The following is a 57,201-nucleotide window of genomic DNA, read 5'->3' on the forward strand; positions in this document are numbered from 1 at the left end:
CGCCGGGACGTTCGCCGGTCTTCTCGCGGAAATAGTCCACGATGGCATCCTTCACCTTGTAGGAAACGAACTTGGAATGACGGAACTCTTCACTGAATACAACCGCGTCCACGGCAAAGGTCTTGTCCGTATCCAGATAGTCTTCCCATCGGATGGCTTTAATCTGTTCGTAAACCTCGTCGGCATCCTTGGCTGTGAAGTGTTTGATGGGTTTCAGTATCCGGATGGCTGTACGCAGGCAGAAGTTTGCCTTGTACATCATTTCCTTATCACCACTGAAAGATACCATGCGGCGGCCTATTTCTATTTCGTTGGCGCCCAGTGCAGTCAGCTCTTGTGCCAGTACCTCTTCCAGTCCTTGGAAGGTTTTGGCAATCATTTCAAAAGATTGTTCGCTCATCTATGCATTTACTATTTATGTGAATCGGCAATCTGGGTAGTTGTCACTCGTTTCTCTCATTAGTGGCTGATAACCATTTAACTACTTGAACTGCTGATTTGAGTTATTTACGATTTTAATTGTTTATTGGTTGTTTGTGACTTACTTCTTGGCCTTTGTCTGTACAATCCTTGCTCCTGCGGGAACATCTTCTGTCACCCAGATATTGCCGCCTACGGTGGCTCCTTGTCCGATGGTGATGCGTCCCAATATGGTGGCGTTGGAATAGACTATCACATTGTCTTCCAGAATGGGATGGCGGGGAATACCCTTGATGGGCTTGCCGTCTTCGTCTAGCGGGAAGCTCTTGGCACCGAGGGTCACACCCTGGTACAGCTTCACGTTGTTGCCGATGATGCAGGTCTCGCCGATTACCACACCCGTACCGTGGTCGATGGTAAAATAACCACCTATTTCCGCTCCTGGATGGATATCGATTCCCGTTTCACTGTGCGCCATCTCGGTGATGATGCGGGGAATGAGGGGAACACCCAACTTGAGCAACTCGTGTGCGATGCGGTAGTTGCTGATGGCGCGGATGGCCGGATAGCAGCTGATGACTTCGCCGAACGACTGTGCGGCGGGGTCACCGTTGTAGGCGGCTTCCACATCTGTGGCGAGTGTACGTCTCATTGCCGGCAGGTTGCTGATGAACTTGGCAGCCAATAAGGCGGCTTCTTCCCGTTGGAGCTCGGTACAACAGTTGCATTCGCCGTCGCCTGCAAAGCAGAGGCCGGCAAGGATTTGCTCGGTCAGCAGGTCGAACAAGCGTTCGACATTGACACCGATATGGTAAGTCACCGTACGGCTGTTGACCGTAGAATTTCCGAAATATCCGGGGAAGATGATGGCTCGCGCCAGTTCGATGATGTCGCGCAGCACTTTTGCCGAAGGCAGCGGGTTGCCGTCCGTATGCTGGTGAAACAGTCCTTTGTATGATTCGCTTTCCGATAGCTCATCGACTGCTTGTGTCAAAATGTGGGTAAAGTTGAGTGGACTCATTATGATATCCTTAAGTTTAAAAGTGGCAACAAAGATAGGAAATACTCGTCAAATATCCTACATATCCCTCATTTATAGTACGTATTTACCATATTTGTGGTATTTTCTACGAACCAATTTTGCGCTACTTTTGTCTTGTAAGAAATAACATACCTCGTTCCACTCCGGATTGTTAGTCTTTTCCCTTAGGGGAATGAGGAATTTAAAAACAGTTGGATTATGAAGAAGATAGCAGAACGCCTTACCGACCTGGTAGGCAACACTCCCTTGCTGGAGTTGAATAATTATAACAAGAATAAGGGTCTGAAAGCCCGTGTTATTGCCAAATTGGAATATTTTAACCCTGCCGGCAGTGTGAAGGACCGCGTGGCGCTTGCCATGATAGAAGATGCCGAGGCAAAAGGGCTGTTGAAGCCTGGTGCCACCATCATCGAACCTACCAGTGGGAATACGGGCGTAGGGCTGGCTTTTGTGGCCGCCGCCAAAGGTTACAAGCTGATACTGACGATGCCCGACACGATGAGTTTGGAACGCCGCAACCTCTTGAAAGCCCTTGGTGCGGAACTGGTACTGACTTCGGGTGCCGACGGTATGAAAGGCGCAATAGCCCGTGCCGAAGAACTGAAAGCCGCCAACCCCGGCTCGCTGATTCTACAGCAATTTGACAATCCTGCCAATCCGGCAATGCACGAGCGTACTACCGGACAAGAAATCTGGCGTGATACAGACGGCCGGGTGGATATTTTCGTGGCCGGTGTAGGGACGGGAGGCACAGTGAGTGGTGTGGGTGCAGCCTTGAAAGCCAATAACCCGAAGGTAAAGATTGTGGCTGTGGAGCCCGAAGATTCTCCCGTACTTTCCGGTGGGAAGCCCGGTCCCCATAAAATACAAGGTATCGGTGCCGGATTTGTGCCAAAGAACTATAACAGTGCCGTAATAGACGAAGTTCTGCAGGTATCCAATGATGACGCCATACGTACGGGCCGCGAACTGGCGAAGTATGAGGGATTGTTGGTCGGCATCTCTTCGGGAGCTGCCGTTGCTGCAGCTACCCGCTTGGCACGGTTGCCCGAGAATGAAGGAAAGACGATTGTAGCGCTGCTGCCCGATACGGGAGAACGGTATCTTTCGACGCTGTTGTATGCATTTGAGGAATATCCGTTGTAAAAGTAAATATTTCTGCCGGTTATCCGCTCCATCAATGTGGAGCAGGTGACCGGCAGATGGTATTTATAGTTCGCTTGGTCTTAACCCGAATGACCGGCAGCTTATTTTCTCTACTTTCACTTCCCATATCTTGACATTGCGTACGGCGGGTTCGGCATATTTGCATTCATTTTCCGTATATTGCTTCATCAGCATGTCGAGTACGCGTCGCTTCTCTTCCATGTCTTCCACGAAGTGTACTTTCCCACGACAGATAACACTGCGCGACTTCATGCTGTAGCTGCATGCCACTTGCCGGTGCATATAAACCAGCTCGTGTCCTTCGCAGAAGGTGATGCAAACTTGCGGGTGCTTTGTTACCATCTCCACTTTACTGCCTTCCGGGCCGGAATGCAAGTATATTACCCCGTCTTGATAGGCAAAGTTCATGGGAACCGCATATGGGTTTCCTTCAAGGTCTGTGATGCCCACTATGCAGTATGGGCATTTACGGATAATTTCCTCAATCTGTGTAGGGTCTGTAATAGTAATTGTCTTCATGTGCAAAGCCTCATCCCCGGCCCCTCTCCGAAAGAGAGGGGAGTGGGGATATTTAAATATTGTAGGGTTATTCTTTATTTCACTTCACTCAAGTTTCGCAAGTTTTCAATTCATTGCTCTCCTCTCCCCTCTCTATCGGAGAGGGGAGAGGGGGTGAGGTTACACCAGTGCAAAGTCCAACTGCTTCTTTTCCAAGTTAGCGCGTGCCACCTTAATGGTAATGGCATCTCCCAGACTATAAATTTTATTTTTGCGGCGTCCGCGCAGGCAGTAGTTCTTTTCATCGAATTCGTAATAGTCATCGTCGAGGTCGCGGATGGGAATCATGCCTTCGCACTTGTTCTCATTCAGCTCCACGTAGAGTCCCCATTCCGTTACGCCGGAGATGACACCGTCGAAGGTCTGTCCCAGGCGTTCGGTCATGAATTCTACTTGCTTGTACTTGATGGAGGCGCGTTCCGCGTTGGAGGCTATCTGCTCCATGCTGCTGCTGTGTTCGCAGAGGGCTTCGTATTTCTGTTCGGACACGGTGCGGCCTCCCTGGTCCAAGTACTTGGTGAGCAGACGGTGTACCATCATATCCGGATAGCGGCGGATGGGCGAGGTGAAATGGGTATAGTAATCGAAAGCCAAACCATAGTGCCCCACGTTATGCACGGAGTAGCGTGCCTTCTGCATGGCGCGGATGGAGACGGTTTCAATCAAGTTCTCCTCCTTCTTGCCCTGGATGTCGTCCAGCAGGTGGTTAATGGACTTGGAGATGTCGGTCTTTGTACCGCTGGTACGCAGCTTGTAGCCGAAACGGGCGATGAACTGTGCCAGGTTGTCCAGCTTCTCCGGGTCGGGGAGGTCGTGAATACGGTATGGTAACACTTTGGCTTTCTTGCCTTTGGGCACGCGGCCTATCTTTTCGGCTACGGTGCGGTTGGCGAGCAGCATGAACTCCTCTATCAGCTTGTTGGCATCTTTCGACTCCTTGAAGTAGACGCTGACGGGTTTGCCCTTCTCGTCAATTTCGAACTTCACTTCGTAGCGGTCGAAGTTGATGGCTCCTGCCTTAAAGCGGTTCTCACGCAGTATTTTGGCAAGCTTATCCAGTTGGAGCACCTCTTCCTGGAAGTCTCCTTTGCCGGTTTCTATAATCTCCTGGGCTTCTTCGTAGGTGAAGCGGCGGTCGCTCTTGATGACGGTATGTACCACGCGTGAGTTCTTCACTTCGCCTTTTTCCGTCATTTCAAAGATGACGGAGTAGGCAAGCTTCTCTTCGTCGGGGCGGAGTGAACAGATGAAATTACACAACCGTTCGGGGAGCATTGGGATGGTGCGGTCTACGAGGTAGACGGATGTGGCACGCTTCTCGGCTTCCTTGTCTATGATGCCGCCCTCTTTCACGTAGTGGGTCACGTCGGCAATGTGTACTCCTACTTCCCAAAGTCCCCCTTTCAGTTTGCGGATGGAGAGGGCGTCGTCGAAGTCCTTGGCATCCTTGGGGTCGATGGTGAAGGTGGTCACACCCCGGAAGTCCTCACGTCGGGCTATTTCCTCGGCGGAGATTTCGGCGGGTATCTTGTCGGCAGCTTTCTCTACGGCAGCGGGGTAGACATAGGGCAGGCCGAATTCCGCCAGGATGGCGTGCATCTCGGTGGTATTGTCTCCTGCGCGCCCCAGGATGTCGATTACCTGGCCGATGGGGTTCTTGGCTTTGTCGGGCCATTCCACCACCTTTACGATGGCTTTGTCGCCCGTCTTGCCGCCTTTCAACTTTTCTTTGGGGATGAAGATGTCGTTGGCAAGCGTACGGTTTTCCGTTACAAGGAAAGCGTATGACTTGGCAACTTCCAGGGTACCCACGAAGGTGTCGTTGGCACGTTCCAGTATCTCGATGACTTCTCCTTCGGCTTCGCGTCCGCGACGCTTGGCATAGAAGGCGATACGCACTTTATCATTGTTCATGGCGTGTGCCGAGTTGCGTTCGGCCACGAATATCGGTTCGCCTCCACCTTCCGGTATAAAGGAATTCTTGCCGTTGCTCTTGCGCTGGAAGGTTCCGGTCATTTCCACGCCGTGGTTGTTCAGCTTGTATTTGTGCTTGTCCACTTCTGTGATGTAGTCGTCCATCGACAGTTCGGACAAGATGTCCATGCACAGCATCTTCAGCGGATGTGTGGTGAGGTGGAGTTGTTCAAAGATGTATTTCAGGGATAATACTTCGTCTTGCTTTGTGTGGAAGAATTCCAGCAGTACTTTGACGAGCTCTTTCTTCTTCATGCGTTTGCCGGCTTTCTTTTCTTTCTTTTTGGCCATAATGTTATGATGTATTTTATGTATAAATAGAGATTCTGTGTCAATCTGTGTAATCTGTGGTGATTACCTCTTGCAAAGTAAACAAATAAATACGTTCCTTCGTTCACTCAGACTTCAAAATATTATCATTCTATTGAAAATAATGAAGGAACGACAGATTGTAATGGATTTATGTACTATATTTGCACACAAAGTGAAGATAGGCTGTACCTTAGACGAAAAGCAGATGGAAATGCAAACTCTGAACAAAAAAGCAGATGCCACACGGGAAAAAGACATTTACCGGGTGACGGTTGTGGGAAGTGTGGTAAACTTTCTCTTGCTTGTCTTCAAATTCTTTGCAGGTATTGTAGGTCACAGTGCCGCCATGCTGGCGGATGCGGTACATTCTTTGTCGGATTTCATTACAGATATTATTGTCATTGTTTTTGTGCGCATTTCGGCAAAGCCCGAAGATGAAGGACACGATTACGGTCATGGCAAGTACGAGACGCTGGCAACTGCCATTATCGGTATTTTTCTGTTGTTTGTGGGATTCGGCATTTTCTGGAACGGGGCTTCCTCCATTTACCGTTTCCTGCAAGGCGGCTCTCTGCAGGAACCCGGTATACTGGCACTGGTGGCTGCATTGGTATCCATCGTTTTCAAGGAAGTGCTTTATCAATATACCGTATTCAAGGGCAGGAAGTTGAATTCGCAGGCGGTTGTTGCCAATGCCTGGCATCACCGGAGTGACGCGTTTTCGTCCATAGGCACGGCAGCGGGTATAGGTGGCGCCATTCTTTTGGGTGACCATTGGCGGGTGCTGGACCCGGTGGCAGCGGTTATTGTCAGCTTTTTCATTATGAAGGTGGCTGTGCAGTTGTTGATACCGTGTGTGGACGAACTGTTGGAGAAATCATTGCCTGCCGAGGTGGAGGATGAGATACTGAAGACGATTCTCTCTTTTCCCGGTATCAGCTCGCCGCATCACCTTCGTACGCGCCGCATCGGCAGTTATTGTGCCATCGAGGTGCATGTGCGTATGGATGGCAGCATCTCGCTGGAGGAAGCCCACGAGACGGCAACGGCGGTGGAGAACAAGTTGAAAAGGCAGTTCGGCAAAGGAACACTGGTCAGCATCCATGTGGAGCCGGTGAAGAAGAGTAACGAGGCGACAGAGTAACACAAGGAGCGTCAAGGTGACGGACCGGATGAAAAGTAATTAGTAATTTGTAACTGAAGAAGTGGAATCGATTTTAATTACAGGAGCAAGCGGATTTATCGGAAGTTTCATCGTGGAGGAGGCGTTGAAGCGCAAGTTCGGTGTGTGGGCGGGTGTACGTTCGTCCAGCAGCCGCGAGTATCTGCGTGACCGCAAGATACATTTCCTCGAACTGGACTTTGCGCACCCCAATGAACTGAGGGCACAACTCTCGGGACATAAAGGGACCTACAATAAGTTTGATTATATTGTCCATTGTGCCGGTGTGACGAAGTGTGTGGACAAGAACGAATTCGATTTGGTGAATTATCTGCAGACCAAATACTTCATCGATACGCTGAGGGAGCTGAACATGATTCCCAAGCAGTTTATCTTCATCAGTACGCTGAGTGTGTTCGGCCCGGTACGCGAGAGGACCTACGACCCGATTATGGAGAGTGACCCCCCTTCACCCAATACCGCCTACGGACTCAGTAAACTGAAAACAGAACTTTATTTGCAGAGTATTCCGGGTTTCCCCTACGTCATCTACCGGCCGACGGGTGTATACGGGCCGCGTGAGAAGGATTATTATCTTATGGCAAAGTCCATCCGGCAGCATACGGACTTTTCTGTAGGCTTCTGCCGCCAGGACTTGACGTTTGTATATGTAAAGGATATCGTGCAGGCCGTCTTCCTCGGGATAGAGAAGCAGGTGTCCCGCCGCGCCTATTTCCTGGCTGACGGGAAGGTGTATAGCAGCCGTGCTTTTTCCGATTTGATAAGGAAAGAATTGGGCAATCCGTTTGTTATTCGCCTGAGATGTCCGTTAATTGTATTGAAAGTCGTATCTTTGCTCGCTGAATTTTGGGCGAAGCGGCAGAACAAGACCAGTACGCTCAATTCGGACAAGTATAGAATAATGAAACAACGCAACTGGCAGTGTGACATCACACCGGCCGTCGAGGAACTGGGCTTCAGTCCTGAGTACGACCTGGAACGGGGTGTAAAGGAAACCATTGCCTGGTATAAGGATAAGGGATGGCTTTAGATTTATTTAAAAGGGTAGAAACCCGTAAGGGGCTTTTTGCGGTAGAGAAGATTACGCTGATATACAATTTGCTGACTTCCATTCTCATTCTGTTTCTTTTTCAGGAAATGGATCATCCGGTGCAGATGCTTGCAGACCGTGTTGTCATTGCGGGTATGACGTTCCTGCTGATGTATCTTTACCGGCTGGCACCCTGCAAGTTCTCTGCCTTTGTGCGCATAGCCATCCAGATGTCACTGCTTTCCTATTGGTATCCCGACACCTTTGAGTTCAACCGGATATTCCCCAATCTCGACCACGTGTTCGCGTCGGTGGAGCAGTGGATGTTTGGCGGACAGCCTGCTGTATGGTTCTGTGAAAGGTTTCCGCAGATGTGGGTGAGCGAGCCGTTCAATATGGGATACTTCTTCTATTATCCGATGATTCTGCTGGTGGTGGTGTGGTATTTCCTTTATCGTTTCGACCTTTTCGAGAAGGTTTCGTTCGTCATCGTCACCGCTTTCTTCATCTATTACCTTATTTATATCTTCGTCCCCGTTGCCGGGCCGCAGTTCTACTTCCCCGCCATTGGAAGCGACCATGTGGCGCAAGGTATCTTCCCGTCCATCGGTGACTATTTCCATCACCATCAGGAACTTCTTCCCGGTCCGGGCTATGAGCACGGCTTCTTCTACAACCTGGTGGAGAGTTCCCAGCAGGTGGGTGAGCGCCCCACGGCTGCTTTTCCCAGTTCGCACGTCGGAATGTCTACGGTACTGATGATTATGGCATGGCGTGGCAGCAAGCGTCTGTTTGCCTGCTTGTTTCCTTTCTATCTGCTGTTGTGCGGGGCTACGGTCTATATCCAGGCACATTACCTGATAGACTCTATCGTGGGTTTCGTATCGGCTTTCGGCATTTATATCCTGGCCACGTGGATGTTCAAGCGATGGTTTGCGCAGCCGATGTTCCGCTAGTCGGGCACGGTGATTATCTTTCCACTGTCTGTGGGCAATACCAATGTACGCGGATAAACTTCTGCCGGAAGTGAATGCTGGAAGTTTACGATGAGCTGTTTGAGCAGTTTTTTCTTTTTCATAAAGACATATTTATGGGATTCTTTCTTTCTTGGGAAGACGAATATAGGGACTTGTTTCTTTCTGCCAAAGAAACAATGTTTTTTTTCTTGCCTCCTTGTTGGCAAGGTTTTGCCTTCCCATTGGCAAGGCTTTGCCACCGCGTTGGCAAAACTTTGCCATAGGCATGGCAAAAGTTTGCCAAGGGCAAGGCAAGTGGTTGGCAAAATTTCTTGCTGACAGACAGTGAGTTATGCGGATGGCAACAAAGCGTGTCATCTGCGTCTGAATAGCCCCCCTCTCAGAAGCTATTCAAGAAGGGGCGTGAGGATGATTGCTCAAGTATCGGACTCGATGGTAAAAATCGTATGCGGTTTTCTCCTATGGCAGCAACGGTTCTATCTCTTCGAAGATGCGGTACAGTTCCTCCTTCGTCTCTGCCCGCAGCATGGCTATCCGGGTGTCGCGGAAATTGGGAATCCCTTTGAAGAGCGGGCTTGCTGCCAGGTGGCGGCGCACGTGCAGTATGCCCCGTCGTTCATCCAGCAGGTTGACGCTGTCTTCCACTTCCTGGCGGAGTACGTTCAGCCGCCATTCGGAACTCAGCGGAGGGAGTTCTTCGCCCGTCTCCAAATAATGCTTCACTTCCTTAAAGAACCACGGGCGGCCGAAGCTGGCACGGCCTATCATGATGGCGTCCACACCGTAGAGGTCGAAGCATTCTTTGGCCCGTTGGGGAGTGGTGATATCACCGTTACCGATGATGGGAATGTGCATGCGTGGGTTCTTTTTCACCTCGCCGATAAGTGTCCAGTCCGCCTCGCCGGTATACATCTGGGCGCGGGTACGGCCGTGGATGGTGAGGGCGGCAATGCCGCAGTCCTGCAACTGCTCGGCAAGGTCTACGATGATTTTACTGTTGGCATCCCAGCCCAGGCGGGTCTTCACGGTGACGGGAATCTTCACGGCATCTACCACGGCACGAGTGATTTCCAGCATCAGCGGAATGTTCTGTAGCATACCGGCACCGGCACCCTTGCCGGCAACGCGCTTCACGGGGCAGCCGAAGTTGATGTCCAGCGTGTCCGGATGTGCCTGCTCCACAATGCGGGCGGCTTCTACCATGGTGGCGGTGTCCCGTCCGTATATCTGTATGGCTACGGGCCGCTCTTCATCGCTGATGTTCAGTTTCTGCTGGGTCTTGCCTACGGAGCGTATCAAGGCATCGGCAGAAACGAACTCGGTATATACCATGTCTGCTCCGAAGTGCTTGCACATCAGGCGGAAAGCAGGGTCGGTGACGTCCTCCATCGGGGCGAGGAATACGGGGCGTGGGCCCAGGTCTATATCTTTAATCTTCATAATCTAAGCGGATTTGTCCGCAAAAGTACAGAAAAAAGCCTACCTTTGCATACTCTAATTCAAAAAGAAATGATGAAACACTCAATCAGTGACTTCGAAATCATGGCACCGGTAGGCTCGCGCGAATCTCTCGCAGCAGCCATACAAGCAGGTGCCGACTCCATCTATTTCGGTATCGAGAACCTGAACATGCGTGCCCGTTCGGCAAATACCTTCACTATCGACGATTTGCGGGAAATAGCCCGGACGTGCGACGAACATGGCATGAAGAGCTACCTCACCGTCAATACCATTATATACGACCATGACATTCCGCTGATGCGTACCATTGTAGATGCGGCAAAGGCGGCAGGCATCTCGGCAGTCATTGCCGCTGATGTGGCAGTGATGAGTTATGCCCGGCAGATAGGGCAGGAGGTACACCTCAGCACACAGCTCAACATCAGCAACGTGGAAGCCCTGCGCTTCTATGCGCAGTTTGCCGATGTGGTGGTGCTGGCGCGTGAGTTGAATCTGGAGCAAGTGGCAGAAATCTACCGCCATATCCGTGAGGAGAATATCTGTGGACCCAGCGGAGAGCAGATACGTATAGAGATGTTCTGCCACGGTGCCCTTTGCATGGCAGTCAGCGGAAAGTGTTATCTCTCATTGCATGAGATGAACCACTCTGCCAACCGTGGTGCTTGCATGCAGGTATGCCGCCGTAGTTATACGGTGCGCGACAAGGAGACGGATGTGGAATTGGAGGTGGACAACCAATACATCATGTCCCCCAAAGACTTAAAAACTATCCACTTCATGAACAAGATGCTGGATGCAGGTGTTCGTGTTTTCAAAATAGAAGGACGTGCCCGCGGACCCGAGTACGTGCGCACGGTAGTGGAGTGTTACAAAGAAGCCATCCGTTCCTATCTGGACGATACATTCACCGATGAGAAAATTGCCCGGTGGGACGAACGTTTGAAGACGGTCTTCAATCGTGGTTTCTGGGACGGCTACTACCTGGGACAACGCTTGGGCGAATGGACCAAGAACTACGGCTCTGCCGCTACGGAACGTAAAATCTATGTGGGTAAGGGCATCCGCTACTTCTCAAACATCGGTGTGGCAGAGTTCCTGGTAGAAGCAGCCGAAGTGAGCGTAGGCGACAAGTTGCTGATTACGGGTCCCACAACGGGTGCCGAATTCGTCACTTTGGACGAGGCACGCGTCGATTTGAAACCCGTGCAGACTGTAAAGAAAGGCCAGCATTTCTCGATGAAATCGGTGAAAATACGTCCCAGTGACAAACTCTACAAGCTGGTCAGCGTAGAGGAACTGAAGAAGTTCAAAGGCTTGGATGTGGAGAAACAACGTGGCTAAGTATCAAATAGTAAATAGTCCAATAGTAAATATGAATTATATCTATGAACTTCCCATGAAGGTGCGCGACTATGAATGCGACCTGCAAGGCATCGTCAATAATGCCAATTATCAGCATTATCTGGAGCATACGCGCCATGAGTTTCTGTTGAGTGCCGGCGTCAGCTTTGCCGGACTGCACGAGCAGGGGGTAGACCCGGTAGTGGCACGTATCAATATGGCTTTCAAGACTCCCCTGAGGAGTGGTGACGAGTTTGTCTCCAAACTCTACATGAAGAAGGAGGGTATCAAGTACGTCTTTTACCAAGATATCTTCCGTGCTTCCGACGGCAAAGTCTGTCTCAAAGGCATAGTTGAAACCGTATGTGTGGTGAACGGACGGTTAAGCGATAGCGAACTGTTCGACCGTCTCTTTGCCCCTTATCTCAATCCGTGTGAATCTGTGTAATCTGTGGTGGAATGAACAGTGACGAACGGATTTGCAGCATAGCTCTCACACTTTGCCCCGGTATAGGACATATCGGGGCAAAGCGTTTAATAGAGGGTATGGGCAGTGCTGCCGAAGTATTCAGTCGGCGGAAGGAGCTCCCCGAAATCATGCCCGGTGTGAATCCGGGGGTAGTGACGGCTCTTGATTGTCCCGCTGCCTTTCTGCGTGCCGAGCAGGAGATGGAGTTTGTAGAGAAGAATCGTCTTTCCTGCCTGACGTTGAAGGATGAGGCTTACCCTTCCCGCTTGCGCGAATGTGAGGATGCGCCGATTGTACTTTTCTTTAAAGGAAACACCGATTTCAACCGCCTGCATGTCATCGATATGGTAGGTACACGCCGTGCCACCGATTACGGCAAGCAATTCTGTGCCGACTTCCTGCGCGATTTGGCCGTTCTTTGTCCCGATGTGCTGGTAGTAAGCGGACTGGCTTACGGGATAGATATCCATGCCCATCGGGCCGCTTTGGCAAATCATCTCCCTACCGTTGCTGTCCTTGCTCACGGACTGGACCGCATCTATCCGTATGTCCACCGGAAAACAGCCATCGACATGCTGGCACAAGGCGGACTGCTGACCGAATTCCTTACCGGGACGAATCCGGACAAGCATAATTTCGTCAGCCGCAACCGTATTGTGGCGGGTATGAGTGATGCTACCATTGTGGTGGAGTCTGCCGCAAAGGGAGGTTCCCTTATCACTGCAGAGTTGGCGGAGGGATACCATCGTGACTGTTTTGCCGTTCCGGGACGTGTTACGGACGAATCTTCCATCGGTTGCAACCGGTTGATACGCGACAACAAGGCCGCCCTTATCCAGAGTGCGGAAGAGTTTGTGCAGATTATGGGCTGGGCCGTAGCGGAGCAGCCTGCCCGGACAGAAGGTATCCAGCGTAATCTCTTCCCGGAACTGACGGAAGAGGAGGAGCTCGTTGTGCGTATTCTTATGCGGCAGGGAGACCTCCATATCAATGCGATGGTGGTGGAAGCGGACATACCCGTCAACCGGATGAGTGCCTTGCTTTTTGAATTGGAGATGAAGGGAGTGGTCAAGGCAATGGTGGGTGGTGTCTATCACTTGCTGACTTGAGCGCGGCAGGTCTCTTGCCTTATATGGACGGTTTCCCGTATTTCATGATGAACTTTTCCGGGTGGTCTGTCGCTATGATGTCTACCCCCAGGTCGACTGCCTTCTGGTTCTCTTCCGTCTTGTCGTCCAGCCCCAGGACAAGTGCCAGTACCTGCAGGTTGTGCTCACGGCATTTCTTTACGAATTGCGGGGTAAGGGAGTCAATCCAGACGACAGCGATGTCGGGATGCAGTTCCTTTACGACATGCTCTATGTCCTTTTCACTTTTGATGTAGGCTTGCAGGGTTCTTACCTCGGGTGCCATCTTTCTGAAGCATTTGGCATGATACTCCTTGCTGAAGGTGAAGTTGCAGTTTTCCAGCATGCCTTCGTCCTTTATCAAGTTCAGTAATTGGTGCAGACCGCCGTTGCGGTAGTCGATGGTGATTCTTAAACCGTGCTCTTTGGCCTTGCGTAGCAGGTCGGTAAGGCGTAGTACCCGTTGTCCGGCAAATCGGGGCGCAAACCAAGAGCCGGCATCCAGTGTGTCGATGTCGGTGGACAGCCATTGGGAGATGGCGCCGGTACCGTTGGTGGTACGGTCGAGGGTGGAATCGTGCAGTACGTAGAAGACACTGTCCTTACTGATGCAGACATCGCATTCTATATTGCCTACACCGTATTTGATGCACGAATCTACGGATGCCATTGTGTTTTCGGGAGCGATGGTGGCGGCACCACGGTGTGCGCTGGTCAGGGGTATCTTGGTGGTGGCGGCAGGCCGTTGGGAACATCCTGCGGTAAGTAGGATTATGGAAAGCAATGCGAGTACCGGTTTTTTCATAATGGGCTCAAGTGGTGATGTTTTCTTCTTTAACAGTTATAAAAGCCATCGAAGATAGCTATTTTTTGTCATTCGGAGAAACGTATGGGCATAAAAAAAGGAGTACCGCTGTACTCCAACCTTTGTTAACCTTAAATCTAATACTATGAAAAAAATCACATTACAAATGTAAGGTTCCCGTTGTTATCTTCCAAATTTCAGAATGTTCCTGCTACTTCTTTTGTATTTCTTTCACTGAATTTTACTGTTTTCGCACACGGATTGACTTTTTGAGAGAGAAGAATCTATTCACAGCGTCCCGGATAAGGCAGAAGTTGCAAATCTGTTTCAATCGTTTCACAGAACCTTTCAGCCTTTGAAAAGAGTGATGGAAAGTGATTTTTATTCGGTAATTATCTTCTACTTTTGTTTGTATACAACACGAAATTATGGGAAAACGCATTTTTATATATGTCCTTTGGCTACTCCTTTTTTGTATGATGTCGGGGCAGGTAATAGGGCAGAATAAGTCGGCAGAATCCCATAGCCATACTTGTAAAACGGTGCTGGCGTTAAAAAATAATTTGCTTTACGACCTGGCCTTGGCTCCGAACATAGAAGTGGAGCTGCCATTGGGAAAGAGGTGGTCTTTGAATGTTGAGTACAAATGCCCTTGGTGGTCTGACAGCGGATGTAATTTTTGCTATCAGCTCCTTTCGGGAGGGACAGAGGCGCGTTACTGGTTGGGAAACCGCCATACGCGCGGAAGATTGTCCGGACACTTCCTGGGAGCATATGCCGAAGGAGGTACCTATGATTTTCAGTTGAAAAAGGAGAAGGGATACCGGGGGAAGTATTACGCAGCTGCAGGAATAACTTATGGATACGTGCGTCCACTGGCTCGGCATCTGGCGATTGAATTCAGTGTGGGCATTGGATACTTGGATACGGAGTACAGGAAATATACTTCTTATGGAAATGACTTGGTTTGGGTCAGCTGTGGAAAGTATCACTTTATCGGGCCGACAAAAGCAAAAGTTTCTTTGGTGTGGTTTCTAACGTCGGGGAGATGAGTGGTATGAAAGATGCACGGCATATGATTCTCTGGCTGTTCTTCGGGCTGTTGCCAATGCTGGGAAGCTGTGACTTCCGCGATATGCTGGATGATTATCCCGTTAGCGGAGTACAGATTAAACTGGATTGGAAAGGGGTGACGGATAAGCTGCCGCAGACCATGCGGATTATCTTCTATCCGAAAGATACTCAGGGGAGAAAGGTTGAAAGTTATCTGCCTGCCGGAGGGGGTGAGGTGAAGGTACCGCCGGGGAAGTATGCGGTGGTGGCCTATAACTTCAATACGGAGAGTATACAGATACGGGGCGACGAGAGTTATGAGACGATTGAGGCTTTTACGGGACACTGTACGGGGCTGGATGTACACGAAGATATGGTTTGGTCGCCCGACCCTTTGTATGTGGTGGCTTTGGACGAGGTGGAAATAAGGCAGAGTGATGTGGCGCTTCCGTTGAACTGGAAGCCGGAAGCGGTAGTGGACCATTATTCCTTTGATATAAAGGTGGAAGGATGGGATAGAATATCGAGCATCATCTGCCATGTGGACGGCTTGAACGGAAGTTACTTTATAGGCAACCGTGCTTGCCATTTGAGCGAGGTACCTATATGTGTGGATACAAAGCGTGAAAACGGGCTTTTATGGGGGTATTTCTCCAGTTTTGTATTACTGAAAGATACCAAGACCCGTGCGGATAGTCCTATGTTGCTGACACTGAAGATTGTGAAACGAGATAAAACGGTTCAAGAGGTGAAGGTGGATATCACGGAAGTGATTGAAACAGCTCCTCCCTCAGGAGGAGGCGAAGAAGAACCTGATGTGGGCGTTCCTGGGTCGGAAATCCATATCGAGGTTCCCGTACCGGAGGACAAGGTTGTGGTGGATGATTTGGAACCGGGAACCGATGAAGGAGATGGAGGGATTGGTGGCGATGTGGATGATTGGGATGATGAGACGGATGTGGAGCTACCGGTGAATTGATAGCAAACAGACAAATAAATATATTAACTTTAATAACAGACAATTATGAAGAAGGTTTTATTTTTGGCTTTGGCTGCAGCAGCAGTAATGAGTTGCTCGGAAAGTGAGGAGATAGAGAATGCCGGACAAAAGGCGGAGATTAAATTGGGAACAGTAGTGGGTAACACTACGAGAGCCACAGTGACTGATTTGCCGGAATTGCAGAAGGTAGGGTTCACTGTGTATGCTTATAATACGGGAGCGACAGCAATGGCCTCCGTTGCGACTTTTGATGCGATGAAGGAATTCATGACAGATGTTAAAGTAACCTATAGTGCTCCCGACTGGAGTTTGACTGGGGGAACATATTATTGGCCAATGACGGATAACTTGCAGTTCTTTGCTTACGGGAATCCGGGTACCGGAGCCTTGACGTACAATCAACCGGCTGCTGGTGCTATATATCCTTCCATTACTTATACGGTAGCAGATGTAGCTGCCCAAACGGACTTGGTAGCCGCGAAAGTGACGGATGCAACCAAGGCATCAAATGCCAGTGGGGTATCTTTGAAATTCGGCCATATACTGACCCAAATAAATTTCACTGTCAAGGCAGCCGACGCTTTGACTTATAAACTGAAAACACTTACAATATCCGGCGTGCACAATAAGGGAACTTATGGTTTTGATGATTCAACATGGAAGTCACAGGAAGGAACAGCCACTTATGCGCATACGATTGCCGGCAGTGCATTGGAAGTGAATACAACGGGTGTGGAAATGAATGCAGCCTGGATGTTGATGCCCCAGACGTTGGATACGAATGCCAAAATCAATGTTGTCTATGACATCTATGAGAAAGACGTTCTTCTTGATACTGTAACTTCCGCCATTGACTTGAATGATACACAAGCCTGGGGTGAAGGCAAAAAGATACGTTATACGCTGACGCTGGCCAATAAGGCGGCAAAAGTAACCTTTGTACCTGAAGTTGGTCCATGGAGTACGGCTGATGATACGAACGTGGAAAAATAAAACGGCACTGTCCGCAATAAAAAACTGAATTACTTCTATTTTATTCATTCCCCGAAACTTCTTTATGAAAGTTTTCGGGGAATGTTTCTTTTATGAGTATTATTTATCTATTTTTGTCACTGCAACAAACAAACAAATCTACTTGCCGATGCCCAACTCTTCTGCTTGCAGAGGTAAAAAACAATGCGCTCAATGTCCCAAGGCTGTGGACAATGCAATAATATATGCTTCCCACCTCAGAGGATTCCATCTGCCGGCGCGAAAGTGTGAGGAAAATATTATAATTTTCCTGCTGAAAGGAGAAGTGCTTGTCAACAGTAAGGAGTATGCGGGAACTGTGTTGCATGCAGGTGAGTTCATCCTTCAAGCTATTGGTTCCAAGTACGAAATACTTGCCATGACGGATGTGGAATGCGTTTGTTACCGGTTCAGTAAGCCTGAATTCTTCTGTGAGGACCGGTATAACCATATTATGAAAGAGGTTACCCCTCCATTGATATTCTATCCTTTGACCATTACTCCCGAGTTGCAGCTCTTTCTGGAAAGTTCCAAGGCCTATTTGTCCGAGGAGAAGATTTGCCGGGAAATGCTTTGTTTCAAACGGAAAGAACTTGCTTTCATTCTTGGAAATTACTACTCCGACTATGAGCTTTCCATGCTGATACATCCTCTTGCCCAGTATACTAATTCCTTCCACTACTTTGTCTTGCAGAATCATGCCAAAGTCAAGACGGTAGAGGAACTTGCCCAGTTGGGAGGATATACAGTAGCTACTTTCCGGCGTATATTCAATTCTGTTTTTCATCAACCGGTGTACGAGTGGATGATGGAACGGAGGAAGGAAAGCGTGGTTTATGAACTTCGTTATACGGATGCTTCTATATCAGAGATTTGCTATAAATATGGCTTTGAATCGCTGCCTCATTTTTCCAATTTCTGCAAAAAGAATTTCGGGGCTTCTCCCCGTAGCTTGCGTGCCGGCAATTTATCTGAAGTAAACGGCATGTCATAAAAAAACTCCTCCGGCGGTTTCCCGGCAGAGGAGTCTCTTGTGATATTAATCAAATATAGTGAAAGCTGAGTGATAAATCTGAGCTTGCTCAGAAGGTTTATCCGAAGCGCATCCTATATTATTTGCAGAAAGACCGGATTAGTCTTTCAGTTTCGCAATGATAAAGTCGCGGTTCAGGCGGGCAATGTTGCTGATGGAAACATTCTTCGGGCATTCAGCTTCGCACGCACGAGTGTTTGTACAGTTACCGAAACCGAGTTCGTCCATCTTGCTCAACATAGCCTTGGCACGGCGCAATGCTTCCGGTTTGCCTTGGGGCAACAGGTTCAGCTGGCTCACCTTGGCAGAAACGAACAACATGGCAGAACCGTTCTTACAAGCAGCCACACAAGCACCACAACCAATACAGCTGGCAGCATCCATAGCCTCGTCAGCGATGGGCTTTGGAATCAGGATAGCGTTGGCATCCTGGGGAGCACCGGTACGTACGCTGACGTAGCCGCCTGCCTGCATAATCTTGTCGTAGGCCGTACGGTCGACCATCAAGTCCTTGATAACCGGGAAACCGGCAGAGCGCCACGGTTCAACAGTGATGGTATCGCCGTCGTTGAAACGACGCATATAAATCTGGCAAGTCGTAGCGCCGGTTGCAGGACCGTGGGGATGTCCGTTGATGTAGAGCGAACACATACCGCAGATACCTTCGCGGCAGTCGTGGTCGAATACAACCGGTTCTTTACCTTCAGAAATCAGCTGTTCGTTCAAGATATCCAGCATTTCGAGGAATGAAGTATCGCCCGGGATATCTTTCATTTGGTATGTTTCAAAAGCGCCTTTTGCTTTCGGACCCTTCTGGCGCCATACCTTGAGCGTAAATGATATATTTTTATCCATTTTCTTTAATTCTTTAAATGTTCAACTTCCCGATTAGCTCTTGTAGTTACGAGTCTGTACCTTGATTGCTTCGTAAACCAGCGGCTCTTTCAGCAATACCGGTTCCTTTTCGTCAGAACCCTGATATTCCCAGCAAGCCACGTAGAAGTAGTTTTCATCGTCACGCTTGGCTTCGCCTTCTTCAGTCTGATATTCTTCACGGAAGTGACCGCCGCAGCTTTCGTTACGGTTCAGTGCATCGTAAGCAACCAGCTCGCCCATAGTGATGAAGTCGTACAGACGGATAGCCTTGTCGAGTTCTACATTCATACCTTCCTTGTCGCCCGGGATGAACAGTTCTTTCTCGAACTCCTTGCGGACTTCTTTCAGCTTCTTCAGACCTTCCTTCAAGCCTTCGGCCGTACGTCCCATACCTACATATTCCCACATAATGTGGCCCAGTTCCTTGTGGATAGAGTCTACAGACTTCTTACCCTTGATGTTCATCATCCAGTCAATCTTCTCCTGAACGGCCTTTTCTGCAGCTGCAAATTCGGGCAGGTCGGTAGAGAAACGGGGAACTGTAATCTGGTCGGCCAGATAGTTCTGGATAGTGTAAGGCAATACGAAGTAACCATCGGCCAGACCTTGCATCAGGGCGGAAGCACCGAGGCGGTTTGCACCGTGGTCGGAGAAGTTACATTCACCGATGGCGAACAGTCCCTTGATGGAGGTCATCAGTTCGTAGTCAACCCAGATACCACCCATGGTATAGTGGATAGCCGGATAAATCATCATCGGGTTTTCGTATGGGCTGACATCAGTGATTTCTTCATACATATCGAAGAGGTTGCCGTAACGTTGTGCAACGACATCTTTACCCAGACGGTTGATAGCTTCGGAGAAGTCAAGGAATACGGCAAGACCGGTGTTGTTCACGCCGAAGCCCTTGTCGCAGCGTTCTTTGGCAGCGCGGCTGGCAACGTCACGCGGAACGAGGTTACCGAATGCCGGATAACGGCGTTCCAGGTAGTAGTCGCGGTCTTCCTCGGGAATATCTTTTCCTTGCAGTGTACCTTCCTGCAGTTTCTTGGCATCTTCCAGCTTCTTCGGAACCCAGATACGACCATCGTTACGCAGAGATTCGGACATCAAAGTCAGCTTAGACTGCTTGTCACCGTGAACCGGGATACAAGTGGGGTGAATCTGTACGTAAGCAGGGTTGGCAAACCAGGCACCTTTACGGTAGCAAGCCATTGCTGCAGAGCAGTTACATGCCATTGCATTGGTAGAAAGGAAGTAGGCATTGCCGTAACCACCGGTAGCGATTACCACAGCGTGGGCGGCAAAACGTTCCAATTTACCGGTAACGAGGTTCTTTGCAATGATACCGCGGGCACGTCCGTCAATGAGGACAACGTCTTCCATTTCGTAGCGGGTATACAGTTTCACAGTGCCTACGTTCACCTGGCGGCTCAATGCAGAGTATGCACCCAGCAACAGCTGCTGTCCGGTCTGACCCTTGGCATAGAAAGTACGGGATACCTGAGCACCACCGAAAGAACGGTTGTCCAGTGTACCGCCGTATTCGCGGGCGAAAGGAACACCTTGTGCAACGCATTGGTCGATAATATTGTTGGATACTTCAGCCAGACGGTAAACGTTGGCTTCGCGGGCACGGTAGTCGCCACCCTTTACTGTATCGTAGAACAGACGGTATACAGAGTCACCGTCGTTTTGGTAATTCTTAGCAGCATTGATACCACCTTGTGCAGCGATGGAGTGTGCACGGCGCGGAGAGTCCTGGATGCAGAAGTTGAATACTCTGAAACCCATTTCGCCCAGAGAGGCGGCAGCACTGGCACCGGCAAGTCCGGTTCCTACTACGATGATGTCCAGACGACGTTTGTTGGCAGGGTTTACTAATTTTTGGTGAGCCTTATAATTGGTCCATTTCTCAGCCACCGGTCCTTCCGGTATTTTAGAATCTATCTTAGTCATAATGCAATTTACAATTTAGTCATTTACAATTTGAATTTAGCAAGCGCCGCACAATGATTTTGCAAAGAATACGACAACTACCAGAGCGAAGCAGAGGACAACGATAGTAGAATAGATGTTGGAGATACATTTCCAACGGTTAATCCATACTTTGTTGTTCCAGCCCAAAGACTGCATGGAGCTCCAGAAACCGTGAGTGAGGTGGAACCACAATGCGCCCAGCCAAACGAGGTAAAGCACTACGAATACCGGATTGCTGAAGGTGTTTTGAATGTGATAGACACCGTTGGCTGCATATGCCAGCGTGAGGGTGTCGGCATGCATGCCCATGTTGTGCATCAACTCGGGAAGCTGCATTTTAGCCCAGAAGTTTACCAGGTGCAGGCCCAAACCCACGATTACGATGATACCCAGTACGAGCATGTTCTGAGAAGCCCATTCCACAGTCTTGGGCTTTTCCGTAACGGCATAGCGTTCGCTACCACGTGCCTTACGGTTCTGCATAGTCAGCCAGAAAGCGTAGATGATGTGGATGATGAATAAGGCAGCCAGACCTACCGTAGCCACCAATGCGTACCAGTTTGCTCCCAGGAACTCACAAACCATGTTGTAGCCATTAGCCGAGACTAATGCAACCAGGTTCATCGCCATGTGAAATGTCAGAAACAGGACAAGGGCGATACCGGTAACGCTCATCACCACTTTCCTTCCTACAGATGAATTACTTAACCACATAAATGATTGAATTTAAGTTATTTAATAGTTTGAAAATTTGTTCTATCAGGATACTTCTGTAAATGTTTCGCAAAAATAGGAGAAATCCAGCGATAAAGCAAGCGATTAAAGAAATAATTCCGTAATCCGGCAGAATGCGAAGTTTACGGACAAGTAAAAGGTTTACTCGTCCTCCTGGTCTTTGCCTTGCTCTTTGCAGATAATGGAAATCTTTTCTCCGTTTGCCGAACGTTTTCTCAGGGCGCGGGGCGTGTCTCCGAAAGAGTCTTTGCAGAAGTGGGCAAAGTGGGATAGGGAATCAAAGCCATAGCGGGCGCTGATGACTGAAATGCGTTGTTTGGTGTATTGCAGGTCGTTCAGAATTCCTTCACGTTTCTTGTCCAGAATCCATTCATAGACCGGGACCCCATACATATTTTTAAACAGACGGCGGAATGTGGTGGTGGTATATCCACCGAGGTGGGCAAACTCTTCCACATTCTTCACCTTGTCGTAGTTCTGCATGACGAAATATTGGAAGCTTTCCGTATAAGTGCTGATGGGGTAGAAGAATGTACTGATTTGGTGTAGCGGATAGTAGCATGTCAATATGTATACCAATTCCTGGCATTTCATTTCAATGTATTTGCTGCACGCATAGGGTTGCTCGTTGAGGTAGCAGGCAAGGCTTTTCAGGAGCCCTTCGAGCATGGAAATCGCGGTAAGCGGGGTATAAGTCAAGGGGGCTTCCGAGCGTTTCAGTATCTCCTTGTAGCGCTCTTCGCAAATCAGAGGAAGCTCGGTGAACCAATAGACAATATATTCCACTTCGGTCAAAGCCAGGAGTTCTACTTTGGAGCCGATGGCTTGCAAGATGAGCTGGCGGCTTTGGAGAGTGGTGCCCGGATATTCGTCACTGTTTACAAGTAATTCACCTTTCAGCATAAATATCATGCAGTTCTGTGTGCACTTTTCAGCAGAGAAATGTTGTCCCTTGGGGTAGTGGCGGTAAACCAATACTCCTTCTGATTTTTGGGGACATACCATACAATCAATCTGTCGGTTGCAGCAAGTTTCCAGTCTCATGAAATGATTAGCGAATTATTATAAATGTGGCAACAAAGATAGAATTTTTTTGTGAAAACTCTATCTATTTGTCCTATCTTTGCGTCAAACTAATATAAAGGACTTATGAAAAAGGCTATTTTTTTTGTATATTTTATCTGCCTTGTTGTATCCGGTCTTTCGGCACAGAATTGGGATATTAACACTTTGCACCGGGTTAACAGTTGGGATGGCAAGTTTGTCCGTAACTATAATAAGATAATTTCACGTTCGGAGCCCTATGTTGCTGTCGGTGTTCCGGTGGCGATGGCGGTTGCCGCTTGGATAAAACATGATAAGGGTTTGCTGAAAGATGCGGTCTACGTAGGTACAAGTGTAGCGGGGGCTTTTGTTGTGACTTATGGAATGAAATATCTGGTGGACCGTGAGCGTCCTTATGATAAATATCCCGACAGAGTGCATGCATATAGCCATGAAGGCAGCCCGTCTTTTCCTTCTGGACATACGGCGACGGCTTTTGCCCTTGCCACCTCGCTCAGTGTAAAGTATCCTAAATGGTATGTGATAGCTCCGTCTGCCCTGTGGGCTTGTTCCGTGGGAGTTTCCCGTATGAACGAGGGAGTGCATTATCCGTCGGATGTGTTGGCGGGGGCTGCAATCGGTGCTGGATGTGCTGTGGTCAACATCTACGTCAACAAGTGGCTGAATAAGTGGCTGTTCGGAGAATGATTTTAGGCGCGAATTACGCGGAATACGCGGAGTTAGATAAACTAAATCCGCATAATCCGCGCCTAAGTTTGTTTCAAGTCGGCTATTGGATAATAGTGCTGTAGATGCCTTCGTTCAGCACTTTTAGAGCTTGCTGCACGCTCTGGTTCGTGCTGTTCATCACCTGGAAGTATTCGTTCATGTCCCATAGGTCACGGGCTATCAAGGCTTTAAGTTGTGTCTTGATGAGCGGTAGGGATTGGTTGTACTGTTTCTCGTCAAACTTGATTTTCTCTTTGTCGGCAAGCGTACGTATTTCGGCAAGGAAGTTATCGTCTATCTCGAACTTCTCGTTGAAGGCTTCGAATTTCTTGTATTTGTTCTGCAACTCCTTCCGGTGCTTCTCGATGTAGCCGGTAGTGGCTTTGATAACCACGCCTTTGGCTACGAGGTTGCGGTGATAGTCTGTGTACTGGGTAGTGTCGATGGGGACGAAGAAGTCGGGCATGATACCTCCACCTCCGTAAACGGTACGTCCCATACGCTTGGTCTGTGCTTTCAGGGAGTCGGCAAAATGGATACTGTCCGCATGAATCATTTCTCCATGATTGAAGCGGTCTATCAGTTCCTGGTTATACTTATCCTGACTGTTCTCGCCGGTTAGGCGGCCGTCGAGGTTGGCGGTGCTGTCGTAAGGCTTCTGGATACAACGGCCCGAAGGAGTATAGTAGCGGGCGATAGTGAGGCGAATCATGGAACCGTCCGGCAGGTCGATAGGACGCTGTACTAATCCCTTGCCGAAGGTGCGGCGTCCTACTACCACGCCTCTGTCCCAGTCCTGGATGGCTCCGGTCACGATTTCACTGGCAGAAGCGGAGTACTCGTCCACCAATATGATGAGACGGCCGTTCTTGAAGTTGCCCGTACCTTTGGCAAAGAAATCACTGCGGCGTGCGGCTCTTCCTTCGGTGTAGACGATGAGTTCTTTTTGCTTCAGAAATTCGTTGGCAAGGTCGATGGCGGCATTCAGATACCCTCCTCCATTTCCTTGCAGGTCGAGGATGAGGTCTTTCATTCCTTTCTTTTGCAGGCTTTTCAGGGCTTCTGCAAACTCTTCGGCGGTGGTTGCCCCGAAGCGGTTGATACGGATATAGCCGGTTTTGGGTTGTATCATGTAAGATGCGTCCAGGCTGAGGATGGGAATTTTGTCACGCTTCACGGTGAAGTACAGCTGGTCGTCCACGCCACGGCGCACGATGGTGAGTTTCACTTCCGAGTCTTTCGGTCCGCGCAGGCGGCTCATAATATCTTCCGTGCTCATTTTTACTCCGGCAATGGCGCTGTCATTGACGGCTACGATACGGTCGCCGGCAAGGATGCCCACCTTCTCGGAAGGTCCGTTGCTCACGGGTTGTATCACAAGCAGGGTATCTTCTATCATCTGAAACTGTACGCCGATGCCCTCGAAATTGCCTTGCAACGGCTCGTTCATCTTCTTCACTTCTTCGGCGTTGTTGTAGGTGGAGTGCGGGTCGAGTTGTGCCAGCATCTTGATGATGGCTTCTTCCACCAGCTTGTCTTCATCCACCTTGTCCACATAAAGGTTGGTGATGGCAAACTCTGCCATTTGCAGTTTGCGCAGGGCTTCATTGTTCGGCTTTTGCGCTTGCGCCGTCACCGCGCATATACATATTATAATAGTAAATAGTTTTTTCATCATTTCCATTTTAATCCCTAATCCTTTATCCTTAATCCCTAATCTCCATTCCCTCCGGTATGAACATGCTTATGTCCTTGCCGTATTGCAGCAGTTCGCGCACGGTGGTGGAACTGACGCAGGTAAGTTCCGGCTCGGTGAAGAGCAGGATGGTTTCTATGCCGGTCAGTTTGCGGTTGATGTCGGCAATGGTTTCCTCGTATTCGAAATCCTTCACGGTGCGTATGCCGCGTATTATCAGACTGGCATCTACCTGCCGGGCAAAGTCGATAGTCAGGCAGTCATAGGACTGCACAATGATGCGCGGCTCGTTCCGGTAGTAGTCTCGTATCATTTGTTCGCGCTTTTCCAAGGGGAAATACGTATTCTTATTTTCATTGATGCCGATGCCTATGACGATTTCGTCTATAAAAGTCAGTGCACGGCTCACTACCGAAGAGTGTCCGATAGTAAACGGGTCGAATGTTCCCGGAAAGATAGCTCTTCTCATGATGCCAAATCTTCTTCTATAACCAAGTTGTTGATAATAAAGTTTTGTCGTTCCATGGTATTCTTACCCATGTAGAATTCCAGCAGCTCTTTTACGAGGTCTGTCTTGCGCAGGGACACTTGTTCCAGACGCATATCCTTGCCGATAAAATGCTTGAACTCGTCGGGCGAGATTTCTCCCAGACCTTTGAATCGGGTGATTTCGGGGTTGGGACCCAGTTCTTCAATGGCTTTCACACGTTCCTCCTCTGTATAGCAATAACTTGTCTTCTTTTTGTTGCGCACGCGGAAGAGAGGGGTTTGCAGGATATATACATGCCCTTTCTTTATCAGGTCGGGGAAGAACTGCAGGAAGAAGGTGATGATGAGCAGGCGGATGTGCATGCCGTCCACATCGGCATCGGTAGCTACGATGACTTTGTTGTAGCGCAGTGTCTCTATGCCGTCTTCTATATTCAAGGCTGCTTGAAGCAAGTTGAATTCTTCGTTTTCATAAACTACTTTCTTGGTGAGTCCGTAGGAATTTAGCGGTTTACCACGCAGGCTGAATACTGCTTGGGTATTCACGTCGCGGCTCTTGGTGATGGAACCGCTGGCGGAGTCTCCCTCGGTAATGAAGATGCAGGATTCGGTTTCCTGGTCTTTGCCTTTACCGTCACTCAAGTGGTAGCGGCAGTCGCGCAGCTTGCGGTTGTGCAGGTTGGCTTTCTTGGCGCGTTCGCGTGCCAGCTTGGTGACGCCGGCAATGGCTTTGCGCTCTTTCTCGGAGTCTTGTATCTTTTGCAGCATCACTTCGGCCACAAGCGGGTTCTTGTGGAGGTAGTTGTCCACTTCCGTCTTGATGAAGTCTCCTACGTATTTGTTCACCGTGGGGCCGGCGGGCTTGTGTTCCTGCGGCGCGGCAGGCCACATGTTGTTGCTGCCCAGTTTCGTTTTGGTCTGGCTCTCGAACATGGGTTCCTCCACGTCGATGGCAATGGCGGCTACCAGTCCGTTGCGGATGTCGGCATATTCCTGGTTCTTGTTGTAGAACTCCTTGATGGTACGGGCAATGTGTTCCTTCAAGGCAGTCTGGTGTGTGCCGCCTTGGGTGGTGTGTTGCCCGTTGACAAAGGAGTAGTACTCTTCGCCGTATTGGTTGGTGTGTGTGAAGGCAATCTCGATGTCCTCTCCTTTCAGGTGGATGATGTCGTAAAGGCCTTCGCTGGTCATGTTGTCTTTCAGCAAGTCCTCCAGCCCGTGGCGGGAAACGATGCGCTGGCCGTTGTAAATGAAGGTGAGGCCCGTATTCAGGTAGGTGTAGTTGCGCAGCAGGGTTTCTACGAACTGGTTCTGGAAGGAATAGTTCAAGAAGAGTGTGGCGTCCGGTTCGAAGAAGATATAGGTTCCGCTTTCTTCTGTCGAGTCTTCGGTCACATCACTCAACAGCGTTCCTTTTTCAAAGATGGCGATACGTACCTTGCCGTCGCGGTAGCTGCGTACTTCGAAGCGGCTGCTCAGCGCATTGACTGCCTTGATACCTACGCCGTTCAGTCCGACACTTTTCTTGAAAGCCTTCGAGTCATATTTACCCCCGGTATTCAGTTTGCTGACCGCCTCTACCAGTTTGCCTTGCGGAATGCCTCGTCCATAGTCGCGTACGCTGACACGCAGACTGTCTTCTATAGTCACTTCTATACGCTTTCCGGCACCCATCTTGAACTCGTCGATGCTGTTGTCCATCACTTCTTTCAGCAACACATAGATACCGTCATCGTTCTGTGAGCCGTCGCCCAGACGGCCTATGTACATACCGGAACGGACACGGATATGCTCCATGTCGTCCAGGTGGCGGATGTTGTCGTCGGTATATTCCACGCTGGAAACGGGGCTCTCTGTGATATTGTTGTCTGCTTCTTCCAGCGGCAGAGTCATATTGTTGTTATCTTCCATAAGTACGTTATTCCTTCATATTGCGCATTGCGACAAAGGTAATGAGAAATTCGGGGGTTCGCAAAAAAATAATGTCTTTTATGGACTTCTGACAAGCTTATATTCTGGATTTAGAACTTATTTTATTCCTTTCACAAAGCATCTTCTCCGTTTATGCTGTTCCGTCTTGAAGTACTCCCACTGCGCTTGCACCTTGCCGTTCAGCTCCAGCTCCGGATTACTCTCGGCATACTCGAAACCAAGTTGCTGATAGACGGGGATAAGGTCGGAGAACAACAATGCATTTACCCCCTTGTTCTGATACTCTGGTTTCACGGCAACCAGCAGCAAATCGAGCATCTTGGGATATTTCTTCAAGAAGATGGTCTTGGCCAGGTGATACCAACCCATAGGAAGCAGGCGCCCGTGGGCTTTTTGCAACGCTTCGGCGAGTGACGGCATGGAAATGCCTACGGCAAGCAACTGGTCATCGGCATCGGTAATCAATGTCACCATGCGTAGGTCGAGGATGGGCAGGTACATCTTGACGTATTGGTCAATCTGCCGTTGGCTCAGTGCAGAATAGCCATAGAGTGGCTGATAGGCTTCGTTCATCAGTTCGAAGATGGCCTGACCGTAGTCTTGGGCAATCTTCTTGGCAGATGTGTATTTCTTTACCTTGAGGTTATACTTGCGCTGGATGAGGTCGGAGATGCGCTTGTGCTTGTCGGGTATGGCGTCGGGAATGTAGATTTTGTATTCCACCCAATCGGCATCCTTCTCAAAGCCCATGCGTTCCAGATGTTGCGGATAGTAGGGATAGTTATAAATGGTGGCCATGGTGCTGAGCTGGTCGAATCCTTCGATGAGCATACCTTCGGCATCGAAATCTGTGAATCCCAGCGGGCCTTGTATATGTGTCATTCCCCGTTCTTTTCCCCATTCTTCCACGGTGCGAATCAGGGCATCGGAGACTTCCGCATCATCGATGAAGTCTATCCAGCCGAAGCGGACTTCCTTTTTGTTCCAGGTTTGGTTTGCCTTGTGGTTGATGATGGCAGCTACACGTCCTACGATTTTACCTTCCCGATAAGCCAGGAAATAGTCGGCTTCACAAAATTCGAATGCAGCGTTTTTCTTCTTGTTGAAGGTGTTGAGCATGTCATCGAAAAGGTCGGGGACGGAATAAGGGTTGTTTTTGTATAGCAGGTAGTTGAAACGGATAAAGCGCTCCAGTTCCCGTCTTGTGGTTACTTTCTTGATTGTAATTGCCATAGTTGTTCAATATTGAGACCACAAAGGTAATGCAAACTGAGAGCAGAACAAAATAAGCTTGCTTATTTTTTATGCCGAGGTACAGCTTGCCTTATTTAAAAATACGTGATAATCTTTAAAATACCGCGTAGGGTGTTTGTAAATTTGCTGTTAGAGGTTGTATATCAGTACCGCTGTGTAGGCAATGTAGCAGAGAATCAGAATGCTTCCTTCCACCCGGGTGATGATGCGTTTCCCGAAAAAGATACCGAACAGCCAAAGCAGGATGCTGGACCCTACGAGTACCCACAAATCGAAATTGGTGATGCCCGTCAGACGCAGTGGAGTGATGGAGGCCGAACAACCCAGTACGAAGAATATATTGAAGAGATTACTTCCGATGACGTTTCCGATGGCTATTTCGGGGTTTTTCTTCAAGGCGGCTACGATGGAGGTGGCGAGTTCGGGCAGTGAAGTGCCGCCTGCTACGAGCGTCAGCCCGATGATGGATTCGCTGACACCCAATCCGCGGGCTATGCCGCTGGCACCGTCTACAAAGAAATTACCTCCGATGATGAGGCCGGCAAGTCCGCCGAGAATGTATAGGGCGGACTTCCACGCGGGTAACAGCCTGATTTCGTCTTCTTCCTGTAAGTACTCCTTTTCCGGTTCCTTCATACTTCCATCCCTTTTTGCAATGGCAAAAGTATAACTCAGAAAAATGGTAAAGAAGCATAGCAGCAATAGGCCGTCGGTGATGCTGAGTATGTTCTCCCCACTGCTGTCCAGTAAGACGTCGTTGGCACAAATCAGCAGGGCGAAGGATGAAAGGATGCAAAGGGGTATTTCGCGTTTCAGTGTGTTACGGGTAATGGCTATCGGGGCAAAAAGGGCCGTACAACCCACAATCATCAGGGTATTGAACGTATTGCTTCCCACCACATTGCCAATGGCAATGTCTGCACTGCCTTTTAGGGCAGAGGATATGCTGACGGTGAGTTCCGGTGCGGAAGTGCCGAAGGCAACAATGGTGAGCCCGATGACGATGGACGGTATGTGGAAACGTTTGGCAACGGATGCGGCACCGTCTGTCAAGCCATTGGCACCCAGAAGAATGAGGAGCAGTCCTCCGACAAGAAACAATATATCCATAGGTATGTCAATTTTGAGTACAAAGATAATGCAAACCGGATACAGAACTTTCATGTTTGCATGAAAAAGTTATGTTGATTAGGATAGGAAGTTAAAAACATTCCGTATGTTTGAAGCATTTATTGGGTATATTTGCATAATTAAAGAATCAAATCAAGAAGTTTATATATGAAGGTTATCCGTGCTTTCTGTCTTTGTTGGCTGTTGATGCTGGCAGACGGAGTGTCAGCTCAGTTGGTAGATAAAGTGCTCAGTGTTTTAGGTGAGGATAGTGTGGGGAGTGTCACAGTGGCAAGGACTGACTCCGATTCGATTCAGTTGTCGCTTGTCCGGCAGGAGTTGGAAACAGCCCGGCTGAATGAGGCGAACCTGCGGATGGAAATGGAGCAGATGAAGTTGGCGGGCTATGCGGCCGATTCGGTGAAGCTGGCATTGCAGAAACAACGCATTGATTCGTTGCGGACGGTGACACCGGGTATTCCGGTGGTGGTGGAGAAGGACACTTTGTTCTATCTGTATGCCAAGCGTGGAGGGCATACGCCCCAACAGCGGGCCAAAGATGTAAGCAACGTCATCGAAGCATTGGGTACGCGTTTCAATCTGCGTCCGGACTCTGTTTATTTAGAGAGTACGGATATTGTTACAGACTTGATGTATGGCGAAAAGGTCATCATTTCCTTTACCGATCAGGATGCTTTGTGGGAAAACTGTACCCGCGACCAGCTGGCCGCCAGCAAGAGGCATGTCGTGGTGGACAAACTGAAAGCCATGCAGAAGGAGCATAGCTTGTGGCAGTTGGGTAAGCGTATCTTGTACTTTATCCTGGTGCTTATGGGACAGTTCTTCTTGTTCAAGTTTACCAACTGGCTGTTCAGAAAACTCAAACTACGCATTCAGAAGCTGAAGGATACCAAGCTGAAACCGATTTCCATTCAGGATTATGAATTGTTGGACACGCAGAAGCAGGTCAACCTGCTGGTGTTTGTTGCCAACCTGGTGCGCTATGTGGTCATGTTGTTGCAGTTGCTGCTGACGGTTCCACTGTTATTCTCCATTTTCCCTCAGACCAAGAGTTTGGCTTATACATTATTCTCCTACATCTGGAATCCTATAAAGGTTATTCTGAATGGAATAACCGACTATATACCCAATCTGTTCACAATCTTTGTGATATGCTATGCGGTGAAGTATCTGGTCAGACTGGTGCGTTATCTTGCCAATGAGGTGCAGGCTGAACGGCTGAAGATAAACGGCTTCTATCCGGATTGGGCCATTCCTACCTATCATATTGTGCGCTTCTTGCTTTATGCGTTTATGATTGCCATGATTTACCCTTATCTGCCGGGTTCCAAGTCGGGAGTCTTCCAGGGAATCTCCGTGTTTGTCGGCTTGATTGTTTCGCTCGGTTCCAGTACGGTTATCGGCAATATCATTGCAGGACTGGTCATAACCTACATGCGGCCTTTCAAGCTGGGTGACCGCATCAAGCTGAACGATACTACGGGCAACATCATTGAGAAAACACCGCTCGTCACCCGCATCCGTACTCCGAAGAATGAGGTGGTGACCATTCCGAACTCTTTCATCATGTCTTCCCATACGGTCAATTACAGCCAGTCTGCCCGTGAGTATGGATTGATTATCCATTCGGAGGTCAGTATTGGCTACGATGTTCCGTGGCGGAAGACACATCAGCTGTTGATAGAGGCTGCATTGAATACTCCTGGAGTGATAGATGATCCCCGTCCGTTTGTATTGGAGACTTCCCTTCAGGATTATTATCCGGTTTATCAAGTGAATGCCTATATCAGGGATGCCAACAGCCTTAGCCAGATTTACTCTGATTTGCATCAGAATATCCAGGATGCCTTCAACGAAGCAGGCATCGAAATCATGTCTCCTCACTACATAGCTACGCGTGACGGCAGTGAGACGACCATACCCAAGGATGACTTACGGGAGAAAAAGCAGTAAGGGGGCCGGTTATCGTGCCAGTAAAATCTCTGCAAACGGTACGTAGAACATAAACATCCTCCATTCCTTTGTCTGGAAATCATAAGTTTCGATGAAGTCGCCTTCACGATAGCCTGCAAACTGCACGTAGAGTTTCCTTGTCTGCCCGTCCTTGGAGTAGTACATGGCAGCGGAGCGTACGGCGTTGGGGTAGGTGGCGAAAGGCTCTTTCAAGTTTCCGGCAGTAGTATCCCATAAGCAGAATTGCGTATCTCCACCATTGGCACGGGAAACGATATAGCCTCCTTTGCATTGCAGGCTGTTTGGGTTTTCGGGGGATGGTTCCATAATCCGGAAAGGTATCAAGGCTTCGGCTTTGATGGGGTCGTAGCAGTGCATCTTTTCTTTGGCGATGTCTATCACGACGGGCGAGAAGGTGCCGTCGCCGTTGTTGGCCGAGAGCAGCATGTGGACGTCGGCTATCACGCCCGGATAGCGTGAGAGGGATTCGGGCTTCAGTCCATCCGGTAATGGTATTTCGGGAGTATGTATCGGTGGCATATTCAACCGGGTATATACCGGATAAGAGATGCTACAGTAGGTGAGGAGCTTATCTCCGGCCATTTCCAGGGAAACAGTGTTGTTGAAGTCCGAGCAGATGGTAATTGCGTTACGTTCTACCGGGTTACACCAATAGTGCATGCAGAGGTCGTATCCGTCGATGAAACTACTGCCGTCTTTCTCCCGTATCCCGCAGAGGATGTTGGTGCCGGGGATGTTGGCGGCAAGGTGGAAATCTTCGTCGTCATGGAACTGGATTACTTCCGATATTTCTTGTGTTACCAGGTCGATACGGGTGATGCCGCGGGGAACGGTCGGTGTGTAAATGGCGTGGGAGTTGGTGATACCGTAGAGATATGGTTCTTCGGGGGATTGTCCGTCGGCTACCGAAATCTGGCCGAGAGGCTGAAGCTGTCCTGCCCGTTCCAGGAACATTTCTACCCGTGAGGCGGGCCAGTGTCCGGGGGCAAGGAAAGTAATGCTGTTGGTGGTTTGCTCCGTGGTAACGGCGCGTGTGTAGCGTGAATACCCTTCGGGAAAGAGAGGATTGTCGGCTATCGGCCAGTAGATGTCCAATATGATTTGGTCGCCGCTCTGCAAGCCGTCGGCTTTGACGGTCACGGCATCACCGGGATTGAAGGTCTTTCCGGCATCGGATATGGTGATATTGGTCACAAAAGCGGATTGTTTCTCTTTGTCGTCATCACTGCAAGCGGCAAGTAGCAGGCTGATTAGTAGCAGGAAGTGTATCTTCTTCATCATAGTTATGTATTGACAAATGCAAATATAGGGCTTTTTCTTGTATTCCTGCGGATAGGCTTTGTTTTTGTCGTATGAGATGGAAAAATCCTCCTACGAAACATGGTCTTTTGCTTCGTGGGAGGAAAGTGGTTGTTCGGCAGGGCTTCGGGGGAATGCGCCTGCTTGCGTGCCGGCTTGGATTATTTGCTGCGCGTCACCGTGTGCAATACATTCCCTTTCTTGTCAATCATGCGCAGTTCCAGTGTCTTTTTGCTGGCCGATACAATGGAGAAACCCGGTTCGGGGCTGCAGAATACGGTCCCTTCGATGGGCTTCACCTTGCGGGCGAGCGAACCGGCAGAATTGGTGATATAGTCGATGTCGCTGCCTGCCACGCGTACGTGCTGGAAGTTGTGGATGTGCCCGCAGATGTACATATCCACCTTGTGCTTGCGCAGGATGGGATCGAGACGTGCCTGCATATCCGCGCGTTCGCTCTCGTCCTTCGGGGTTTCGGCATAGATGGGATGGTGTCCGGCAACGATAACCCAGTCCTCTTTGGCGGCAGTCAGTACGGAATCTATCCAGGAAAGTTGTTGCTGGTAATCCTGCTTGCAGGCATCGGGATAGGTCTCGCTGTCGTTGCGGTATTTGTCAATCATCGGGGCGGTGTCTACCCAAAGGATGCGGATGGTAGCGCCGTTGTCCTCGAACGTCTTGGTATAATAACGGGCGGGCATGGTCCAGCGGCGGCTGATATTACTGTAGTCGAGCACAGCCTGCGTATTGCTGCGGTATTCGTGGTTGCCCAGCAGGGGGAACCAGTCTATCATCAGCTCCGGGTGGCTGTAAATAAGTTCGTAGTTGGTCATCCAAAGCGGGTCGTTCACGCTACGTACGCCTTCAAAGTGGTGTACATCGCCGGTGGCAAGAACGAATTCGGGGCCTACTTCTTCTGCCATTTGTCCCATCAGTTCGGCGATGGGCTTTTGGTCGTAGTAGCCGTTACGGCCGAGGTCGTTGGCTACGTAGAAGTTGAACTTCTTGTCGAAGATGGAGTAATCGGTGATTTGGGCAATGGCTGCGTTGCCGAGTAGGGCAATAAACAGTAAAAGGAATATTTTCTTCATTGTCATTATTAAATTGTTGAGTAGTTAATGTTGATAACTTGTTGAGATAGAATTCGCTGTTTAAAAATTAATCTTCACTCCCGCATTCACTTTCACGCCGTAGTATTCTGCCTGCATGGTACGGTCTTTTGTGCCCTGGTAGTAGCGTAGCGGCTGGTTCAGCAGGTTGTTGGCTTCGGCGTAGAAGGTAGTCTTGAACTTCTTTCCGAAGGTATAGCTGGCGTTTACGTCCATATAGTTCACCTTGTCGTAGTAGCGGTCGTAGAAGGTGCTTTCTCCCATTTCGTCGATGAAATCGGAAGCGAAGTTATAGCTCAGGCGCAGATTCAGACCGCCTTTCTCAAAGTATAGGGAAGCATTTGCGGTATGCTCCGGAGAGCCTGGCATGCTCAAGTCTTTCTCATTCTCGCGACCTTCGAAGTTGAAGTCTTCCACACGGGAGTGGGTGTAGGTGTACGTTCCGTAGAAACCTACACATTTCAGAGCGGGAGCAATGAAGCTGAAGTCGCGCTGGTAGGATAACTCTACCCCTACCAGGTTGGTGTTGCCCGCATTCTTGGGTTGGGTGAAGCGGGTGTAGGTGTTACCCTGGTATTCGTAGTTGGTGCTCACCTGGTCTACGATGAAGTCGTCTATCTTCTTGTAGAAGATGCCGGCGCTTATCAGACCGATGCTGCGGAAGTAGTAGTCGGCACTCAAGTCGAAGTTGTAGGAGACGGTAGGTTTCAGCTCCGGGTTTCCGATGGTGATTTCGTTGTCGGAACGTTTGATGTTCACACTGGGCACGAGGGCCGAGTATTTGGGGCGTGACAAGGTTTGGGTAAACGAACCGCGCACTTTGAAGTCATCGTTTACATTCCACTTTACGAGCAGCGACGGCAGGAAGTTGATGTAGCTGTTGCGCTGACGGTCGGTCTTGCTGGTGAGGTCTTCGTCGGCATCGTAGGTGCGTCCCGTATAGGCAAGGTTGGTGTTCTCTATGCGAAGTCCGGTCATCAGTTCCACGTCTTTTGTCAGTTTTTGGTCGAAGCGGAGGTAGCCGGAAGTCACGGTTTCGCGGGCGTTGAAGTTTCCGGCAAGTTCTTCCTGCACCTGCTCTTTCTCAAAGAGGGAAGCGTTGTTCAAGTCTAAAGAGCCGGTGTATTCCTTGCTGGCGTAGATACCTGCCTGATATTTGTTGTTGGGCATGAAGTTCTTGTTGGTCTGGTCCACTGTATTTGCCAGGCTGTTCGTCATGAAGGCATCCTCGTCCAGAGGAGAGTATTCGTAGAAGTCCACTTCTTTATCCTTGGTCTTGCGCACTACCTTTGCGCCGAACTTCAGCTTGTTGCCGTTCTTGAAGGGAAGTTTGAAGTTGGCGGAGAACTTCAGGTCCTGCTCCTTGATGTCTTCCTGCTGTTCCGTCAGCTCTTTCAGGCTGAATTCATCGTTCAATGTCATGGTAGAGCCTGTTTTGGGGCTGGCAAAGGGTTGGCGTTCGTCGCTCAGGTCCATGTCGAACTTCTGTTTCTTCAGTTGGAAGTCGATGTAGCGTTCGTTGGGACGTTCTTCGCTGGCTTTGGCATAGCTGGCGTGCCAGTCCATGGAGAGGGCGCCGAAGAGGTGTTCGCCGCCGAGGGCAAAGTCCATGGTGCGCTGGCGTTCCAGGCGGGCGTTACGGTTGTCCGGCGTACCGGCTTTGGTCTGTATGCGTACGGTGGCGTTGCCGTCGGGGTCAAGGTCTTTCAGCGTGGTACGGTAGCGGTTCTCCCAGTCGTTGCGGTTGTTGAAGATGCCTTTGAAGGTCAGTTTGTGGTTGGCATTGATGTCCCAGTCCAGTGCGGCGGAGTAGCTTTGGCGTTCGCGGGTGACGTAGTATTGGCGGATTTGGTAGTCGTTGACGTACGTCTTGCCGTTGTCATCCTGCTCCCATACAAATTCGGTGTCGTAGGAACCAGAAGGTGAGTTCTGATAGGAGGCCGATACAATCAAGCCGAGTTTGTCGTTGAAGAAGCGGTCGCCGTAGGTGAAGCCAAGGTTCAGTTGCGCCTTTTCGCTCACCCAGTTGTAGCCGGTTCCGGCGGTGGCGGCAATGGTACGCTTGTAGGGGGAGTTCTTGGTGACGAGGTTGATGCTGCCGCCGATGGCGTCGCCGTCCATATCGGCGGTTACTACCTTGTTCACTTCGATGGTCTGAATCATGTCTGCCGGAATGAGGTCGAGCTGTACGTTGCGCGTATCGCCTTCGGCAGAGGGAACGCGGTTGCCGTTGATGGTGACGGAGCTGAGGTCGGCACTCGTGCCCCGCACTTGCCCGAAGCGTGCCTCGCCTTGGTCGTACTGCACGTTGATGCCGGAGATGCGTTTAAGGGCGTCACCGATGTTGGAGTCGGGGAACTTGCCTACCTGGTCGGCAGAGACTACATTCGTAATCCCCATGTTGTTTTTCTGTGAGTTGATGGCACGGCGCTGTCCCTGGAAGGCGCCGCCTACCACCACTTCCTGCAACTCCACGCCTTCGTTCAGTACGACGTCTTTTTCCAGTGTACGGCCTGCGGGGATGGTGATTTTCAGTTCTACGGGAGAGTAGCCCACGTAGCTCACCTTTACTGTATAGGTTCCCGGGTCAAGGTTAGAGAAAGTGTAGAAGCCGTTGACGTCGCTCGTCACGCCAGTGTGTAGTTTCTCGATGTAGATGGATGCGCCCGGGAGAGTTTGTTTAGTGGCGTCGATGATGCGTCCACGTACAGTTCCTTGTTTCGTGACATTTGCTTTTTCGTCGGCAATGGCCGTATTGACGGTGGCGGTGAATAGGAGTAAGAATAAGAATGCTCTCAAAATCTGTTTCATACTTGTTATTATCTGTTAATAATCTGCCGCAAAAGTAGAGGGTTGCCGTTACGTGGAGATTGCGGAGCGTTGAAGAACAGATAACGATTCAGTTACAATGAGGTTACATAAATTCTTGGAGGTAGTACCCTTTCGGCGGTATCTCCCTTTGCCGTCATCTGGCAGATTGACGCTAAAGATGCACGAGATGTGCATCTCGGACTGTATGAGATGTACATCTCGAGCAACATGAGATGTACATCTCGTGCAGGGGAAGGTATAGGGGTTGGTGTCTTATCCCGTAGCCTGGCAGCGGATAAGTACCTTCTTCTCGTCTGCCAGAGTAGTGGCAAAGAGATAAGTGCCTCCCCCTTCGGCCAATTTCAGTCGTTTGCGCAGTTCGGCCACGGTGGCGGGGAAGTTGCGCACGGTGAGGTTCGCCTTTTTCTCGGCAGCCAGCATCTCTTTCACTTCTTTCTTGCCGAAGCCGCAGGAGGAGGTAATCTGGAACTTGCGGCCGGGGAAGTCCGGCAGGAAGTGGCCCGAGGTGTAGAGGTGGCTGTTGGGATGCAGTTTTTCCACCTTATACAATGAGGAGAGGCTGCGGAATGCACCGGCTTTCAGCACGGAGGCATTCGGTTCGTAGAGGTATGATTTCAGTTGAGGGGTGTAGGGGCATGCACGCTCCTTCTCCTGCCGGCGGGTGAAGACGAGGGCTTGGGGAGCCGGTACACCGGTGAAGTTGACGCAATGGATGGGGATGTCGTCTGCCGGCACTCCTTCGCCTTGTCCCAGCAAGAGCAGCAGTTCCTTGCATTCGTTGCCCACGGAGACGATGTGTGCCTCTCGTACATGCTTCAAATCGTTCAGGGCAAGGGTGAGGTCGAGCATGGGGGAGAGTTTTACCAGTACGTGTCTTGCCTTGCGCAGCAGCAGTTCTTCGAGGGCGGCTATATCGGGTTCGCAGTCGCCGATGGCTACGGTCTTTCCGCCGTGTCCGTCGCGGCGGGCAGGGTCTATGAATATACAGTCCACGGGTTCCATCTCTTGCAGATGGCGGACGCTGTCTGCGTGGCAGACGGAGATGTGGTTCAGGCCGAGGACAGGGAAGTTGTGCGCGGCTATCTGGCAGAGGGTTTCCTGGCGCTCGACGTAAGTGGCATGCCCGAAGCGGGAGGAGAGATAGGCGCAGTCGATGCCGAAACCTCCGGTGAGGTCGGTAAAGGTGCCGGCTGATGTGGGGGTACTGTTCTGCGCGGGATGTTCTTGTTCTGTATGTAGCAGGTTAGTTATAATCTCCGCTTTATACTGTGCCGTTGCTTGGGAGGAGCATTGTTCCAGAGAAAGGTGGGCGGGGTAGAGTATATGCTCGTTCTCGGCCCATGCGGGTATCTTCTCTTTGGCAATTTGCCAGCCGGAAATCTGTGTGATGGCGGCGGGCATGTCTACCGAAGGGTAGCGGCGTGCCTGCAAGGCAAGGCTGCGCACGTCGTCGCGGCGATGCTCGCGGATGAAGCGGAGGGTGTCTTGGGATAAAGGCATGGCTTGGCTTATTTATTCTGATGCAAAGTTATCTCAAAAAGGACAAAGTGGGGCATAAATTCGCAGCTTTCTGTCTGATTATTTTTCAGACACAGATGACGCTGATAATACAGATTAAGAATATTAAAAATCCGCGTCATCCGCGTCATCTGCGTCATCCGCGTCAAAGCGATAGCAAATTTAAGTTTCCGGACAAGCTGGGGGTGAGAGTTAAGGGATGACCCGGTATCGCTCCTTTGCCGTCTGCCTGCTGACGCGGTTGAAGTGCCACCATTCGCTGGGTAGCGGGTGGAATCCGGCTTCTTTCATTACCTGCCGGAGCAGCAGCCGGTTTTCACGTTCTTGTTCTGTCAGCTTGCCTTGTGCCACGAGCACGGCTTCTTCTGTGATGTGGGCTTCCCTGCCCAGATGGTCTACCGGGGTGCCCATGGGCAGAGGAGTTCCTTTATCGTCGAGTATGCTGATGTCCACCGCCAATCCGTAGTTGTGCAGGCCGCCGCCGCGTGAGGGGTTGGAGACATAGATGTATTTGGAGGTTCCTTTCACTACGTTCCACATCTTCTGCTGTACGGACAAGGGGCGCGCTGCGTCGTAGACGATGAGGCTGTAGCCGGGGTACTGTTCTTTCAGTAGGCGTTGTGCCCGCTTCAGGCTTTTCATGGCATCGGGGTGCAGGTAGGCTTCTTTCAGGTCTTCGTACAATAGGGTTCCGGTGAAGTTGTCGGCACGGGTGTACATCAAGTCGATGGCGATGCTGCTGTCCGCTTCGGCGATGTTGACGAAACCGAGGGAGTCCAGGTAGCGGGCTGTCCGGCTTTTAACCGGAGCCGGAGGGACGGGTGCCGCTATGGTGTCGGCGTACGGGATGGTGGTCTCCGTATCTGGGTCTTGTGCCTGCTTTGGCGCTTGTTTTCTGCTACAACCGCATAGTGAGCAGCCAAGCAGCAGATATAACAAGTAAAAGAAATATCGTTCCATCTTACAAGGCATTCTTGGCGGTAAGGATTGATTTCATCAAGGCTATGTCCGAACTGACTTCTCCCTGCATCAAGTATTTGTTTTTCCGTTGGCAGGTGGCTTCGTAAATCTCCTTTGCTTTTGCTGTGTCCTTGTCCCGGTAGAGTGCCAGGGCGCAGAGCAGCCGCTGTTTGGAAGACGTCACATCCTTATATTGCCGGATGTAGGTATCCAGCTCATCGGTATATAATTCTTCTGCCCGTGCGGTCCTCTTTGTCACCAATGCGGTGAAGAGCAGCTCGCAAGCGTTTTCCTTTATCAAAAGTCCGATGACTTCGTGCCGGTGGCTCATTATTTTCTCAAATGCATTGTAGGCGGCTTCCCATTCTTCGCAGTCGAGCAGGCGCGAGGCGCTCATCAAGGCTATGGTGACCTGCAGGGCATCTTTGTAGTTGATGTCTTCCGTTTGGCTGAACCATTCGGCAGGCATGTCCTTAGGACGCATGCCCTCTTGCACCAGTGCGTTGATGCGCAGCTGGGTGACCAGTGCCTGCTTGCTCTTGCTGTCCTTGAGAAGCAGGCGCATGTTGTCGGCATCATTGCCGATGCCGCCCATCTTCATGGGGATGCCGTTCATCCCTGCAAGGAGAATGCCAATCAAAGAGAGCATCAGAAGGAAGAATTTCAGCAGGTAAGGCAGCCCGTCTACGGTCAGCAGGGGGAGGAAGGCAAGGATGGCGGTCAGCAGGTTGGCAAGCACTCCACCCAGGTTGTACAAGGTGGTTGGGATATCTTCAAGAGGCCTTTCGGGTGGGGTAAGCAGGCATTGGCCTCCCGTTCCGGCAAGGCTGAAACGCTTGATGCATAATTTCCCGTCTTTCCGTATGAAGGTAAGGTTGAAGATGCGGAAGGAGACGAAGCGGTAGCCGGTTGCCAGTCCGCAGACAAGATGCCCGCCTTCGTGCAGAAGCACTTGCAGGAAGATGGAGAACAGCAGAATCAGTATGGCTAACAAGGAAACTCCTACTGTCTCCAGCATGCCGGTTTCGGCAAACTTGCTGTGTAAACCGTCGAACGAGTCTCCCAAAACCAGGACTCTTACACCTATTATTCCTACAAAGCCGATGCATGCCCCGACCATGAATCCTCCGGCCAATTTAAATACTTTCTTCATCCTGATATCTTGATAAATGTGTTTGCCGGCAAAGGTAAAGGATTTTATCTGAAATGCAACAGCTTGCCCCATGTATCATAAAAAGAAAGAGATTGTGATTACCACAACCTCTTTCCGTCACCTAAACCCACTACGCAGGCTACAGATAGGGAATTATAGTAATATAGATACCCGTAATGATGGCCGAAGTGATTACTCCTGAAATATTAGCCCCCAAGGCATCTCCCAAGATGAAGGAATTGGGGTTGTCCTTGCTTACTATCTTCTGGGCAACCTTCGCCGTAGTAGGAACGCAGCTCACGGCTGCAATTCCGATGACCGGATTGTAATTGCCCCGCTTGATGAAGTACATGATGTATCCTCCAATGATTCCGCCGATACCGGAGAGCAACAGTGCGCCCATGCCCAATACCAACAATTTAAGAATTTTAGGGTCGAGCAGCAGATGTGCGTCGCAAAGTACGCCCAACAACAGGCCGAGCATGAAAGTAGAACCATACAACAGCGGACCGCTTACAAAATCGTAGATATGCTTCATCCCCGATTCGCGTACTGCCACTCCGAGGAACAAGGAGAAGAACAGCGGTGAGGCAACCGGGAACAGAAAACACAGTACAGCACACAATATAGCCGAGAAAGCCAGTTTTACTTTGGCATCATAGTTTTTGGGCGGCTTCTTGCTCGTCATCTTGATGGCGCGCAGGCGTTTCGGCACCAGCAGCTTCACCAGATAGGGGTAACCGCCATATGTCAGTCCCAGATAGAGATAGGCCACTACTGTGATGGGTACAAACAGATGTTTGGCCAGGGCCAAGGAAGTGAAAAGCACCATCGGTCCGTCCGCACCTCCTACCATGGCTACGGAAGCGCTTTCTTTCAAGGACAGTCCCAATGCAGATGCGATGGGTACAGTCAGGAAAGTTCCCAATTCGGCACATAGGGCAAGGAATATGCTGGCAAACGGTTTCTGTAGCAGGAAGCCCACATCGAGCAGGGTACCGATACCCATAAATACGAAGCATGCAATCAATCCGTTGCTGAAGGTCAGGGTGTAGACCGGTTGCAGGAAGTCTATCTGCATGGTGTTCATCAAGTCGTCCGTATCCGAAAGCATCGGGTCCAGAAAGAGATTCCCCAATGTACCGTCGGGCATGAAAAGGGTGCCGCAATTAATGGCGACCATACCCAGTCCCATGGGAATCATGACCATAGGCTCCAGTACGCCTTTCCATCCCAGGTATATGAGCAGCAGGCCCAGGGCTATTAAAAATACACGGGCAGAGGAGAGCAGCCAGCCGCTTTCCATCATTGTTCCGAATCCTTGGAACAAGGTTGCAAAATCTATATTCTCCATGATTAGTCTTTGTTTTTGGTGTCGTTGTTCTTTTTAGTCTTGTTCTTGTTGTCACGGTGGCTGATGGCATCTTCCAGATACATCATATGGGTATCTTCTGGGTAGAAGTAGTCTACCAGGTTTCTTTTGGAGACACCGTGGCTTACTCCGTGGTAATAGCCCCGAGGCTTTTCGTTTTCACGGTCCACACCCCGGCTGTAGTCTTCGCGCGTGTCGTTGCCGAAGATGTTTCCGTGCATGGAGGGGGTGTGTAGCATCAGTTCCATCTTCTGGCGGAACTTCTTTATACGGCGCAGGCGGAGTAACTCCTGCTGGTGGGAACTGTAGAAATCGAGTGAATCGGCTGCGCTGGCTATCAGTTTGATGATGAATGCCACAAAGAAACCGATTGCAAAAGTGAGCCCCATCATCTCAAGGGTGGGGAGGAATAAATCGGACATAGTTATGATATTAATGTGATGAAATGGATAATAAAAAAGCGAAAGATGTACATGCAATACACCTCCGGTAATGGTTTGCAATAAGTCCGATAAAGTCTAAATCAGGATATGCAGCAGTGCATAGATATAGTATCCGCAGGAATAGCGGAGAGCACTGGGATTGAATGAAAGGTTGGCGCTCTCTCCGGCAGACAGATGGCTGGAAAGCAGATGCTCCAGTTGCCCGGCTGGTTTCAGAATTCTCATCTTCAGGAATTTCGGAGAGGCGTGGTTATGTGTGTATAGGCTGTTCGGACACAACGCTTCGTTGGTCCAGCAGTCGGTATTTTCGTCATTGAATAGTGAACGGTGGGTGGCTGTGTACAATGCGCACTGTGTGTAGGCGGTAAAGGAGCATTCGGAGGCCGGACTTCCGACAACTATTCCCGCCGGACTCATGGTAGTATTCCGTGAGTCCGGCTGTTCCTCCTGGGAGATGGCAGTCAAACCCAGACAGAGGAAGGTAAACATAAGTATGTAATACAGATGTTTCATCATAGTAAGGTAAAGGAACAAATAACTTTGGACAAAGTTATATATTCCGCTGTATTTTAAGATTAATTGTCTTTTTCCTCTGCAGGAAGTATTCTGAAGGACTGGTTGCGGCATTTATATGCCCAACCGTTCCTTCAGTAACCGGTATCTGGAGAGGCTTACCCGTAGCTTGACGCCACTTTTTAACGTCACTTGGTAGGTCTCTTTTCCATACTGTTCTACTCGTGATATCTGGGTTACGTTGACAATGCTCGAGCGGTGGATGCGGACAAAGTTATCTGCTGGCAAATGTGTCTCGAAGTTTTTCATGGTCTGTTCCTTGATGTACTCTCCGTCTGATGTCACCAGGGTTGCGTAGTCCCCACAAGCCTGGATGTATAATAGGTCTTCCACTTTGATGATGTGAATCCGGGAGCCGTCTTTTACCGTGATCCGGTCAATACTTTCTTCTTGTGGCAGGGGAGCGGCCTTTTCTGCCTCGGGGCGGTGAAATTTTCTGTTTGTAATGAAGTGCCTGCCACAATCTGCAGATGATACCACAAAAGGATAGCTGTCCAGGCAGGAATACCGAACAAGAGGCGGAAAGGAATGCTTGTTTGGCAGGTGTGCCTTGCCAGCGTTTGTCTTCACATCCGCCGCAAAAGCAACTGCATTCTATGCGTACTTGCCAGTCGGCGGGTATGTGCAGTTCCACTCCTCCCCAACTGCAGTCCAGGTCTATGTAGGTTTCTCCGGGTGCTATGTTCCTCTTGCTCTCCCATTCTCTTGTTCATCATCCGTTGTACCATCTTGGCACGGCGATGCACTGTCCTTTGGTGTGTCCAGTTTCTCCTATGGTGATGTCTGAGAAGGAAGATGCCGATGAGGATAAGGGCCAAGGGCTACAGCATGGCTTGGAAATTGCCGGGGAATAGCAATAAGCCTGAAAGGATAAAGAGCGAGGCGATCAGCACTTTGCCGGAGCCTGCATAGGATGGGAATCGGTGAATCCGGAGTTATCTGTTCCTCCACCAATACCAGATGAAGCGTAGCCCGGTGCCGAGAAGCGCGAGAGAAAGTCCGGTATAGAACACTGCGATGAAGGAGTCGGGCAGAAGGTGGCAGGTACGTATTACAATTCCCATTGCAATCATGCCTATCATGACAATCCATCCTTTTACGTCGAAAAAGGAAAAGGGGCAGTGCTTACCTTTCTTCTGTGAGATACGGAGAGTATGTTTCTTGTACAGCCTATGGAAAATAATGCCGGAGAACAGAAGGAATACCAGGCTGGCTTCGCAGACTTTGAATAGCCAATAATGTCCGTCATCTATCCAGCAGGTCAGGCCTATACGCAGAATATTGACTCCTGCCAATGACCATATGGTTCCGGCAGTTATGAGCAGTGTATTTGGAGATACTCCGTATTTCATGATGAAGGTTGTTTTATTACACAAATACCGGGCTTGTATGGCGGAGTCCAAAAATTAAAAGAGGCTCTATTCTATTAAGAATGAGCCTCTTGTTTGTGGACCAGCCTGGGCTTGAACCAGGGACCTCCAGATTATGAGTCTGTTGCTCTAACCAACTGAGCTGCCTCGTTATCAACACGTTAATTATCTCTGTGTAGGTTCTGAGGTCAACAATAGGTCAACACTGAACTTATTATGCAAATTTACTAAAAATCTTATTCACAATGAAACATTCTCCATTGTGATTTGCTTTGGACAAGAATAATCACTAATTTTGTGTTATTCTAAAACAGGGAGTTATGTCAAGAGATGTGGTAAAACAAGAACTATTGGCGAAACTGAAGCAAGAACACTGCTTTTGGTCGTACAATGAAAACTTAATCAAGGATATTCCAGATGATATGCTGATTGAGAAAACCTTGTTACATCTTGACTTGGAAGAAATAAACCAACTGTTTCTAATTTATCCTTTCAAGAAAATTAAGCAGGTGTGGCTGGATTATCTTGTTCCCCAAGCGGAATATCTCTACACGTTGAATCGTTTTTTTGCATGGTATTATTTCAAGGCAAAGAAGCCAGATGCTTATATAAAGTCTATGGCTACCCGCCATCTTAATAAAATGTTTGCATGAAAGGTTTAGCTCCACACACGCTGCAGGTTTTTGAAGCCGTTTCTAAGTTGGACTGCATCAAACCCTATCTCTTGGTAGGTGGCACAGCTTTGTCATTGCAAATGGGAACTCGACAAAGTGAGGACTTGGACTTTATGAAATGGCGTACCTCTAAAACAGAGAAAATGGAAGTGGCATGGTATCAGATAGAGAAAGAGCTCGCTGTAATAGGTGATATTCAGCATAAGGACATTTTAGATATAGACCATGTGGAGTATTTAGTGTCTGGAGTAAAGTTCTCCTTTTATGCCTGTCCTAAATATTCTCCTGTAAGTATGCCTGTGGAATATCTGAATAATCTCAGATTGGCAGATGTAAAGTCTATTGGAGCTATGAAGATGGAGGTGATGCTACGCAGGAGTAATTTTCGCGATTATTATGATATTTATTCCATCTTAAAGTCTGGTGTACCTATCAACGATTTGGTATCTTTAGCCCTTACCTACTCTGGACATAAATTGAAATCCAAGAATCTGTTAGCTATGCTCACCAACGGCTCTCGTTTTACAAGAGATTCCCATTTTGAGCAACTTGCACCGATTTATGCTGTAACTGCTCAAGAAATAGAAGATTATATAAAGTTTTGTTTATTATAAACTGCTGCAACATTCTTGCGAATGGGATTATATATAGAAGTATTCCTTGAAATTGTAGTAGCTTTATAAAAAGAAAAACAGCATAAGAGTTTCCTCAAATGCTGCTCTGTCTTAAGTAGATTGGTAATTAGTCAATCTTCTTGTAAGTGGTTGTTGTAATGTCATCCAATTCCTCGCTACCATCATCCATTGTGTCCCAATCCTCAAAGGCGAGAACCAACTTAGTAGCTGTAAGTTCATTAACAGTTAGGACATCTGAATAACCATCATCGTAAGAGATAGTCAGCTTATTGTCTTTCAAAGACCAACGACTTGTTTCTGTATATCCACCGTCCGCATAGCCTTCTGTGCAAGTACCGTCAGCTTTGAACTCCCATAAACCATTGGTATATGCTTCATCAGAAGTTACTACTTCCTTATCATTCTCCACTTTGTGAATCTTCTCCCAAGTGGTCTGCCATTTACCTATAAGGTTAGCTTGTTCAATGATTGTCTGTTCATCTTCATCATCACTACATGCTGTAAAGTTTACAGCCAACATGACCATTAATAAGGTCGTTCCAATTAATCTTAAAGTTTTCATTGTTGTTAAGATATAGCTCATCTTTAGTTATCTTAACAACAGTGTAAATGGTATTCTCTTCTCCCCAATCAGTTGTATAATAAGTAACGAACATATATCTGTTAGGGAAGTATTCAAATGTATCATTTTGAGTGTCATTTTCGCCTTTCTCTGTATAGGTGTTATCCTTATTAAAGGTAAGGATTTCTCCCTCTGCTCAATGTTCTTCAATTCGTCATTGACAGTTTCGATCAAGGCTCTTTTTCTGAGCAAAATCTTGTCGGCAATACTCATCAGTGAATTCTTCATATTGTTTTTAACTTTAGTGACAAGCTGTATGCCATTAAGAAAAGGGTTCTCAAACAGAGCCTGACCAATATATCCTTTGTCTGCGCATAGTTTTCCTTTGATGTTCTACGAAAACTTACCTTGCTTCAACGGTTCCCGGTCATCCACGTTTCCAGGCGTGAACATGAAATTGAGAATTTCACCCTTGTCATTGATTATCAGATGCAACTTGAATCCGAAGGACCATCCCATTGAATATTTTCCACGCTCGGCAAGTCCCTCAAATGTCTTATGAATAAGGATTCTTTGGTTACGACAAACACGTAAGGGAGTGGAGTCGACAAAACTGATGCCGGTACAGGTTCTCAGCAGGACTTTTTTGATGAAGATGGTCATGGGAAGCAATACTTCCTTCTCCAGTTCCACAAAACGGTTACCTTATATATATTCTTGAATTTGGGTTTGTAGGACAATTCCACTTCACCCACAGTATAATCTATATCCATAATGTACGATATTTAATAGGTTGGTAGATATAAAGAAAGGACAACTAACTGAATAGCTGCCCTTTCCTCTCTCAATCAACAATCCACTTAGCCCAAGAACCAAGCGTATTCACTATCTCCTAATTTGGCACGTTGGATGCCTTGTACAAACTCTGTGCAATTAAGATTCCTTTCCAAGAAGTTATCTATGTAACTTGACTTTACAGAACCATTGAGCGGGTTTAAGAGCTGCCAACCTGTAATGCTGTCCCCTGTACTCTTGAAATTCACATCAGAAACGAATGCTCTGCAAGCTGCATTAATCTGACTATCTCCCAACAATAGACGAGGTAAGCGTTTCTGTTGGTTGGGTGTAAGAGCTTGATATAATATCCTTTCACTTTAATATTCAAATCCACTTTCATAAAGAGGTGGGACAGTGTTATAAAGTTGGGGCGGTCTATGGGTAGGATGCAGTAAAGACTTCTCATTGTAAAATCAATAAGAGGATGGTTGATGGCTTCCCTGTATCTCTTTCTAATATAATCCTGCCTAATGTTACTTGTCCTGTTTTGCAAGTACTTTAATTGTATCTTCATATTCATTAGTTGCTGATTGAACATTGTTGGTAAACACTAAATATTTTTCTCACGTTCCATTTTGTAATAGTAGGCAGTGCCAAAATATATCTTGGCTTCCTTTCTGTTATGGAACTTCTTTCCTGTTGGTAGATGAATTATCATGTCAGTTTAAATATTAGTAAATTAATAAGATAGTTTCTGCAATGAAATATAATAGGTAGTAACCTTTCCATTCTTTTTTCTCCTTGTCTTTAGATAGTTATTAAGATTAGCCCACAATCCAATGTGAACCTTATTATCTTTCACTCCCTGTTTAAGAGCCTTTGTTCTTATCTGTTCATAAGTAAATTCTTTCATTTTAGATATTCTGAATAGTTTGTAGTCTGCTTATCTGTGTGGTGAGATTATCTGTTTGTGGTACTTATTTTGGGGTCAACAATAGGTCAACAACGAAGCAAGACAGCCTGTTTCTTGTCAGTATTTCGAAAATCCAAAGAGAAGAAGTCCTAATAAAAAAGCCCCATAAACACTTGTTTATGAGGCAATTCTTTGTGGACCAGCCTGGGCTTGAACCAGGGACCTCCAGATTATGAGTCTGTTGCTCTAACCAACTGAGCTACAAGTCCGATGCATCCTTGCTTGGATAGCGGGGGCAAAAGTAGCATTTTCTATTGAAATATGCAAGACTTTTGGATAAAATTCCTTATAACCTTTGTCCTTAGAACTTATAAATTCGTTTTGGATTCTTGGGAAACCAGCCTTTTTTCACTCGTTCTTCCTGCTCGAATATCTCCTTGATGGTCCAGAACGAGGAAAATGCAAAGACGCCCAAAAGGGAGGCTATCATGATGTTCTCCGTATAAAGGGAGGCAATGATGCCGCCGATGCCGAGTAAAAGGAAAATCCACCAGCACTTGGTGCCCCAATAATATTCGGCTTTCACAACTATGGGGTGAAACAAGCCGATGATGAGGAATGTGCAGATACCTATGACAAGGCCCGACAGATGATATTCGTTCAAGAAATCCATTGTTGTTCGTTATTTCTCGGGGCAAATAGGAATCTCCTTCTTGATGCTCTGTTCCAGGGAAATCAAGGTCTCGGTAGCGGTTACGCCAGGAATCTCCTGCATCTTGTTGTTCAGCAAATCCATCAGATGCTCGTTGTCGCGGGCATATACCTTGGTCAGCATGGTGTACGGACCAGTGGTGAAGTGGCATTCTACGATTTCGGGAATCTTGCCCAGCTCAGCAACTACCGTCTTATACATGGAGCCCTTTTCCAGCTTGATTCCTACGTAAGTGCAGGTTCTGTATCCAAGGGACTTGGGATTTACATGATAGCCTGAGCCAACAATAACGCCAAGGTCAATCAGGCGCTGTACACGTTGATGGATGGCAGCACGTGACACGCCACATTCAGCAGCTACGTCCTTGAAAGGGATACGGGCATTTTGGGAAATGATTTCCAGAATCTGCCGGTCAAGATTGTCTATTTTTTCCATAATAGTAAATAAGTAAAGTTCTTGTTGTTATCAAATAGTAAGCAAATATAGGACTTTATTTTAATTTATCTATAAAAAGGGACGGAAAAATGAATAAAAGTGAGGGGTAACGATAAGGCGCGGATTACGCGGATTTCACGGATTTAGTTTACCAAATCCGCGTATTCCGCGTAATCCGCGCCTAAAAGAAGTATCAAGAGGGTTTTGCCCCTCCCTTCGGATTGTTACATTACTTCTCGATACCCAGCAGTTCCACTTCGAATATCAAAGTAGAGAACGGCTTGATTTGGCTACCGGTTTCTCTTGAACCGTATGCCAGGTCGTAGGGGATATAGAGTTCCCACTTAGAGCCGACGGGCATCATGGTGAGGGCCTCTGTCCAGCCTTTGATTACCTGGTTGGCACGGAAAGTAGCAGGTTCGTTGCGCTTGTAAGAGCTATCGAATTCTGTTCCGTCAATCAGCGTACCTTTGTAGTTTACTTTCACCTTGCTGCTGTCGGCAGGAACGGCACCGTTACCCTTGGTGATGATTTTGTATTGCAGACCGCTCGGGGTAGTTACTACACCTTCTTTAGCCTTGTTCTCAGCCAGGAACTTTTCACCGGCAGCTTTGTTGTCAGCATACTTTTCTGCAGTTGCTTTTTCTTTGATGGCATCCATCTGAGTACGCATGTACTCTTGAGCTTTCATCATATCCATAGCACCACCCTTGCCGATGACACCTGCTACGAAACCTGCCAGCAGATTTTCGCGGCTGATGCTCTGTGTGGAGTCGTTGCCGAAGATTTGTTGGTTGAAGCCTTCCACCCATTGCTTGCTGACCATCTGGCCTACTTGCAGACCGGCCATGTAAGCCACGTCTTTCTTATCGATTTTGGCTGCGCCTTCGTTGAAACCTTTCAGGAATTCTGACATCTGGGTTGAGTCAATGCCTTGTTGTGCAAGATACTGGTCCAAACCTTCTGTACGTGCCATACCGATGGCGTAAGATAATGAGTCGATGTCCGTCTTCAAATCAGCTTTCGGACTTTGAGCAGTACAAGATACCATGCCGGCAGCTACTGCAAGAGCCATGAGAAATGTTACTTTTTTCATTTTGCTTTTACTTGTTTGTTTATTTAGATAAAATTTTCTGTAATTCGACTTCGAATACGAGCGTGCTGTGGGGAGGAATCATCTCGCCGGCACCCTGCGCTCCGTATGCCAGGTCGCTGGGGATGTAGAGTTTCCACTTGGCACCTTCGGGCATAAGCTGAAGGGCTTCCACCCAACCGGGTATCACTTGGTTTACACCGAATGTGGCAGGCTGGCCGCGCTTGATGGAGCTGTCGAACAGCGTTCCGTCAATCAGTGTGCCTTCGTAGTGGCATTGTACCTGGTCGGTTGCTTTGGCATAGTGACCGACGTTTCCTTCTGTGATAACTTCGTATTGAAGTCCGCTGGGAAGCGTAACAACTCCCTCGCGTTTTTTGTTCTCTTCCAGGAACTTTTTGCCGGCTTCTATGTTTGCTGCGTTCATCTTCTCCTCCAGTTCGGCGAAGTACTTGTTGACGATGTCACGGGCTTCTGTGTGGCTGATTGCCGTCTGGTTGCCCTCCAAAACGTCTTTGATTGCTTGTGCAAAGTCATCTACTGCAATGCCTTTGGCACCCATGCTTAAAAGATTCTGACCTATTCCAAGGCCGATAGCATAACTGAATTTGTCCATAAGATTCTTTTGTTGACGACCGGATTGGTTTCTTTTCCAGTCTATTGCAAATTTACGAATGGCAAAAGTACGTCTTTTATTTGAATGATAAGGCTTTTAAGTATTTAATTTTTCTTATTTATATCACAACTTGAACATTCTTCTTATATTTGTCTTACTTTAATAAAGGAAAGGAGCGGAAAATGAAGAACTTGGTCATATTGTCGGGTGCTGGTATGAGCGCCGAGAGCGGCATCAGCACATTCCGTGATGCGGGCGGATTATGGGACAAATATCCGGTGGAGCAGGTGGCGACTCCCGAGGGGTATGCACGTAATCCGGAACTGGTCATTAATTTCTATAACGAACGTCGCAAGCAGTTGCTCGATGTGGTGCCGAATGCCGGGCATCTGGGCGTTGCCGACCTGGAGAGGGATTTCAATGTAACGGTCGTCACCCAGAACGTAGATAATCTGCACGAGCGTGCCGGCAGTACGCACGTGATACACTTGCATGGGGAACTGACGAAGGTTTGTTCCAGCCGCGACCCTTATAATCCGCATTTCGTCAAGGAACTGGCGCCGGAGGAATATGAAGTAAAGTTGGGCGACAAGGCGGGCGACGGTACGCAGCTCCGCCCGTTCATCGTGTGGTTTGGCGAGTCGGTGCCGGAGATTGAGACTGCCATCCGGTATGTGGAGCAGGCGGACATCTTCGTCATCATCGGCACCAGCCTGAACGTTTATCCCGCTGCGGGACTGCTGAACTACGTGCCCCGTGCCGCCGAAGTGTATCTGATAGACCCCAAGCCGGTGGACACGCACGTCATGCGTCCGATACATGTCATTCAAAAGGGAGCTTCGGAAGGGGTAAAAGAGTTGAAGGCGCTGCTTACAGTTACCCAGCCTCCTTTGCCTTAGGACTTAATCTCCTACGTCTTAGGACTTAGCCCCTCACGGTATAGGACTTAATATGCAGAACATCCGGATGTCTTTCTCCAAAACACCCGGATGTTTTACCCCAAAACATGGGGATGTTTTGCTCCATTACATCCGGATGTTTTAGGTGAAAACATGGGGATGTTTTGGGTACTCACTCCTATACTGTAGAGAGCTGGGTATAGGGGAGATTCCCGCAAGGTATAGGTCTTGCGGGAACAAAGTATATTTGTCCTCGAAATTTGTGCTATTTCTTTATCACGGCCCGTAATACGAACCAGGCATGATGGGCTACGGTACTCATCAGTCCGTAATGCCGCGCCATGATGCGGAAGCGTTCGCGCAGGGATGCTTGCCGGTTCTGGGTGGTCATTCCCTCTTCCAGATAGTCGATGAGGGTGAGATGGGTATTGTGCAAGGTCCGTGCCTTCTTCATCACCCGGATGCACCAGTCGAAGTCGGCGGAGAAGCGGTATTGCAGGTCGTAGGGTTCTACAAGGGAAGCTTTGGCAAAGAAGGCCTGATGGCAGACCAGCATGCCCTGCTTGAAGCTTCGCCAGGTAAGCACTTCCGGGGCGGCGAGGCGGCGCATGCGGATGAAGTGACCTTCCTTGTCCACCAGTTCCGTTTCGCCGTACAGCACGTCGGGTAGTTCGTTGCCGGAGATGGAACGCACCATCTGCTGCAAGGTGTCGTCCTCGTGGAAGCTGTCGCCAGCATTGAGGAAGCAGAGGTAATCGCCGGTGGCAAGGCGGATGCCTTTGTTCATGGCGTCGTACAGTCCCTTGTCCGGTTCGCTCACGATGCGGGTGATGCGGTCGCGGTAACGGTCGATAATGGAGAGCGTGCTGTCTTTGGACGCACCGTCCACAATGATGTATTCTACGTGGTGGTAGGTTTGCGAGATAACGCTTTGAATCGTGTCCTCCAGTACCGCTTCGGCATTGTAGGTCACGGTGATGATGCTGAATTTCGGGGTGGGGTGGTTATGCATTTCTTCCGGTTACTTTGTTGTAAAGGTCAATGTATTTCTTGGCGACGACGTTCTCCGAATAGTGGGAGATGGCTTTCCGGCAGGCTTGTTCCGAGAGGCTGGGGTAGTCGGGTTCGGTCAGCGTCCAGTAGATGCCGTTGGCAAAGTCTTCCGAGGATTTGTATTGTGCCACGTAGCCGTTGTGCAGATGGTCTATCATCTCAGGGATGCCGCCCACGTTGAATCCGACGCAGGGAATGCCGCATGCCATGGCTTCCATGATGGTGTTCGGCAGGTTCTCTTCCAGCGAGGGGGTCACGAAGATGTCCACGGCATTGTAGATGTTCACCAGTTGGTGTTCGTTGCTGACGAAGTTCAGCGGGTAGACTTTGAATGGAAGCAGGTTTTCCAGTTGTTGCGATTGGTTGCCGAAGACGACGACACCCAACTGTTCCCGGAGTTCGGGATGCTTGTCGGCCAGCAGTCGGCACGATTCTATCAAGTAGTCAATGCCTTTCCGTTTGTCCGTAATCTTCACCGAGCCGAACAACATGAGCTTTTTGTCTTGCGGCAGTAGGCAACGGCTGCGGGCTTCCTGTCGGTTGCGGGGCTTGAAGAGGTTGGTGTTGATGGGGTTGGGGATGCACGTCACGGCATGTCCACAGAAGAGGGCGCTTGTCCGGGCACGTTCTTCCAGCCAGCGGCTGCAGGTGACGAAGTTGATGTGACGGTTGCGATACAATGCCTGCTTTTTGTGGAAGATGCGGTAGGAAAGGTCACGTTTGCCTCTGCCTCCGTGGATGAAGGGGCAGTTGTGGCATTCCTGCTGGTAGTGGGTGCACTCGCGGGCATGGTGACAGATGCCAGTGCAGGGCCACATGTCGTGCATGGTCCAGACGACGGGCTTGCCCGAGGCGAGAATCTTCTCGATGTTCTTCAGCGAGAGCATCCCTTGGTTTATCCAGTGCAGATGGATGACGTCTGCTTGCTGGAATTCGGGCAGTGAGGTGATGTCTGTCCCCGTGTTGGCAATGTCTACGGCAAAGATGTTCTTCTTGTTGAAGCGGTTGGCGCTCCAGATGACGATGCGCTCCCAGACGAACTTCCACACCATGCGCCAGTTATGGTCCAGTGACACAACGGAGATTTGGTCGGTCTGCTTGTCGCGTACCAGCAGCTTGGCTTTGATGCCGTGGTTCTTGAGTGATTCCATCAGACGGCTGGCGGCGATGGCTGCGCCGCCGATGCGTTCGGATGTATTGATAAGTAGTACTCTCATGACTGTTGTTCGTTTCTTCTTTTTTGAATGTTTTTTCTTGTTACAGATGCCGGTCTTGTTTCATCCATTTCCGGATACGCTTTTGCAGCGTTTGCCATATGATGGTGAAGTTGCCGTACCGTAGGTTCAACGCCAGTTCCTCGAACGACCGTGCAATCTTTATCCAGGGATGCCGCCATGCCATGATGCGGTAAACGCTATCCTTGTAGGCAGTGTTCTCGATGACGTGGCGAGGGTGCTTCAGCGGAAACTCCACTTCGTAGCGTTTCATGGTGAAGATGCGGCGGTAACCGCGCGGCATGGTGTGCACGGAGCCGGCAAAGTGGGTGGAGTCGGCAGTGGCTCCCAGATTGTTTATCATGTTGCGGGTGGGCACGATGCTCAGACCCGAATTGAACAACATGGAAGCGTGGAAGATGGTTTCGTAATAGGCTTTCCCGTGTTCGCGGTGGCGTTGGCACATGTAGATGAAGTCTTTGCGGTAGCGCCGTGTGTGGATGAGGTTCTTCAGTTGCCGCATGTTCTCCTTGTCGTCCAGGAAGGTGTAGAATTCATCCCATTGGTCCGTCACCCGCCGCCAGCTCGCCCATCCCCAGATGGAGAAGGTGGTGGCGAAGAAGTAGTCGGAAGTGATGTCTGGTGTAATCTCCTCGTTGTTGAATCCGGCAATTATGCTGATGCGTGTGTCGTGCTCATACTTGTCGAGCAGTTCCTTGCAGAAGCCGAAGAAAGAGACGGCAGGCACGTCGTCATCCTCAAGCACGATACATTTGTCCGACAAGGAGAATGCCCACTTCTGTGCCATGTATTCCGATGGGTCGCAGCCGTAGTTCTTCTCTTGGTAGTTGTGGTGTACTTCGCATTCCCAGTCGATGTCTGCCACTACTTTGCGACAAGCTTCTATGCCCGGCATGTCACGCTCGCCGCGCGGGCCGTCCTGATAGAGAAACAGTCGTGCGGGGCGTGCTTTTTTCACTTGTTCGAATACTTGCGCCAGCAGTTTGGGGCGGTTGAAGAAAAGGATCAGTACAGATACATCTACAAGGGCTGGTTTCATGGCAATGGTTTTAGTTCCGGGTGAATATAGCAGGCATGGACTATCTGCTTCTCTTTGGGAGGAATGTCCATGTAGTTTTTATATAAATCTTTCAGATAGGCGTCCACATTGCCCGGTGCCGGGAAATCTTTTCCTTCGAAAGTGATGGTGGAGAGCGGAAAGACGGAATCTTTACGGTGCATGATGCCGTATCCGTTATTGATGAGTATATTCGAAAGATAAGTCCCTTTGGGGCGTACCAAGCAGAGCATTGCCCATATCCCTTTGAAAAGCGCATACTTCATGCCGAAGTAGAAGAATTCTGCAAAGGAGCGCAGCGAGTAGTAGTGTTGCGCGTGTAGGATGGAGTAACTGACGGAGATGCCTTTGCGCAGCTTCTTTGCCCATGGGCGGGGCACGGTGGGGTAGTCGATGAAAGGGAATATATCTACGTATAGTCCTTTCTGATACTCTACGCTGAAGGTATCTCCTGCTTCAATATAGATTGAGTTTAAATCCCTTATCTTGACGATGGGCTCTTTGCTGGTAGGGTCACTTTCCGGGGTTTGCAGGAACAGTGTGTCGGGTAGTTCGGAGGGGGCTACCTTCATGAATGCTTGCATGTCTTCCAGTGTCATGCCGATGTCTATGTCATCATCCCAGGGGATGAATCCTCCATGACGCATGGCTCCCAACAGTGTGCCTCCGTCAAGCCAGTAGCTTAACTTGTGTTTCCGGCAGATGCGGTCCACCTCTTTCAGTATGGAAAGTTGCTTCAGTTGGCAGGCGCGTAGGTTGTCGGCAACGTAGTCCGATAGGTATTGGTTCTTCATACTTCTTCTCTTTTTACGTCGATGACTTGTCCGGTGAATTCGGAAAGCAGTGACTGTATGGTGGTAATGGCTACTTGCTCGGAGGTCAGCAAGGTGTTATCCGGTTCGATGCCGAAGTTATGGACACGCATAGGTGTTTTGGTGCGCTCCGGATTGATGCAGTTCACGCTGATGCCGAACGGTTCCCATTCTTGTGCTATGGCTTGCACAAAGTTCACGATGGCGGCTTTGGTCGATGAATAGATGCTGTAAAAGGCACGCCCCCGAGTGTAGGAACTGGAAGTGAAGAATACGAGTTTACCTTTGCTCTCCTTCAGATAGGGGAAGGCTTCAAGTGCCACGTTGACAGTACCCATATAGTTGGTGTTCACAGCGTTGCAGATGGTCTGATAGTCGCAACTCATCAGAGGTTCTTTATTCAGCAGTCCGGCAGTATTGATAATGTAGTCTATCCGTCCACATTGGCGGTACACTTCCTGCAAGGCTTTGCTCACCTGCTCTTTGTTGCCTACATCCGTTCCGTTCATGCTGCGCGAATAGCAGAATACGTTGGCTCCTTTCTCTTTGAGTAGCTGAGCCACGTCTGCGCCGATGCCGTAACTACCGCCGAATACGACTGCAACCCGGTTCTTCAGGTTGTTTTCCTGGTCGATGGGCAAGGTGTTCAGTTCACTTTTGCGCAGCTGGAAGAATTTGTCCAGCAGATAGGTGTCTTCCTTATAGGTCAGCTTCATGTTGCTTTCTTCACCGTTCACTACATAAACCGGTACTTCCGGAAGGTATTTCACTACTACGCCGCAGTCGTCGGTCACTTTAAAGGCCGGGTCTTGCAAGGCAATGTCATAGGCATGCTTGATGGTTTCCAGATGGAATGCTTGCGGAGTCTGTCCTCGCATCAGTTTGCTGCGGTCTGGGATTTCCTGAATGAATCTGTCATTGACTTGTATAATGGTATCCGTGGCGGGCATTGCCACATCAATAGCTTTGTAGGTTTCCAATGCGGCAATAACGTCATTCAGAATCCGCTGGCTCACTAACGGACGTACGGCATCGTGGAATATCAGATTGACGTCAGTGTCTTCGTAGGCTTTGATGGCGGATAGGCTGGAATGATACCGTTCTTGTCCGCCTTTCAATATCTTCTTGACCTTCTTCCATCCGTTCTTGATGATGATAGATTCGAAATCGGAGATATAGAAAGGATTGGATACGATAGCTATCTCGTGAATATGTGGATTGCTTTCGAAAGTATCGATGGTGTGCTCCACGACCATTTTTCCCGCTACCTTGAAGAATTGCTTGGGAGTGGACAAT

The 57,201-nt window shown here is 49.1% G+C and carries 52 protein-coding genes, 2 tRNA genes and 6 pseudogenes (2 of these 60 running past the window's edge); 16 read left to right on the top strand and 44 right to left on the bottom strand.

The features are described 5' to 3' along the window. Positions 1–400, bottom strand: the start of a protein-coding gene (locus DXD65_RS13755; RefSeq protein ID WP_005834267.1) for a THUMP domain-containing protein. It extends 1,100 nt beyond the left edge of the window; the window shows 400 of its 1,500 coding nt (coding positions 1–400); its start codon is at positions 398–400; its stop codon lies beyond the left edge, outside the window. A gap of 141 nt (positions 401–541) precedes the next feature. Then, positions 542–1,441, bottom strand: a complete 900-nt coding sequence (gene epsC / locus DXD65_RS13760; protein ID WP_005830965.1) for a serine O-acetyltransferase EpsC — start codon at positions 1,439–1,441, stop codon at positions 542–544. 219 nt (positions 1,442–1,660) lie between these two features. On the opposite strand from epsC, the gene cysK reads away from it, so the two are divergent. Further along, a complete protein-coding gene (gene cysK / locus DXD65_RS13765) occupies positions 1,661–2,608 on the top strand; it encodes a cysteine synthase A (protein WP_005830963.1) in 948 nt (315 codons plus the stop codon). 63 nt (positions 2,609–2,671) lie between these two features. Here the strand turns inward: cysK and DXD65_RS13770 are convergent, their stop codons facing one another. After that, a complete protein-coding gene (locus DXD65_RS13770) occupies positions 2,672–3,148 on the bottom strand; it encodes a pyridoxamine 5'-phosphate oxidase family protein (RefSeq protein ID WP_005830961.1) in 477 nt (158 codons plus the stop codon). 159 nt (positions 3,149–3,307) lie between these two features. Further along, positions 3,308–5,452 carry a ribonuclease R gene (gene rnr, locus DXD65_RS13775; RefSeq protein ID WP_005830959.1) on the bottom strand — a complete coding sequence of 715 codons (2,145 nt, stop codon included), beginning with the start codon at positions 5,450–5,452 and terminating at the stop codon, positions 3,308–3,310. A 226-nt stretch (positions 5,453–5,678) separates the two neighbouring features. On the opposite strand from rnr, the gene DXD65_RS13780 reads away from it, so the two are divergent. The 3 genes from DXD65_RS13780 to DXD65_RS13790 all read left to right on the top strand — a co-directional run bounded on the left by DXD65_RS13780 (position 5,679) and on the right by DXD65_RS13790 (position 8,642). Continuing rightward, positions 5,679–6,617, top strand: coding sequence for a cation diffusion facilitator family transporter (locus tag DXD65_RS13780; RefSeq protein ID WP_034523299.1), 939 nt, complete (start codon positions 5,679–5,681; stop codon positions 6,615–6,617). A gap of 61 nt (positions 6,618–6,678) precedes the next feature. Beyond that, positions 6,679–7,686 carry an NAD-dependent epimerase/dehydratase family protein gene (locus tag DXD65_RS13785; RefSeq protein WP_005830955.1) on the top strand — a complete coding sequence of 336 codons (1,008 nt, stop codon included), beginning with the start codon at positions 6,679–6,681 and terminating at the stop codon, positions 7,684–7,686. Continuing rightward, the gene (locus tag DXD65_RS13790; protein ID WP_005830954.1) at positions 7,677–8,642 is read left to right on the top strand and encodes a phosphatase PAP2 family protein; all 966 of its coding nucleotides are present in this window, start codon (positions 7,677–7,679) and stop codon (positions 8,640–8,642) included. Before DXD65_RS13785 ends, DXD65_RS13790 begins: the two co-directional genes overlap by 10 nt. On the opposite strand, the gene DXD65_RS21480 is transcribed toward DXD65_RS13790, so the two are convergent. The 3 genes from DXD65_RS21480 to dusB all read right to left on the bottom strand — a co-directional run bounded on the left by DXD65_RS21480 (position 8,639) and on the right by dusB (position 10,103). After that, complete coding sequence (locus tag DXD65_RS21480) at positions 8,639–8,764, bottom strand: hypothetical protein (RefSeq protein WP_005834280.1); 126 nt, start codon at positions 8,762–8,764, stop codon at positions 8,639–8,641. The two genes, DXD65_RS13790 and DXD65_RS21480, sit on opposite strands and share 4 nt — an antisense overlap. Before the next feature lie 10 nt (positions 8,765–8,774). Beyond that, entirely contained in the window at positions 8,775–9,020 is a 246-nt protein-coding gene (locus DXD65_RS13795) for a hypothetical protein (RefSeq protein ID WP_055288301.1), read from the bottom strand. Positions 9,021–9,122: 102 nt separating this feature from the next. Next, the gene (dusB, locus tag DXD65_RS13800; RefSeq protein ID WP_005834282.1) at positions 9,123–10,103 is read right to left on the bottom strand and encodes a tRNA dihydrouridine synthase DusB; all 981 of its coding nucleotides are present in this window, start codon (positions 10,101–10,103) and stop codon (positions 9,123–9,125) included. A 69-nt stretch (positions 10,104–10,172) separates the two neighbouring features. Here dusB and DXD65_RS13805 point away from each other — a divergent pair, with 69 nt between their 5' ends. From DXD65_RS13805 to dprA, 3 genes are read left to right on the top strand one after another with little or no spacing between them, the layout of a single operon-like run. Next, a complete protein-coding gene (locus DXD65_RS13805; RefSeq protein WP_005830944.1) occupies positions 10,173–11,465 on the top strand; it encodes a peptidase U32 family protein in 1,293 nt (430 codons plus the stop codon). A 31-nt stretch (positions 11,466–11,496) separates the two neighbouring features. Continuing rightward, positions 11,497–11,913 carry an acyl-CoA thioesterase gene (locus DXD65_RS13810; RefSeq protein WP_005834284.1) on the top strand — a complete coding sequence of 139 codons (417 nt, stop codon included), beginning with the start codon at positions 11,497–11,499 and terminating at the stop codon, positions 11,911–11,913. A gap of 11 nt (positions 11,914–11,924) precedes the next feature. Then, complete coding sequence (gene dprA / locus DXD65_RS13815) at positions 11,925–13,043, top strand: DNA-processing protein DprA (RefSeq protein WP_005834286.1); 1,119 nt, start codon at positions 11,925–11,927, stop codon at positions 13,041–13,043. A gap of 19 nt (positions 13,044–13,062) precedes the next feature. On the opposite strand, the gene DXD65_RS13820 is transcribed toward dprA, so the two are convergent. After that, positions 13,063–13,866: a glycerophosphodiester phosphodiesterase gene (locus DXD65_RS13820; RefSeq protein ID WP_008662450.1), complete on the bottom strand. Its 804-nt coding sequence runs from the start codon at positions 13,864–13,866 to the stop codon at positions 13,063–13,065. 536 nt (positions 13,867–14,402) lie between these two features. Here DXD65_RS13820 and DXD65_RS13825 point away from each other — a divergent pair. From DXD65_RS13825 to DXD65_RS13840, 4 genes and pseudogenes are all read left to right on the top strand, one after another. After that, positions 14,403–14,918 (top strand): annotated as a pseudogene (locus tag DXD65_RS13825) (DUF3575 domain-containing protein); the annotation flags it as partial. After that, positions 14,894–15,898 carry a DUF5119 domain-containing protein gene (locus tag DXD65_RS13830; RefSeq protein ID WP_373179682.1) on the top strand — a complete coding sequence of 335 codons (1,005 nt, stop codon included), beginning with the start codon at positions 14,894–14,896 and terminating at the stop codon, positions 15,896–15,898. The pseudogene DXD65_RS13825 and the gene DXD65_RS13830, both read left to right, overlap by 25 nt. A gap of 45 nt (positions 15,899–15,943) precedes the next feature. Beyond that, positions 15,944–16,912, top strand: a complete 969-nt coding sequence (locus DXD65_RS13835; RefSeq protein WP_117887733.1) for a fimbrillin family protein — start codon at positions 15,944–15,946, stop codon at positions 16,910–16,912. Between the two features lie 148 nt (positions 16,913–17,060). Continuing rightward, on the top strand, positions 17,061–17,924 hold the full coding sequence (locus DXD65_RS13840; RefSeq protein ID WP_005834297.1) for a helix-turn-helix transcriptional regulator: 864 nt from the start codon (positions 17,061–17,063) through the stop codon (positions 17,922–17,924). 138 nt (positions 17,925–18,062) lie between these two features. Here DXD65_RS13840 and DXD65_RS13845 read toward each other — a convergent pair whose 3' ends face one another. The 4 genes from DXD65_RS13845 to DXD65_RS13860 form a co-directional block, all read right to left on the bottom strand. Then, positions 18,063–18,818, bottom strand: coding sequence for a succinate dehydrogenase/fumarate reductase iron-sulfur subunit (locus tag DXD65_RS13845; RefSeq protein WP_005830925.1), 756 nt, complete (start codon positions 18,816–18,818; stop codon positions 18,063–18,065). A gap of 33 nt (positions 18,819–18,851) precedes the next feature. Beyond that, positions 18,852–20,798 carry a fumarate reductase/succinate dehydrogenase flavoprotein subunit gene (locus tag DXD65_RS13850; RefSeq protein ID WP_005830924.1) on the bottom strand — a complete coding sequence of 649 codons (1,947 nt, stop codon included), beginning with the start codon at positions 20,796–20,798 and terminating at the stop codon, positions 18,852–18,854. A 36-nt stretch (positions 20,799–20,834) separates the two neighbouring features. Then, entirely contained in the window at positions 20,835–21,533 is a 699-nt protein-coding gene (locus tag DXD65_RS13855) for a succinate dehydrogenase/fumarate reductase cytochrome b subunit (RefSeq protein ID WP_005830923.1), read from the bottom strand. A 162-nt stretch (positions 21,534–21,695) separates the two neighbouring features. Next, a complete protein-coding gene (locus DXD65_RS13860) occupies positions 21,696–22,598 on the bottom strand; it encodes a helix-turn-helix domain-containing protein (protein ID WP_005834304.1) in 903 nt (300 codons plus the stop codon). Between the two features lie 105 nt (positions 22,599–22,703). Here DXD65_RS13860 and DXD65_RS13865 point away from each other — a divergent pair, with 105 nt between their 5' ends. Next, a complete protein-coding gene (locus DXD65_RS13865) occupies positions 22,704–23,306 on the top strand; it encodes a phosphatase PAP2 family protein (RefSeq protein ID WP_005830921.1) in 603 nt (200 codons plus the stop codon). Positions 23,307–23,388: 82 nt separating this feature from the next. Here the strand turns inward: DXD65_RS13865 and DXD65_RS13870 are convergent, their stop codons facing one another. The 5 genes from DXD65_RS13870 to DXD65_RS13890 form a co-directional block, all read right to left on the bottom strand. Continuing rightward, positions 23,389–25,002: a S41 family peptidase gene (locus DXD65_RS13870; RefSeq protein ID WP_034529349.1), complete on the bottom strand. Its 1,614-nt coding sequence runs from the start codon at positions 25,000–25,002 to the stop codon at positions 23,389–23,391. A gap of 31 nt (positions 25,003–25,033) precedes the next feature. Continuing rightward, positions 25,034–25,492, bottom strand: a complete 459-nt coding sequence (coaD, locus tag DXD65_RS13875) for a pantetheine-phosphate adenylyltransferase (RefSeq protein ID WP_005830918.1) — start codon at positions 25,490–25,492, stop codon at positions 25,034–25,036. Then, complete coding sequence (locus tag DXD65_RS13880; RefSeq protein WP_005834312.1) at positions 25,489–27,423, bottom strand: DNA topoisomerase IV subunit B; 1,935 nt, start codon at positions 27,421–27,423, stop codon at positions 25,489–25,491. The genes coaD and DXD65_RS13880 overlap by 4 nt, the downstream gene beginning before the upstream one ends. Before the next feature lie 117 nt (positions 27,424–27,540). Beyond that, complete coding sequence (locus DXD65_RS13885; protein WP_005830912.1) at positions 27,541–28,677, bottom strand: hypothetical protein; 1,137 nt, start codon at positions 28,675–28,677, stop codon at positions 27,541–27,543. A gap of 150 nt (positions 28,678–28,827) precedes the next feature. After that, positions 28,828–29,808, bottom strand: a complete 981-nt coding sequence (locus tag DXD65_RS13890; protein ID WP_117887742.1) for a calcium/sodium antiporter — start codon at positions 29,806–29,808, stop codon at positions 28,828–28,830. A gap of 168 nt (positions 29,809–29,976) precedes the next feature. Here DXD65_RS13890 and DXD65_RS13895 point away from each other — a divergent pair, with 168 nt between their 5' ends. Then, positions 29,977–31,782 (top strand): mechanosensitive ion channel family protein, encoded by a 1,806-nt coding sequence (locus DXD65_RS13895; RefSeq protein WP_117887734.1) that lies wholly within the window; start codon positions 29,977–29,979, stop codon positions 31,780–31,782. Positions 31,783–31,791: 9 nt separating this feature from the next. On the opposite strand, the gene DXD65_RS13900 is transcribed toward DXD65_RS13895, so the two are convergent. From DXD65_RS13900 to DXD65_RS13960, 12 genes and pseudogenes are all read right to left on the bottom strand, one after another. Further along, the gene (locus DXD65_RS13900) at positions 31,792–33,084 is read right to left on the bottom strand and encodes a WD40-like domain containing protein (RefSeq protein ID WP_117887735.1); all 1,293 of its coding nucleotides are present in this window, start codon (positions 33,082–33,084) and stop codon (positions 31,792–31,794) included. 179 nt (positions 33,085–33,263) lie between these two features. Then, positions 33,264–34,193 carry a metallophosphoesterase gene (locus tag DXD65_RS13905; RefSeq protein ID WP_165859444.1) on the bottom strand — a complete coding sequence of 310 codons (930 nt, stop codon included), beginning with the start codon at positions 34,191–34,193 and terminating at the stop codon, positions 33,264–33,266. Positions 34,194–34,253: 60 nt separating this feature from the next. After that, entirely contained in the window at positions 34,254–37,022 is a 2,769-nt protein-coding gene (locus DXD65_RS13910) for a TonB-dependent receptor (RefSeq protein WP_117887737.1), read from the bottom strand. Between the two features lie 273 nt (positions 37,023–37,295). Next, the gene (locus tag DXD65_RS13915) at positions 37,296–38,543 is read right to left on the bottom strand and encodes a THUMP-like domain-containing protein (protein WP_117887738.1); all 1,248 of its coding nucleotides are present in this window, start codon (positions 38,541–38,543) and stop codon (positions 37,296–37,298) included. 210 nt (positions 38,544–38,753) lie between these two features. After that, a complete protein-coding gene (locus DXD65_RS13925) occupies positions 38,754–39,521 on the bottom strand; it encodes a M15 family metallopeptidase (protein ID WP_034525946.1) in 768 nt (255 codons plus the stop codon). Position 39,522: 1 nt separating this feature from the next. Beyond that, a complete protein-coding gene (locus DXD65_RS13930) occupies positions 39,523–40,674 on the bottom strand; it encodes a hypothetical protein (RefSeq protein WP_034526008.1) in 1,152 nt (383 codons plus the stop codon). 139 nt (positions 40,675–40,813) lie between these two features. Then, a complete protein-coding gene (locus tag DXD65_RS13935; RefSeq protein ID WP_005830884.1) occupies positions 40,814–42,028 on the bottom strand; it encodes a sodium ion-translocating decarboxylase subunit beta in 1,215 nt (404 codons plus the stop codon). 2 nt (positions 42,029–42,030) lie between these two features. After that, positions 42,031–42,468: a hypothetical protein gene (locus DXD65_RS13940; protein WP_005830882.1), complete on the bottom strand. Its 438-nt coding sequence runs from the start codon at positions 42,466–42,468 to the stop codon at positions 42,031–42,033. 96 nt (positions 42,469–42,564) lie between these two features. Then, positions 42,565–43,005, bottom strand: a complete 441-nt coding sequence (locus tag DXD65_RS13945; RefSeq protein WP_233556144.1) for a hypothetical protein — start codon at positions 43,003–43,005, stop codon at positions 42,565–42,567. Positions 43,006–43,116: 111 nt separating this feature from the next. Beyond that, positions 43,117–43,458, bottom strand: a pseudogene (locus DXD65_RS13950) (LytR/AlgR family response regulator transcription factor); the annotation flags it as partial. Positions 43,459–43,997: 539 nt separating this feature from the next. After that, positions 43,998–44,414 carry a hypothetical protein gene (locus DXD65_RS13955; protein ID WP_005830871.1) on the bottom strand — a complete coding sequence of 139 codons (417 nt, stop codon included), beginning with the start codon at positions 44,412–44,414 and terminating at the stop codon, positions 43,998–44,000. Positions 44,415–44,510: 96 nt separating this feature from the next. After that, positions 44,511–44,576, bottom strand: a tRNA-Met gene (locus DXD65_RS13960). Between the two features lie 176 nt (positions 44,577–44,752). Between DXD65_RS13960 and DXD65_RS13965 the strand changes: the two genes are divergently transcribed. Both DXD65_RS13965 and DXD65_RS13970 read left to right on the top strand, forming a co-directional pair. Beyond that, positions 44,753–45,085, top strand: coding sequence for a hypothetical protein (locus DXD65_RS13965; protein ID WP_005830869.1), 333 nt, complete (start codon positions 44,753–44,755; stop codon positions 45,083–45,085). Continuing rightward, positions 45,082–45,720: a nucleotidyl transferase AbiEii/AbiGii toxin family protein gene (locus tag DXD65_RS13970; protein ID WP_005830867.1), complete on the top strand. Its 639-nt coding sequence runs from the start codon at positions 45,082–45,084 to the stop codon at positions 45,718–45,720. Before DXD65_RS13965 ends, DXD65_RS13970 begins: the two co-directional genes overlap by 4 nt. Before the next feature lie 127 nt (positions 45,721–45,847). Here the strand turns inward: DXD65_RS13970 and DXD65_RS13975 are convergent, their stop codons facing one another. From DXD65_RS13975 to DXD65_RS14030, 10 genes and pseudogenes are all read right to left on the bottom strand, one after another. Next, on the bottom strand, positions 45,848–46,303 hold the full coding sequence (locus DXD65_RS13975) for a lipocalin family protein (protein ID WP_005830863.1): 456 nt from the start codon (positions 46,301–46,303) through the stop codon (positions 45,848–45,850). Between the two features lie 180 nt (positions 46,304–46,483). After that, positions 46,484–47,005: pseudogene (locus DXD65_RS13985) on the bottom strand (IS982 family transposase); the annotation flags it as partial. Continuing rightward, positions 47,002–47,076 (bottom strand): annotated as a pseudogene (locus DXD65_RS21265) (DNA repair protein); the annotation flags it as partial. The pseudogenes DXD65_RS13985 and DXD65_RS21265, both read right to left, overlap by 4 nt. Before the next feature lie 87 nt (positions 47,077–47,163). Further along, a pseudogene (locus DXD65_RS13995) lies at positions 47,164–47,445 on the bottom strand (DUF3871 family protein); the annotation flags it as partial. 168 nt (positions 47,446–47,613) lie between these two features. Then, a pseudogene (locus DXD65_RS21270) lies at positions 47,614–47,798 on the bottom strand (hypothetical protein). A gap of 390 nt (positions 47,799–48,188) precedes the next feature. After that, positions 48,189–48,262 (bottom strand) — tRNA-Ile (locus tag DXD65_RS14010). A gap of 92 nt (positions 48,263–48,354) precedes the next feature. After that, positions 48,355–48,666: a DUF4491 family protein gene (locus tag DXD65_RS14015; RefSeq protein WP_005834338.1), complete on the bottom strand. Its 312-nt coding sequence runs from the start codon at positions 48,664–48,666 to the stop codon at positions 48,355–48,357. A 9-nt stretch (positions 48,667–48,675) separates the two neighbouring features. Continuing rightward, positions 48,676–49,140, bottom strand: a complete 465-nt coding sequence (locus DXD65_RS14020) for an Lrp/AsnC family transcriptional regulator (protein WP_005830846.1) — start codon at positions 49,138–49,140, stop codon at positions 48,676–48,678. 229 nt (positions 49,141–49,369) lie between these two features. After that, complete coding sequence (locus tag DXD65_RS14025) at positions 49,370–50,236, bottom strand: FKBP-type peptidyl-prolyl cis-trans isomerase (protein WP_009037607.1); 867 nt, start codon at positions 50,234–50,236, stop codon at positions 49,370–49,372. Positions 50,237–50,255: 19 nt separating this feature from the next. Further along, positions 50,256–50,849, bottom strand: coding sequence for an FKBP-type peptidyl-prolyl cis-trans isomerase (locus DXD65_RS14030; RefSeq protein ID WP_005830842.1), 594 nt, complete (start codon positions 50,847–50,849; stop codon positions 50,256–50,258). 182 nt (positions 50,850–51,031) lie between these two features. On the opposite strand from DXD65_RS14030, the gene DXD65_RS14035 reads away from it, so the two are divergent. Then, on the top strand, positions 51,032–51,748 hold the full coding sequence (locus DXD65_RS14035; protein ID WP_008662496.1) for an SIR2 family NAD-dependent protein deacylase: 717 nt from the start codon (positions 51,032–51,034) through the stop codon (positions 51,746–51,748). Between the two features lie 265 nt (positions 51,749–52,013). Here DXD65_RS14035 and DXD65_RS14040 read toward each other — a convergent pair whose 3' ends face one another. The 5 genes in view from DXD65_RS14040 to DXD65_RS14060 are tightly spaced (at most 40 nt apart) and all read right to left on the bottom strand, a layout consistent with a single transcriptional unit that may run on beyond the window. Continuing rightward, a complete protein-coding gene (locus tag DXD65_RS14040; RefSeq protein WP_009037608.1) occupies positions 52,014–52,760 on the bottom strand; it encodes a glycosyltransferase family 2 protein in 747 nt (248 codons plus the stop codon). Next, positions 52,753–54,018 carry a glycosyltransferase family 4 protein gene (locus DXD65_RS14045; protein ID WP_005830834.1) on the bottom strand — a complete coding sequence of 422 codons (1,266 nt, stop codon included), beginning with the start codon at positions 54,016–54,018 and terminating at the stop codon, positions 52,753–52,755. The genes DXD65_RS14040 and DXD65_RS14045 overlap by 8 nt, the downstream gene beginning before the upstream one ends. A 40-nt stretch (positions 54,019–54,058) precedes the next feature. After that, on the bottom strand, positions 54,059–55,075 hold the full coding sequence (locus DXD65_RS14050; RefSeq protein ID WP_008662502.1) for a hypothetical protein: 1,017 nt from the start codon (positions 55,073–55,075) through the stop codon (positions 54,059–54,061). Next, a complete protein-coding gene (locus tag DXD65_RS14055) occupies positions 55,072–55,887 on the bottom strand; it encodes a phosphorylcholine transferase LicD (RefSeq protein WP_117887740.1) in 816 nt (271 codons plus the stop codon). The genes DXD65_RS14050 and DXD65_RS14055 overlap by 4 nt, the downstream gene beginning before the upstream one ends. After that, a protein-coding gene (locus tag DXD65_RS14060) for a bifunctional cytidylyltransferase/SDR family oxidoreductase (protein WP_005830829.1) crosses the window boundary here: on the bottom strand, positions 55,884–57,201 show its 3' portion. The gene runs 53 nt beyond the window's last position; the window shows 1,318 of its 1,371 coding nt (coding positions 54–1,371); its start codon lies beyond the right edge, outside the window — the gene reads right to left on this strand; the stop codon is at positions 55,884–55,886. The genes DXD65_RS14055 and DXD65_RS14060 overlap by 4 nt, the downstream gene beginning before the upstream one ends.

This window comes from Bacteroides sp. 4_1_36, assembly GCF_003466325.1.
Lineage (GTDB): Bacteria > Bacteroidota > Bacteroidia > Bacteroidales > Bacteroidaceae > Bacteroides > Bacteroides uniformis.

Coding starts and splice junctions, on each gene's coding strand:
- DXD65_RS13810 (WP_005834284.1), top strand. CDS start 11,497: ATGAATTATATCTATGAACTTCCCATGAAGGTGCGCGACTATGAATGC.
- coaD (WP_005830918.1), bottom strand. CDS start 25,492: ATGAGAAGAGCTATCTTTCCGGGAACATTCGACCCGTTTACTATCGGA.
- DXD65_RS13820 (WP_008662450.1), bottom strand. CDS start 13,866: ATGAAAAAACCGGTACTCGCATTGCTTTCCATAATCCTACTTACCGCA.
- DXD65_RS13935 (WP_005830884.1), bottom strand. CDS start 42,028: ATGGAGAATATAGATTTTGCAACCTTGTTCCAAGGATTCGGAACAATG.
- DXD65_RS14035 (WP_008662496.1), top strand. CDS start 51,032: ATGAAGAACTTGGTCATATTGTCGGGTGCTGGTATGAGCGCCGAGAGC.
- DXD65_RS14040 (WP_009037608.1), bottom strand. CDS start 52,760: ATGCATAACCACCCCACCCCGAAATTCAGCATCATCACCGTGACCTAC.
- DXD65_RS13885 (WP_005830912.1), bottom strand. CDS start 28,677: ATGGCAATTACAATCAAGAAAGTAACCACAAGACGGGAACTGGAGCGC.
- DXD65_RS14020 (WP_005830846.1), bottom strand. CDS start 49,140: ATGGAAAAAATAGACAATCTTGACCGGCAGATTCTGGAAATCATTTCC.
- DXD65_RS13860 (WP_005834304.1), bottom strand. CDS start 22,598: ATGAGACTGGAAACTTGCTGCAACCGACAGATTGATTGTATGGTATGT.
- DXD65_RS13890 (WP_117887742.1), bottom strand. CDS start 29,808: ATGGATATATTGTTTCTTGTCGGAGGACTGCTCCTCATTCTTCTGGGT.
- DXD65_RS14030 (WP_005830842.1), bottom strand. CDS start 50,849: ATGGACAAATTCAGTTATGCTATCGGCCTTGGAATAGGTCAGAATCTT.
- DXD65_RS13840 (WP_005834297.1), top strand. CDS start 17,061: ATGCCCAACTCTTCTGCTTGCAGAGGTAAAAAACAATGCGCTCAATGT.
- DXD65_RS14025 (WP_009037607.1), bottom strand. CDS start 50,236: ATGAAAAAAGTAACATTTCTCATGGCTCTTGCAGTAGCTGCCGGCATG.
- DXD65_RS13910 (WP_117887737.1), bottom strand. CDS start 37,022: ATGAAACAGATTTTGAGAGCATTCTTATTCTTACTCCTATTCACCGCC.
- DXD65_RS13845 (WP_005830925.1), bottom strand. CDS start 18,818: ATGGATAAAAATATATCATTTACGCTCAAGGTATGGCGCCAGAAGGGT.
- rnr (WP_005830959.1), bottom strand. CDS start 5,452: ATGGCCAAAAAGAAAGAAAAGAAAGCCGGCAAACGCATGAAGAAGAAA.
- DXD65_RS13925 (WP_034525946.1), bottom strand. CDS start 39,521: ATGGAACGATATTTCTTTTACTTGTTATATCTGCTGCTTGGCTGCTCA.
- DXD65_RS13975 (WP_005830863.1), bottom strand. CDS start 46,303: ATGAAAACTTTAAGATTAATTGGAACGACCTTATTAATGGTCATGTTG.
- DXD65_RS13855 (WP_005830923.1), bottom strand. CDS start 21,533: ATGTGGTTAAGTAATTCATCTGTAGGAAGGAAAGTGGTGATGAGCGTT.
- DXD65_RS13940 (WP_005830882.1), bottom strand. CDS start 42,468: ATGTCCGATTTATTCCTCCCCACCCTTGAGATGATGGGGCTCACTTTT.
- DXD65_RS13900 (WP_117887735.1), bottom strand. CDS start 33,084: ATGATGAAGAAGATACACTTCCTGCTACTAATCAGCCTGCTACTTGCC.
- DXD65_RS13805 (WP_005830944.1), top strand. CDS start 10,173: ATGATGAAACACTCAATCAGTGACTTCGAAATCATGGCACCGGTAGGC.
- dusB (WP_005834282.1), bottom strand. CDS start 10,103: ATGAAGATTAAAGATATAGACCTGGGCCCACGCCCCGTATTCCTCGCC.
- cysK (WP_005830963.1), top strand. CDS start 1,661: ATGAAGAAGATAGCAGAACGCCTTACCGACCTGGTAGGCAACACTCCC.
- dprA (WP_005834286.1), top strand. CDS start 11,925: ATGAACAGTGACGAACGGATTTGCAGCATAGCTCTCACACTTTGCCCC.
- DXD65_RS13970 (WP_005830867.1), top strand. CDS start 45,082: ATGAAAGGTTTAGCTCCACACACGCTGCAGGTTTTTGAAGCCGTTTCT.
- DXD65_RS13945 (WP_233556144.1), bottom strand. CDS start 43,005: ATGATGAAACATCTGTATTACATACTTATGTTTACCTTCCTCTGTCTG.
- DXD65_RS21480 (WP_005834280.1), bottom strand. CDS start 8,764: ATGAAAAAGAAAAAACTGCTCAAACAGCTCATCGTAAACTTCCAGCAT.
- DXD65_RS13795 (WP_055288301.1), bottom strand. CDS start 9,020: ATGACACGCTTTGTTGCCATCCGCATAACTCACTGTCTGTCAGCAAGA.
- DXD65_RS13790 (WP_005830954.1), top strand. CDS start 7,677: ATGGCTTTAGATTTATTTAAAAGGGTAGAAACCCGTAAGGGGCTTTTT.
- DXD65_RS13965 (WP_005830869.1), top strand. CDS start 44,753: ATGTCAAGAGATGTGGTAAAACAAGAACTATTGGCGAAACTGAAGCAA.
- epsC (WP_005830965.1), bottom strand. CDS start 1,441: ATGAGTCCACTCAACTTTACCCACATTTTGACACAAGCAGTCGATGAG.
- DXD65_RS13850 (WP_005830924.1), bottom strand. CDS start 20,798: ATGACTAAGATAGATTCTAAAATACCGGAAGGACCGGTGGCTGAGAAA.
- DXD65_RS13870 (WP_034529349.1), bottom strand. CDS start 25,002: ATGAAAAAACTATTTACTATTATAATATGTATATGCGCGGTGACGGCG.
- DXD65_RS13895 (WP_117887734.1), top strand. CDS start 29,977: ATGAAGGTTATCCGTGCTTTCTGTCTTTGTTGGCTGTTGATGCTGGCA.
- DXD65_RS13770 (WP_005830961.1), bottom strand. CDS start 3,148: ATGAAGACAATTACTATTACAGACCCTACACAGATTGAGGAAATTATC.
- DXD65_RS13865 (WP_005830921.1), top strand. CDS start 22,704: ATGAAAAAGGCTATTTTTTTTGTATATTTTATCTGCCTTGTTGTATCC.
- DXD65_RS13780 (WP_034523299.1), top strand. CDS start 5,679: ATGGAAATGCAAACTCTGAACAAAAAAGCAGATGCCACACGGGAAAAA.
- DXD65_RS13880 (WP_005834312.1), bottom strand. CDS start 27,423: ATGGAAGATAACAACAATATGACTCTGCCGCTGGAAGAAGCAGACAAC.
- DXD65_RS14045 (WP_005830834.1), bottom strand. CDS start 54,018: ATGAGAGTACTACTTATCAATACATCCGAACGCATCGGCGGCGCAGCC.
- DXD65_RS13835 (WP_117887733.1), top strand. CDS start 15,944: ATGAAGAAGGTTTTATTTTTGGCTTTGGCTGCAGCAGCAGTAATGAGT.
- DXD65_RS14050 (WP_008662502.1), bottom strand. CDS start 55,075: ATGAAACCAGCCCTTGTAGATGTATCTGTACTGATCCTTTTCTTCAAC.
- DXD65_RS13955 (WP_005830871.1), bottom strand. CDS start 44,414: ATGAAATACGGAGTATCTCCAAATACACTGCTCATAACTGCCGGAACC.
- DXD65_RS14055 (WP_117887740.1), bottom strand. CDS start 55,887: ATGAAGAACCAATACCTATCGGACTACGTTGCCGACAACCTACGCGCC.
- DXD65_RS14015 (WP_005834338.1), bottom strand. CDS start 48,666: ATGGATTTCTTGAACGAATATCATCTGTCGGGCCTTGTCATAGGTATC.
- DXD65_RS13905 (WP_165859444.1), bottom strand. CDS start 34,193: ATGAAGAAAATATTCCTTTTACTGTTTATTGCCCTACTCGGCAACGCA.
- DXD65_RS13915 (WP_117887738.1), bottom strand. CDS start 38,543: ATGCCTTTATCCCAAGACACCCTCCGCTTCATCCGCGAGCATCGCCGC.
- DXD65_RS13930 (WP_034526008.1), bottom strand. CDS start 40,674: ATGAAGAAAGTATTTAAATTGGCCGGAGGATTCATGGTCGGGGCATGC.